The following is a 55,528-nucleotide window of genomic DNA, read 5'->3' as shown; positions in this document are numbered from 1 at the left end:
CGGCCGGCACGTCCTGGCTCGATACCGGCAAGCGCAAGTGGTCGTCCGAGCTCCTGGCCGCGACCGGTCTCGATGAGAAGCACATGCCAACGCTGGTCGAAGGCACGGAAGAGGGCGGCAAGCTGCGCGGCGAGCTCGCCTCGCAGTGGGGCATCACGGGTTCCGTCGTCGTTGCCGGCGGGGCAGGCGACAATGCGGCATCCGCCTGCGGCATGGGCACCGTCAGCCATGGCGCGGCCTTCGTCTCGCTCGGCACATCGGGCGTGCTCTTCGCCGCCAACGGCTCCTATCTTCCGAAGCCCGAGAGCGCCGTTCACGCCTTCTGCCACGCGCTGCCCAATACCTGGCACCAGATGGGCGTCATTCTCTCGGCGACCGACGCGCTGAACTGGCATTCGCATGTGACGTCGAAGTCGGCGGCGGAGCTGACCGCCGAACTCGGCGAAACGCTGAAGGCGCCCTCCGGCGTCACCTTCCTTCCCTATCTCTCCGGCGAGCGCACGCCGCACAACGACGCCGTCATCCGCGGCGCCTTCATCGGGCTCGAGCATGAGAGCAGCCGCGTGGTGCTGACCCAGGCGGTGCTCGAAGGCGTATCCTTCGCGATCCGCGACAATCTTGAGGCGTTGCGCTCGGCCGGCACCGATATTTCCCGCGTCACCGCCATCGGCGGCGGCTCGCGCTCGCGCTACTGGCTGGCCTCGATCGCCACAGCACTCGGCGTCCCCGTCGACCTGCCCGCCGACGGCGACTTCGGCGCCGCCTTCGGTGCGGCGCGGCTTGGGCTGATCGCGGCGACCGGGGCTGATCCTGTGGCTGTGTGCACGCCGCCGGAAACGGATGGGACGATCGAGCCTGATGCTGCGCTGAGCGGGGCGTATGAGGAGGCTTATGGCCGGTATCGTGCGCTTTATCCGGCGATCAAGGCTTTGGCGCATTGAGAGAAAATTCACTGGGAGGTGTCGTAAGACCCCTCCCCAACCCCTCCCCACAAGGGGGAGGGGCTTCGTGCCCCGCGCGCCCGCCTTCCGAGGTGAGGGGCGGTGCCTCCAGCTTTCTCCCCCCTTGTGGGGGAGATGCCGGCAGGCAGAGGGGGTCTTGAGCCGCAGGCCACACGGAACACCATCACTATCGAACCACACCCAAGGAGGAGTACCCCATGAGCACCGGATTTTTCGGCGATATTCAGAAAATCAAATACGAAGGCCCGGACAGCACCAATCCGCTGGCCTTCCGCTATTACCAGCCGGACGAGATCGTTCTCGGCAAGCGGATGGAAGACCATCTGCGTTTCGCCGTCGCCTACTGGCACACGTTCACATGGCCGGGCGGTGACCCCTTTGGTGGGCAGACGTTCCTGCGTCCGTGGTTCGAAGACACGATGGAGGCTGCGAAGCTTAAAGCCGATGTTGCCTTCGAATTCTTCTCGCTGCTCGGCGCACCCTATTATTGCTTCCACGACGCCGACGTGCGCCCCGAAGGCAAGAACTTCGCCGAAAACACCAAGAACCTGAACGAGATCGTCGATTACTTCGCGGAGAAGCAGGCTGCCACCGGCACCAAGCTGCTCTGGGGCACGGCGAACCTCTTCTCCAACCGCCGCTTCATGTCGGGTGCCGCAACCAATCCCGACCCCGATGTCTTCGCCTTCTCCGCCGCGACCGTGAAGACCTGCATGGACGCCACGATGAAGCTCGGCGGCGAGAACTACGTTCTGTGGGGCGGGCGTGAGGGCTATGAGACGCTGCTCAACACCGACCTCAAGCGCGAGCTCGACCAGATGGGCCGCTTCCTCAACCTCGTGGTCGAGTACAAGCACAAGATCGGCTTCAAGGGCCAGATCCTCATCGAGCCGAAGCCGCAGGAGCCCACCAAGCACCAGTACGACTACGACGTCGCCACGGTCTACGGCTTCCTGAAGAAGAACGGCCTCGAAAACGAAGTGAAGCTCAACATCGAGCAGGGCCACGCGATCCTCGCCGGCCATTCCTTCGAGCACGAGCTGGCGCTCGCCAACGCGCTCGGCATCTTCGGCTCGATCGACATGAACCGCAACGACTACCAGTCCGGCTGGGATACCGACCAGTTCCCGAACAACGTTCCCGAGATGGCGCTCGCCTACTACCAGGTTCTGGCAGGCGGCGGCTTCACCTCCGGCGGCACCAACTTCGACGCCAAGCTGCGCCGCCAGTCGCTCGATCCGGCAGACCTTCTGATCGGTCACATCGGCGGCATGGATTGCTGCGCCCGTGGTCTGAAGGCTGCCGCCAAGATGATCGAGGACAAGGCGCTGTCGCAGCCGCTCGCCAACCGCTATGCCGGCTGGGATTCGGCCGAAAGCCAGAAGATGCTGCGCGGCGAATATTCGCTGGAGCAGATCGCGGCACGCGTCGAGAGCCAGGACATCAACCCGCAGCCGAAGTCTGGCCAGCAGGAACTGCTCGAAAACGTAGTCAACCGCTACGTCTGATCGGTAGTGGATTGCTGAAACAGAAAGGCCGGGGAGCATTCGCTTCCCGGCTTTTTCAATTGCGCTATCGGCTCACGCCTCAGAACACCTGGCGCAGGATGATGAAGAGCACGAAGGCGATGGCGATCGAGGCGGGCAGCGTCAGGATCCAGGCCATCAGCATGTTTCGCACCGTCGACCATTGCAGGCCGGAACCGTTCGCGGCCATCGTGCCGGCAACGCCCGATGACAGCACGTGGGTGGTCGAAACCGGCAGGCCGAGATGGTCGGCGGCGCCGATGGTGACCATGGCGACGACTTCGGCGGCTGCCCCCTGGCCATAGGTCAGGTGGGTCTTGCCGATCTTTTCGCCGACGGTGATGACGATGCGCTTCCAGCCGACCATGGTGCCGAGGCCGAGCGCGATGGCGACGGCGATCTTGACCCAGAGCGGGATGAACTTGGTCGCGTTGTCGACCGCCTTGTGATAGGCGCTCACCGCCTGCAGATCGGCCGGCTCCATGGTAAGCAGCTTCTGCTTGTCGATCAGCTTCAGAGCTTCGCCGATCAGGTAGATGTCGTTGCGGACGTTGCTGACCAGATGCGTCGGCACGGCCTCCAGCGTCGGGAAGGCGGCGACTTCGGCGCTCGTGGCGTGGATGAACTGCTGAAGCGCCGGCGTCGTTGCGTCCGTCCAGACCTTGTTCTTCACGGCGTTGCTCACCTCGACGCGGAAATCGCCGGCGGCAGCACCCGGCTTAACATATTTGCCGAGCGCGGTTTCCACCTGGGCGGACGCGCTCTTGTAGGCTTCGAGATAGTTGACGTCAGGGGTGCGGTTGAGCGCGAAGGCGGTGGGGACGAGGCCGATCAGGATGAGCATGATCAGGCCCATGCCCTTCTGCCCGTCGTTCGACCCGTGGGCGAAGCTGACGCCGGTGCAGGTGAAAATCAAAAGGCCACGGATCCAGAGCGGCGGCGGGTTGTTGCCCTTCGGCTCTTCGTAGAGCGCCTTGTTGCGCACCAGCAACTTCATGACCAGAAGCAGGACGGCGGAGAGGCCGAAGCCGATCAGTGGCGAGATCAGCAGCGACAGGCCGATATTGGTCGCCTGCGACCAGTCTACGCCGCTGGTGGCGCTGCCCGCCGGCGCCAGGAACTGGTTGGCGAGGCCCACGCCGATGATTGAGCCGACCAGCGTGTGCGAGCTCGAGGACGGCAGGCCGAGATACCAGGTGCCGAGGTTCCAGAGGATGGCGGCAATCAGCAGCGCGAAGACCATGGCGAGGCCGGAGCCGGAGCCGACCTGCAGGATGAGCTCGACCGGAAGCAGCGCCAGGATGCCGAAGGCGACCGCGCCGCTCGACATCATGACGCCGAGGAAATTGAAGAAGCCCGACCAGATGACGGCGAGTTCGGCCGGCATGGAGCGGGTGTAGATGACAGTGGCTACGGCGTTGGCGGTGTCGTGGAAACCGTTGACGAACTCGAAGCCGAGCGCAATCAGAAGCGCCAGGCCGAGCATGATCCAGGGAACGGCGGCAACGCTGGTGAGGTCGCGCCCGAGCGCGTAACCGACATAGCCGAGACCGGCGACAAGCAGGAGGATGATGACGGGAAGGAACCACTTTTTCGAAGCCGACCCGTGCAGCGGGTGGTTCTCGTGATCCCGGTGAATAGTCTCGTTGGTGATGTCAGCCATCTCAGTTCCTCTCTCAGAAGCCGTCCCTTCGAGTTATGCCTGCTGCGTGAACCTCTCATGACAATCGTCAATTCCATGTGCCGGCATGGCACGCGATGTCGCATTGCGGCTGACCGCGATCTCGGCTCTATTGCGAACAGAAATCAGCATGCATGATCGGGAGGATCACATGAACTTGCCTTTCCAACTTGCCGCCTGCGCCGAGATGATCTGGCGCGACCGACCGATCGAGTGGCGGGCCAGTCGCCTGAAGGAGATGGGCTTCGGTGTCGGGCTGTGGAACTGGCCGGAGCATGATCTCGCCAAGCTCGAGGCGACGGGCGCCACCTTCACCATCATGAACGGTTACCTCACCGGGCGGCTGACGGATGACGAGGGGGCGGCGGAGCTCTTGAAGACGGCGCGCGAGACGGCCAAGGTCGGCAAGCGGCTCGGCGTGCAGCGTCTCAACCTGCACGGAACCGGGCTTGGCGAAGGCGGCCTGCCGGTGCAGCCAATCGAGGTCGTGACCGGTGAGATGTGGCTGAAGGCGCGCGATACGCTCGCCCGCATCGTCGACATGGCGGAAGAAGAGAACGTGGTCTTCACGCTCGAAAACCTCAACCTTGATGTCGATCATCCGGGCGTCCCCTTCGGCCGCGCGGAGGACACCTTGGCACTGGTCTCGAGCATCGACCACCCGCGCCTGCGGCTCAATCTCGACCTCTATCATGCTCAGATCGGCGAGGGGAACCTGATCGAACTCTGCCGCAAGAGCCTGCCATGGATCGGCGAAATCCAGGTCGCCGACGTCCCCGGCCGCATGGAGCCGGGAACGGGTGAGGTCAACTGGAAGGGTATCGCGCGGGCGCTGAAGGCCATGGGCTATCAAGGGCCTGTTGGCATGGAGGCGTTCGCATCGGGTAATCCCGAGACGGCGCTTGCGGCGTTTCGCGAGGCGTTTACGGTTTAGCGGCGGCCTTTGCCTCTTGATCGGCGCGCGTCGGCACTTTTGCCGTCAGGCCGATGCCGAGCGCCTTCATGACGGATAGCGTCGTCTTCAGCGTCGGGTTGCCCTCGGCGCTGAAGGAACGATAGAGCTGCTCACGGGAGAGCCCAGTCTCACTGGCGATCTGGGGCATGCCCTTGGCGCGCGCTACGACGCCCAGCGCATGGGCGATATAGCCGGCGTCCTCGGTCTCGAACGCTTCTTCTATGAAGACGGCAATTGCTTCGTCCGATGTCAGGTCATCGGCCGGATCGTAGTGGGTGAATTTCTCAGCCATTGTTTTCATTCCATTCGCTGAACAGCCGTTTTGCCTCTGCGATATCACGCTTCTGGCTGCCTTTGTCGCCACCGCAAAGCAGGATGATCAGCGTCTTGCCATCCTGTCTGAAGTAGATGCGGTAACCTGGTCCGTAATGTATCCTCAGTTCGCTGATCCCGTCCCCGACCGGAGCGGCATCGCCGGCATGTCCAAAAGCCAGCCTATCCAGCCGTGAAGCGATCAACGCCCTGGCGCGCTCGTCTTTCAAGCGCGCCCGCCATTTTCGAAAGGTCTCGGACTGCCGCAGCTCGAACATGAGGCAATGTAGTTTTAGAACTACAATCCGTCAATGATCCGCGTTTGGCGAAGGCGGAGCCTACGGAATCAACCGGTCGGCCCGCAGCTGCTTGAACAGGTCGAAGAACGCGTCGTCGGTGGGCTGATAATCGAGGAAGCCCATGCGGCGGCTTTTCGACATGTCGGTGACCACCTCGATCGGCCGGCCGAGATCGGCGTCGGTGTGCCAGGGTGAGGACAGGCGGTTGAGATCCGGTTCGGCGAGGTTATGGCGCCTGGCGATCTCGCGCCAGAAGTCGGCGTCGTCGGCCATCTGCTGTTCCAGCGGACGGACCACGCCGTCGAAGGCTGCGGGTTCGATGCCGAACCACTCAGCGATCCGACCCCACATCCAACTCCAGCGGAAGACGTCGCCGTTGACGACGTTGAAGCCGTGGTTGGCGGCGGCTGGCGTCGTCGATGCCCATTCGATGTGGCGGGCGAGCAGGCGTGCGTCGGTCATGTCGGTGAGGCTGTCCCACTGCGCGGCAACGCCGGGGAAGCGGAAGGGGCGGCCGGTTTCCTTGCAGATGCTGGCATAGACGGCGAGCGTGGTGCCCATGTTCATGGCGTTGCCCACCGCCTTGCCGACGATGGTGTGCGGACGGTGAACGCTCCAGGTGAAGCCGTCGCGGGCAGCCGCCGCGAAGACCTCGTCTTCCTGTGCGTAATAGAAGTTATCGATGTCGAGACGGCCCTGCTCCTCGCGAAACGGCGTCTGCGGCAGGCTGCCCTTGCCATAGGCTTCGAAGGGGCCAAGATAGTGCTTGAGGCCGGTGACGAGCGCGACGTGGCGCACCGAGCCCGAGCGCCTGACGGCATCGAGCAGATTGCGGACCATGGCCGAATTCACGCGGATGTTCTCCGCTTCCGTCGGCTGCCGCAGCCAGGTGGAGATGACGATGTGCGTGGGGGCGACATCGGCAAGCACCGATTTCAGCGATGCGGGATCGAGCAGGTCGGCGGCAAGCGGCTGCACGCCGGGTGCTGCTTGCGGCTTGCGCGCGAGGCCGAAGACCTGCCAGCCCTTGCCACTCAGAAGTTCCGCCGTTGCGCTGCCGACGATGCCGCTTGCGCCTGCGATCAATGCCTTGTTCAAATGCCTGTCTCCTGATGTCCATCCGGGTGTTTTTCCGGATGTAGCCATTTCGATCGTTTGTCGCTAGAAGGCACCCATTCGAGACATAGACACCCTGAGGTAACCACATGCGAGCCGGCTCACCTGATCACGAATGGCGCGAGGATTGCGCGCCGCGCCGCGTGCTGGAGATCTTTTCCAGCAAGTGGACGAGCATGATCCTGCATGTGCTGGACACGCGGCTTGACGGCTGCGCGCGCACCGGCGTGCTGCAGCGTAGCCTTCCCGGCATATCGAAGAAGATGCTCACGCAGACGCTGCGCGACATGGAGGCGGACGGGCTGGTGACGCGCCGGGTCTTTGGCACGGTGCCGCCCGCCGTGGATTACACGCTGACGACGCTCGGCAAGCGGTTCGTGGAGCCGATCGAACTGCTCTATGGCTGGGGGCGGGCCAATGCGGATGCGCTCGACAGCCTGGCTGAGCGGCGGGCGGAGAAGGACTGAATCTGTCCTCGCCGCGCATGGGCGCGTCCGCGCTCTATACCAACATATAGGGCATTTCATACCTCGGTTGCCTGTCGGTCCGTCGGGGCTCGCGTTAGCTTTCAGGGTGAGCTTCGCGCTCCCTTGCAACCGCCAATCGAGAGGCCTCCATGTCCGATGATACCAATCACCAACGCCGCCGCTTCCTTGGCGCCGCGGCCTTCGCTGCTGCCGCCGTCGGCGTCGCCGGCACTGTGCGTGCGCAGACGGCGGGAGCGGGAAGTGGCGCGCTTGCGTCGGTCAAGCCGGGTACGAATACGTCCTTTCCGGCACTGAAGCAGGTCAGGACCGGCGTGCTCGATATCGGTTACGCTGAGCTCGGTCCGGCCAATGGACCCGCCGTGTTGCTGCTGCATGGCTGGCCTTACGACATCTACAGCTTTGTCGATGTCGCGCCGGTTCTTGCCGATGCCGGCTATCGCGTGCTCATCCCCTATCTGCGCGGCTATGGGACGACGCGGTTCCTGTCTTCGAAGACACCGCGCAACGGACAGCAGGCGGCGATTGCCGTCGACATGATCGACTTCATGGATGCGCTGAAGATCGAGCGCGCGGTTATCGGCGGTTATGATTGGGGCGGGCGGACGGCGAATATCATGGCCGCGCTCTGGCCGGAGCGCTGCAAGGCCATGGTCTCAGTCAGTGGCTACCTGATCGGCAGCCAAGCGATCAACGAGAAGCCGCTGCCGCCGAAGGCGGAACTCTCCTGGTGGTATCAGTTCTATTTCGCGACCGAACGCGGACGTGCGGGCTATGATGCCAACAGGCACGATTTCGCCAAGCTCATCTGGACGCTTGCCTCGCCGCAATGGCACTTCGACGACGCCACCTTCGATCGCACGGCGAACGCCTTCGAAAATCCGGATCATGTCGCGATCACCATCCATAATTATCGCTGGCGGCTCGATCTCGCCAAGGGCGAGAAGAAATACGATGCGCTGGAGCGCAAGCTCGCGAAGCTGCCCGATATCGGCGTGCCTGCTATCACCATGGAGGGTGATGCCAACGGCGCACCGCATCCCGATCCTGCCTCCTACGCCAAGAAGTTCACCGGCAAATACGAGCATCGGACGATTACCGGCGGCATCGGGCACAATCTGCCGCAAGAGGCGCCGGCGGCCTTCGCCCAGGCGATTATCGATGCCGATAGGCTTGCGTGAGTGGCTGCCATGACAGGAAACATCATGCTGCTTGCCGCCGCCACCGCTGTCGGCGCCACTGTCTTTGCGATCGGCTCGCTCGCCGGCGAGACGCCTGCCGCCAGGCCGGTCTCGCCGATCTACGGCGTCTCCCTTCCGGAGGGCTACCGGCAGTGGGAGTTGATCGCGCCGGCGCTCGAGGATGCGCCGTTGAACGAGCTGCGCGTGGTCGTCGGCAACGACATCGCCGTCAAGGCCTATCGCAATGGCACGCTTCCGTTTCCTGATGGAAGCGTGCTCGTCAAGCTCGCCTGGAAGCGCACGCCATCGGCCGAGTTCGCGCCCGCCTCGGTCCCCGGAGCGGCAACGACGGTGCAGGTCATGGTCAAGGATGCGAAGAAATACGCCGCCTCCGGCGGTTGGGGATTTGGCCGGTTCATCAATGGCGTTCCAGCCGACCAGGCCCAGCATGAGACCTGTTTTGCCTGTCACGAGGCGCGCGTGAACAATCACGACTATGTCTTTACGCGCTACGCGCCGTAGCCGATATCGCGTTTTGTGCTAGCGCTTCGACCACTGCTTCGACGGCGCCGAGACCGAATTGCGGACGACGAGATCCGGCTGCAGCAGGATCTCGGTTTCCGCCGGATGGCCGTCGCCCAAAAACTCCAGCAGCAAGGCCATGGCCTGCTTGCCGATCGCGGTGCGCGGCTGGCGGACCGTCGTCAGCGGCGGCGACATGAAGACGGCCTGGGGCACGTCGTCGAAGCCGGTGACGGAGAAGTCGCGGGGGATGTCGTAGCCGCGGGCGTTGAGGCCGATCATCACGCCGATCGCCGTCTGGTCGTTGACGCACATGAAGGCCGTCGGCAGCGTGTCGCGCATGAAGAGCTGCTCAACGGCGTGGCGGCCGCTTTCGAGCGTGCCGTCGCCTTCGAGAATGATGCGCTGGCTTTTCGCGACACCGGCCGCGTCCAAGCCCTCGTCATAGCCCTGGCGGCGCCTGGAATAGGCAAGGCGCGTCTTGCTGTCGCCGATGAAGGCGATCTTTCGGTGACCTTCCGCCAGCAGCAGGTCGACCGCCTTGCGCGCGCCCTCGATATCGTCGACGCCGACATAGGGAATGCCGCCGTTGAAGACCGGCTCGAAGACGCCGACGCTGGGCGGGAGCCTCGCCGTCATCGTCTGGTGGCCGAAGGGCAGGATGCCGGTGAAGAGAATCAATCCGGCGGCTTGGTTTGAATTCAGGAATTTGAGATATTCGAGGCCGCGCTGGGCGTCGTTCTGCGTATGGCCGATGAGAATGCCGTAGCCATGGGCGCGGGCCTCGTTTTCCAGGCCGATCAGAATGTTGGAAAAGTTGGGGTCGCCGATGTCGGGAGCCACGACCAGGATCATGTTGGAACGGCCGAGACGCAGGCTGCGGGCCATGGCGTTCGTCGTGTATCCGGTGATCGCGATCGCTTGGTTCACCTTCAGCCGCGTCGAGTTGGCGACCTTCTCCGGCGTATGGATCGCCCGCGACACGGTCGCGATCGAAACCTCGGCGATCCGGGCGACATCCTCGATGGTTGCGGGCGTGGAATTCGACACTGCGTCCTGCCTTGGGGCTCAATTCGCGGCGACACTACACAGACTGAAGGATACGTCAAAGGGCGAAGCCAGGAGAACTTCGTGATACGATGATGTAAACCTTTACATCGCACATGTAAAGGTTTACACAAGGGTCAAGCGGGTGGGAGTCCGCAGGGGAGGGCATCATGAGTTTGGAGACTGTCGAGGCGGCGCCGGTGGTGTTGTCGGCCCGGCGCATATGCAAATCCTTCAATGGGGTGCAGGTCCTCTTCAGCGTCAATTTCGAGCTGCGCGCTGGCGAAATCCATGCGCTGATGGGCGAAAACGGCGCCGGAAAGTCGACGCTCGTCAAGGTGATGTCCGGCTTCGAACAGCCGACCTCGGGCGAGATCATTCTCGACGGCCAGCCGGTCGTGCTGCCGCCGAATGGCGCGGCCGAGGCGCTTGGCATCGTCATCATCCACCAGGAATTCAATCTCGCCGATCACCTGACCGTTGCCGAAAGCCTCTTTCTCGGCCGCGAGGTCACGCGTTTCGGCGTGCTCGATCGCAAGTTCATGCGGGCAGAGACCCGCAAGGCGCTCGATCTGCTCGGCTCGCATGTCGACGAGAACGCATTGATCAGCACGCTTTCCATAGCCGACAAGCAGATGGTGGAGATCGCCAAGGCGATCAGCCGTGATGCGCGCGTGGTATTCATGGACGAGCCAACGGCGGTGCTGTCGCGCGAAGAAACCAATTTCCTGTTCAAGCAGGTGCGCAAGCTGCGTGACAAGGGCACCAGCTTTGTCTTCGTCTCGCACAAGCTCGACGAGGTCATGGAACTGACCGACCGGGTCACGGTGCTGCGCGACGGGCAGTGGGTGAAGACGGCGCCGACGGCGATGCTCGACGGTGAATCGATCGCGCAGCTGATGGTCGGGCGTGAGCTTTCCAGCCTCTACCCGACCAAGAACGAGCCTGATGTCGACGAAGAGATCGTGCTGAAGGTTGAGGGCATCTCGACCGGCTATGTGCAGGATGCGAGCTTCGAGGTGCGCAAGGGCGAGATCATCGGCTTTTCCGGCATGATCGGCTCCGGCCGTACGGAGCTGATGGAGGCGATTGCGGGCTTGCGCGGCCGTACCGCCGGCGAGGTTGTCATCCGCGGCGAGAGTGTTGCCTCGGGCGATGTGCACGCGGCCAATCGCGCCGGGCTCGCCTACATGACCAAGGATCGCAAGCACAAGGGCCTGCTGCTCGGCTCCAACATGCTGGCAAACCTGACGCTGCAGTCGCTGGGCCAGCATTCGCGGCACGGCTATCTCAGCCCGAGCAGCGAGGCTGCGGCGCTGGCGAAAGCACGCCGGCGCTTCGATATCCGCGTGCGCGACGCCAATATCGTGGCGGGGCGCATGTCGGGCGGCAATCAGCAGAAGCTGCTGCTCGCCAAGGTTATGGAGACGGACCCGGAGATCATCATCATCGACGAGCCGACGCGCGGCATCGATGTCGGCACCAAGCAGCAGATCTATCATTTTATCTCCGCACTGGCGCGCGACGGGCGCTCTATCATCGTCGTCTCCTCGGAGATGCCCGAGGTGATCGGGCTTTGCACCCGGGTGGCGGTGATGCGCGAAGGGCGGATCGTCGGCGTGCTTGAGGGCGACGAGATCTCCGAGCAGGAGATCATGCGCTACGCGGCGGGCCTGAAGAAGAAGGCCGCCTGAGGCGGCCACAAGAGACAAACCGCCGACGCGGCGGATTATCAGACAAAATGCCTGCAGGCATGACGGGAGGATGGCTTTGGATATGAGTGCGAACGACGAGACCAGTCAGATCAGACGGCGTTCCTGGCGGGATATCGACCTCAGGGCGGTCGCGCCGTTCGCGGCCCTTGCGCTGCTGCTTGTCGTCGGCGCGCTGGTCAATCCGAATTTCATCGGCATCACCAACCTCGCCAATGTTGCGACGCGCAGTGCCTTCATCGCCATCATCGCCGTCGGCGCCACCTTCGTCATCTCGTCGGGGGATCTCGATCTCTCGGTGGGGTCGATGGTCGCCTTCGTCGCCAGCCTGATGATCCTGTTGATGAATTCCGGCCTTATTGCCGATCCGGCCTTGATGCTGGCGGTTGCCGTCGTCTTCACCATCGTTGCCGGTGCGCTTTGCGGTCTGGCGAACGGGCTGATCACCACCGTCGGCAAGATCGAGCCGTTCATCGCCACGCTCGGCACCATGGGCATCTATCGCGGCCTGACGACCTGGCTCTCACAGGGCGGCGCGATCACGCTGCGCTCGGCCGAGCAGCAGTCGCTTTACCGCCCCGTCTATTTCGGTTCGATCGCCGGCGTGCCGGTGCCTATTATCGTCATCCTCGCGGTGACCGCGGTCGCCGCCTTCATCCTCTATCGCACGCGCTATGGCCGCCATGTCACGGCCGTCGGCTCGAACCGCGACGTGGCGCGCTATTCCGGCATCGCCGTCAACAAGGTGCGCACCATCGCCTTCGTCATCCAGGGGCTGTGCGTCGCGATCGCCGTGCTGCTCTACGTGCCGCGTCTCGGCTCGACCTCTGCGACGACAGGCATCCTGTGGGAGCTGCAGGCGATCACCGCCGTCGTCGTCGGCGGCACGGCGCTGAAGGGCGGGGCAGGGCGCGTCTGGGGCACGATCTGCGGCGCCTTCATTCTGGAGCTCGTCGGCAACATCATGCTGCTCTCGAACTTCATCTCGGAATATCTGATCGGCGCCATCCAGGGCTCGATCATCATCATCGCCATGCTCGTGCAGCGGTCGCTGGCGCGCAGGTAGCAAGGGATTGGCCGGGTCGGCGGGGCGCCCGGTCTCAAGGTTCGCAAGCCCTGGGGTTTAATGGGAGGAAAACAGACATGCGTAAGACACTATTCAGCCTGGCGGTCGTGACGGCGGCGCTGCTCGCCGGCGTCGCTCACTCGGCGGACAAGAAGACCATCGGCGTATCGATCCCGGCGGCCGACCACGGCTGGACCTCCGGCGTGGTGTTCCATGCCGAGCGCGTCGCCAAGCTTTTGATGGCCGAGCACCCTGACCTCACCGTCATCGTCAAGACCTCGCCGGATGCCGCAAGCCAGGCAAACGCCGTGCAGGATCTGGCAACGCAGGGCATGGACGCGCTGGTCATCCTGCCGTCCGATCCGGATCCGCTGGTCAACGCCATCAAGGAAGTCAAGGACAAGGGCACCTTCGTGGCGCTGGTCGACCGCGCGCCGAGCACGAACGACGACAGCGTGCGTGACATCTACATCGCCGGCAACAACCCGGCGCTTGGCGAAGTCGCCGGCAAGTACATCAAGGAAACCACGCCGGACGCGCAGGTCGTCGTCATCCGCGGTCTGCCGATCCCGATCGACCAGCAGCGCCAGGACGGCTTCGACAAGGGCATCGCCGGCTCCAACGTCAAGGTTCTCGACCGCCAGTTCGGCAACTGGAACCGCGACGACGCCTTCAAGGTGATGCAGGACTACCTGACCAAGTACCCGAAGATCGACGTGGTCTGGTGCCAGGACGACGACATGGCCGTCGGCGTGCTGCAGGCGATCGAGCAGGCCAAGCGCACCGACATCCAGTATGTCGTGGCCGGCGCCGGCTCCAAGGACATGGTCAAGAAGGTCATGGACGGCGACAAGCTGATCCCGGTCGACGTTCTCTATCCGCCGGCAATGGTTGGCACCGCGATGGAACTGACGGCCGCGTCGCTCTACGACCAGGTCCCGGTTCGCGGCACCTACATCCTCGACGCCACGCTGGTGACGAAGGACAACGCCAAGGACTTCTACTTCCCGGATTCGCCGTTCTGATCCTTGTGAACACGAGGCGCCCGCTCGAAAGGGCGGGCGTCTTCACTCTGGCGGCAGGCCTGCCTTGGCGAGGTCGCCGACAAAGCGCTCGATGAAGGTTTCGCTCATCGCGGGCTTGAGGCCGAAGTAGAATTCACGCCTGGCATCATCGAGCGTCATGCCCGGTCGAAAATTGTAGAGCTCGTCGATCGTCCGGCGCGCCTCCTCGATCTTGCCCTGCCGTCCCTGGATCGCCACCAGCGCCATCGCCGGCCAGAAGGTGACGTTCGGCGAGCGCATCGATGCGCGGGCGGCATCGGCTGCCTCGTCGAGCTTGTCCATCTGGTAGTTCGCGAAGGCCATCATGCTGTGAAAGGTCCAGAGATGCGGGTCGCGCGGGCTGAGACGAAAGGCTTCGCTGAATTCGGGCATGCCCTCCTCAGGGCGGTCGGCGTAGCAGAGCGCCTGGCCGAGCGCGAAATGCGCCTGGGCAAAGCTGTGGTCCAGTTTCACCGCATGACGAAGATGAGCGATCCCAGCCTCCGTGGCGCCGTCGAGCGCAAGCGCCCGGCCGAGTGCCAGATGGGCAGCGGGCTCCTTCTGATCGAGCGTGATTGCCCGCTCGGCGAGCTCGATCGCCTCGCATATGCGCCCGGAACGCTCCTCCAGCGAGCCATACCAGCCGAGCTGGATGTGGACGTAAGCGAGCCGCGCCTGCGCCTGCGCGAAACTCGGATCGATGGCGATCGCCTGCTCGAACAGCTGTTTAGCGGTGTTCAATTCGTCGATGGTGAAGCGGTAGAGATGCCAGAGGCCCTTCAGATAGATTTCCCAGGCGGTCATGTCGACGATCGAGCGGCCGCGCAGGGCCGCGAATTCGATGGCGCTCAATTCGGGCTCGATGGTTCCGGTGATCTCGGAGGCGATCTCGTCCTGGAGGTCGAAGATATCGGCCAGCATGCGGTCATAGCGTTCGGCCCAGAGCAGCGTACCCTCGCTTCCATCCAGAAGCTGCGCGGTGATGCGGATGCGCGTGTCGGAGCGGCGGACGCTGCCTTCGAGCACGTATTTGACGCCGAGATCCTCGGCGACACGGCGGGCATCGACGGCGCGGCCCTTGAAGCTGAAGGACGAGTTGCGGGCGGCGACAAGCAGCCAGCGACAGCGCGCCAGGGTCGCGATCAGCTCGTCGGTGAAGCCGTCGGAAAAATGCTCCTGCCCCTCGATGCTAGACATGTTGGCAAAGGGAAGCACGGCGATCGACGGGCGCTTGCGCTCAGGCGGCTGGGTGGGGATCGCCCGGTCCGGGATTTCTTCGTCCGGACCGTCCGTCTGGCCGCCCGGCGGAAACCAGCGCCACACCCTGACGGTCTGCTCGATGTTCTTCAGCTTGCGATTGCCGAAGTCGGTGGCCTCGAAATCGAGCGCCGTGCCGATCTGGTCGCGCACCTGCTGCGAAAGGCAGATGCCGCCGGCCGGCGCCAGCGCCTGCAGCCGCGCGGCGATGTTGACGCTCTCGCCGAAGATGTCGCCATCCTCGGTCAGGACGTCGCCGACATGGATGCCGATGCGCCAGATCATCCGGCGATCGGGCACGACATCGTGATTGCCGGCGAGAATGGCCTGTTGGATCTCCATCGCGCAACGCAGCGCGTCGACCACGCTGGAAAATTCCGCCAGCGTGCCGTCTCCGACGAACTTCACGACATGTCCGCGATGCCTGGTGATGGTGGGGACGATGGTCTCGGTGTTGTGGCGTTTCAGCGCCGCGAAGGTCCCCGCTTCGTCGAGGCCCATCAGCCGGGAGAAGCCGACAACATCCGCATCCAAGATTGCCGCCAGCCGCCGCGTCATGGACCACCCTCCTGGTCGACCAAGAGTAGCACGCGGTGGCGGGAAGTCCACAAAGATGCGCTGCCGCAGAAGCGCCCGCAGAGCGGTGATCAAGAAATGCGGTACGTACGTCTTGCGGCCAGTTGCCCGACATGGTTTAGTCGCAACCGCTAAATCTGGCCCGGGAGGGGGAGATTTGCATTCTCGCCAAAATCGGCTTGCAGAGTGCAAATCAAGTGCTAGAACTGAACCAGAAACGTTTACGGTCATTATTCAGGGAGGAATTGACATGAAAACGATCAAGGGCCCAGGCTTGTTCCTCGGGCAGTTCGCGGGCGATGCCGCACCTTTCAACTCGTGGGATTCGATCACCAAGTGGGCAGCCGATATCGGCTACAAGGGCGTGCAGGTTCCGACCTGGGCGGGCCAGCTGATCGACCTCAAGAAGGCTGCATCATCCAAGGATTATTGCGACGAGTTCGCCGGCGTGGCGCGCCAGAACGGCGTCGAGATCACCGAGCTCTCCACCCACCTGCAGGGCCAGCTGGTTGCCGTGCATCCCGCCTATGACGAAGCCTTCGACGGTTTCGCGGCACCCGAAGTGCGCGGCAACCCTAGGGCGCGCCAGGAATGGGCCGTCGAGCAGGTGAAGATGGCGCTGACGGCGTCGAAGCACCTCGGCATTAAGGCGCATGCGACGTTTTCCGGCGCGCTCGCCTGGCCGTTCATCTATCCGTGGCCGCAGCGCCCGGCCGGTCTCGTCGAGACCGCTTTCGATGAACTTGCCAAGCGCTGGACGCCGATCCTCAATCATGCCGACGAAAACGGCGTCGACATCTGCTACGAAATCCATCCCGGCGAAGACCTGCATGATGGCGTCACCTTCGAGATGTTCCTGGAGCGCGTGAAGAACCACCCGCGCGCCAACATGCTCTACGACCCCTCGCACTACGTGCTGCAGTGCCTGGATTATCTCGATAACATCGACATCTACAAAGACCGGATCAAGATGTTCCACGTCAAGGATGCCGAATTCAACCCGACGGGCCGCCAGGGCGTCTATGGCGGTTACCAGGGCTGGGTCGAGCGCGCCGGCCGCTTCCGCTCGCTCGGCGACGGTCAGGTTGATTTCGGCGCGGTGTTCTCGAAGATGACGGCCAACAACTTCGATGGCTGGGCCGTTGTCGAATGGGAATGCGCGCTGAAGCATCCCGAGGACGGCGCGCGCGAGGGTGCCGAGTTCGTCAAGTCGCACATCATCCGCGTGACGGAGAAGGCCTTCGACGACTTCGCCGGCAGCGGTACGGACCAGGCGGCCAATCGGCGGATGTTGGGGATTTAACGAGGGCTTTGAGGGCGGCAGTAGGAGAGGTGGTGCCGAGTGGCCCCCTCATCCGCCTGCCGGCACCTTCTCCCCGTTGGGGAGAAGAGACCTGGAGTGGGCCGCTCGCGCCGACCTCCCCTTCTCCCCAACGGGGAGAAGGTGGCCCGAAGGGTCGGATGAGGGGGCCACCCGGCAGAACCTCAAATCGAGCGCACCCACACACACAATTTTGGAGGAACACATGGCAATCGAAGCATCAACGGAACACACGCGCGAGCCGCGCATCCGTCTCGGCATGGTCGGCGGTGGCGCCGGCGCTTTCATTGGCGCGGTGCACCGCATCGCTGCCCGCATCGATGATCAGTATGAGCTGATCGCCGGCGCGCTGTCGTCGACGCCGGAAAAGGCGAAGGCCTCGGGTGCCGATCTCGGGCTCGATCCGACCCGCACCTATTCCAGCTATCGCGAGATGGCGATCCGCGAGGCGAAGCTGAAGAACGGCATCGAGGCGGTGTCGATCGTGACGCCGAACCACGTGCACTATGACGCCGCCAAGGAGTTTCTCCGCCGCGGCATCCATGTCATCTGCGACAAGCCGCTGACCTCGAACCTCGCCGACGCCAAGAAACTGAAGAAGGTGGCCGACGAGAGCGGCGCGTTGTTCATCCTCACGCACAACTACACCGGCTATCCGATGGTGCGCCAGGCGCGCGAGATGATCGCCAATGGCGAACTCGGCGATATCCGCCTGGTGCAGGCCGAATATCCGCAGGATTGGCTGACCGAAGCCGTCGAGCAGCAGGGCGCCAAGCAGGCCGTGTGGCGCACCGATCCCGCGCAGTCAGGTGCCGGTGGTTCCACCGGCGATATCGGCACGCATGCCTATAACCTCGCCACCTTCGTCTCCGGCCTCGAGCTCGATAGCCTTGCCGCCGATCTCGACAGCTTCGTCGAAGGCCGCCGTCTCGACGACAACGCGCATGTGATGCTGCGCTTCAAGGCGAAGGGCTCGGAAAAGCCGGCTAAGGGCATGCTCTGGTGCAGCCAGGTGGCCCCCGGCCACGAGAACGGCCTGAAGGTCCGCGTCTATGGCACCAAGGGTGGTCTGGAATGGGTGCAGGCCGATCCGAACTATCTCTGGTTCACGCCCTTCGGCGAGCCGAAGCGCCTGATCACCCGCAACGGCGCCGGCTCCGGCGCAGCGGCAGCGCGCGTCTCGCGCATTCCGTCCGGTCACCCGGAAGGTTATCTCGAGGCTTTTGCGACGATCTACACGGAAGCGGCGCACGCCATCAACGCGCATAAGAAGGGTAAGGCGGTCGACAAGGCTGTGGTTTATCCGACGGTTGACGATGGCGTGAAGGGCGTTGCCTTCGTGGATGCCTGCGTGGCGTCGTCGAAGCGGAATGGGGCCTGGGTTAAGGTGTAAGATAAGCTCGGCCGGAGCCAGTCGCCCCCCTCATCCGCCTGCCGGCACCTTCTCCCCGCGGGGGAGAAGAGACTCGTTGCAGGCGGCTCCCTACCTCTCTTTCTCCAGAGAGAGTGGTGCGAGTAAAAGAGGACGGTGCGGCAAGTCCCTTCGCCCCAACGGGGAGAAGGTGCCGGCAGGCGGATGAGGGGGCGGCAGACGCTGTCGCCCGCTTCTCATCAACCAATCACGCCGCAACCACACCCTGCTTGCGCTTCATCATCGCATCGACGCTGAACGGACCAGCACCGGCGGCGACGATGTAGAGGAACACGAAGCAGAAGAGGATGGCGGCGACGCCGCCGTTCTGGGCGGGGAAGAAGCTCTTCGACGCGTGGCCGATGAAATAGGCGAAGGCCATCAGGCCGGAGAGGACGAAGGCGGCGGCGCGGGTCTGAAAGCCGATCAGCACCAGGAAGCCCAGCGTCAGTTCAAGCAGGCCGGCAATCCAGGACATCGACCCGACATCGGGCACGCGCTCGGCAGCGGGGAAATGCAGGATCTTCTGCGTGCCGTAGCTGAAGAGAACGAGCGCGGAGACGATGCGCAGCAGGCTGAGCAGGGCCGGCTGCAGGAGGTGGATCGAAGCGAACATGGATGACCTTTCTCGTGAGGGAAGACTGTTTCCAGCCTTTAGCCACGGTCCCGGCAATGACAATTCACGAGTTTTGACATCAGCGTTATCGGCTGGCTGCCAGCGTTCGGCGGCTCAGATGTAGAGTGCGGCCATCTTGCGCCAGGCGCTGGCGCGGTGGGCGCGGCCGTCCCAGACGTGCAGCTGGTGGCCGACCTGCTTGTCCGACAGAAGCCGGCTCAGATAGTGGTTGTTGTCGAGAAACGGATCGGCATTGCCGATCGTCATGACGATCTCGACCTCACGCAGCTTGTCCAGCTGCCAGCCGTGATGGAGCCCCGGCAGGACCCTCAGCGTCAGGTCGTAGCGCCCGGAGAAAGCGACGAGCTTGCGGAACAGATGCGGGTGGCGGAAGACGAGGCTGGCCGCCTGGAAGGCGCCGAGGCTGCAGCCATGCACGATGGTGCAGTCGTGCCCGTTTCTTGAGGCCATCAGCGGCAGGACTTCGTGGAGAATATAGTCCTCGAAGGCCTGATGCCGGTGGATGCGATCGGCCGGGTGACGGTCGAAGCCGTAGAAGGTCTCCGTGGCGAGACCCTCGATGCAATAGAGCTGCAACTGGCCGGCTTCGAGCTTGTGGGCGAGGCTGGCGACAAGGCCGATCCGTTCATATTCCCAGAAACGACCGTCGCGCGTCGGAAACATCAGCACCTTGGCGCCGGCATGGCCGAACACCAACAGCTCCATCTCGCGATGCAGGCGCGGGCTATGCCAGCGCAGATATTCCCGGTTCATGAACCTTCAAAAAACCTCGCAGCTTTTCGCGCAGAGCAAAATTCTGTTCCGTCATTCCAGGATAGTCGAAATGTCCGGCGTCGAGGATGAAGATTTCATTATATTTTGACGGCGGTATCGCGTTGGCCACGGCGAACTGGCAGGGCGGCGCGACGGCCGGATCGAACAGGGCTGCGGCCACCAGCATCGGCACCTTGATGCGGGTTGCTGCGGCTGCGGCATCGAACAGGCGCAGGTGATCGAGCACGTCGGGATGGGTCTTTTGATAGGTCTGCACGGAATCGGCGCTGCCCACTGTCGGTAGCGTGAGCCACTGCTTACGGTCGCCGAAGGTGGGAACGATCAGGTGGCCGCGATCGATGCGGCTGTCGAAGGGGATGGCCAGTGCCCCCAGCCCGCCGCCGAAGCTGCCGCCGATATAGCCGATCCGGTTTGCGAGCCATGGATAGAGCGCCTGCAGCGCCGAGACGGCGATCCAGAGATCCTCGACGCAACCGCCGATGACATAGTCGTCGGGGCTATCGATGTTGTGCAGCACGTGGCCGGGCGCATCGGGCGGGATCGGTGCCTGGGCGCTCAGCGACATGCCGCGGGCGCAGGGGAAGAGGATGGCGGTCTGTTCCACCGGCAGATCGAAATCCGGCGCATCGCGTCCGCCATAGCCATGGCCGACCACCAGCCCGCGTCGCACCGGCGCATCGCGCGGCAAGAGCAGCCAGCCGCCGATCGTGACGTCATCCGTCGAGGTGTAGGTGATATCGAGCACCTGCCAGGCGGGGTGGGTAAGACTGCTCTTTCTCAGCGTCGGCTGCGGGTCGATGGTGAGCGCCCGTTTGTACCGCTTCTGCCAGAAGGCGTCGAAGCCTGGCGGTGCCTCGGGCGGGACGATGGCGCGCAGCGTGTCGAGCGTCATGCCGTAGGTGGGGTCGAAGGGGAAGGGGTGCGTCTTGGGGATGGTCATGAGGGAGTTGTTTCGTGGAAATGGGGGGATTGCAAGGCGGGGTGCGTTTTCGTGTTGGCGGAAACGTCCTCTCCGCATGCTGCCAAAAGTCCCCTCCCCAACCCCTCCCCACAAGGGGGAGGGGCTTGCTGGGCGCACTCGCTTTGCCAAATCGAAGCCTCTCAACAAGCCGGAGATTATATGAGGAGCCACGGAGCATGCCACCTGTTAGCCCCTCCCCCTTGTGGGGAGGGGTTGGGGAGGGGACCTGTTAAAAGGCACGGGGTCTTTATCGCGATGGCTCTTAGCCCCGCCTTGATTTCACCTCACCACCTGCGTAGATTGCAGCCATCCGCAATACCAACAGGACGGTGCACCATGGATTTCAACCCGATCGCAATGCCGCTTTGCCTTGCCATCCGGGAAACCCATGTCCATGCCTGCATCCATTACCCTTTCCAATCTTTCGTGGTCCACGCCTGACGGGCGGCCGCTTTTTTCCAATCTTGATCTGAGCTTCGGGGCCGAACGCGCCGGGCTGGTCGGCCGCAATGGCGTCGGCAAGACGACGCTTTTGAAGCTGATCACCGGTGAGCTCGCGCCGCAGAGTGGCAACGTCGCTGTCAGCGGGCGGCTCGGTGTTCTGCGCCAGACGGTGCAGGTCGATGCCGATGCCACGGTGGCCGATCTCTTCGGTGTGCGCGAAGCACTCGATGTCGTCGCGCGCGCAGTCGCCGGCGAGGCGTCGGCCGAGGAGGTCGCTTCCGCTGATTGGACGCTCGAGTCACGGCTTGCCGATGCGCTCGAGCGGATGGGCTTCTCGGCGAAGCCCGATACGCTGCTCACCTCGCTCTCGGGCGGCCAGCGCACGCGGGTCGGGTTGGCGGCGTTGATCTTCAGTGAACCGGATTTCCTCATCCTCGATGAGCCGACGAACAATCTCGATCGCGATGGCCGCGAGGCGGTGATTTCACTGCTGCAGAGCTGGCGGGGCGGTGCGCTTGTCGTCAGCCATGATCGCGCGCTCTTGGAGCGGATGGATGCGATCGTCGAGCTGACGACGCTGGGTGCCAGGCGCTATGGCGGCAATTGGAGCGCGTTTCAGGCGCGCAAGGCGGTCGAGCTTGCGGCGGCCGAACACGATCTGGCGGACGCCGAAAAGCGGGTGGCGGATGTCGCCCGCAGCGCGCAACTCTCGGCCGAGCGGCAGGCGCGTAGCGACAAGGTCGGCGCCAAGAAGGCGGCGCGGGGCGACATGCCCCGTATCGTCGCCGGCGGCCTGAAGCGGGCGGCGGAGAACACGAAAGGGGACAAGGTCCGGCTCGGCGAGAAGCGGCGCGAGGAGGCGATGGAGGATGCCAGTGCGGCGCGCGAGCGCATCGAGATCCTGCAGCCGTTTTCCGCGAAGCTCGCCTCGACGCATCTGCCGTCGTCACGGGTGGTGCTACGGCTCGATGGCGTGACGGCTGGATATGAGCCGGATCAACCCGTGATCACCGATCTCTCCTTCGCCATGACGGGGCCGGAGCGGGTGGCGGTCGAGGGGCCGAATGGTTCGGGGAAGACGACGCTGCTGTCGCTCGTCACCGGGAGGATCGCGCCCTGGGCAGGAACGGTCTCGGTGCCCGTGCGACTTGCTGTCTTCGACCAGAGCGTCAGCCTGCTCGACCGGTCGCTATCGATCGCCGAGAATTTCCGCAGGCTCAATCCCGGTGCGAACGAGAATGCCTGCCGCGCGGCGCTGGCGCGGTTCATGTTCCGGGCCGATGCGGCGCTGCAAGAGGTTTCGACGCTGAGCGGCGGGCAGTTGTTGCGTGCCGGTTTGGCCTGCGTGCTTGGAGGAGCGGAGCCGCCGCCGCTGCTGGTGCTCGACGAGCCGACCAACCATCTCGACATCGATTCCATCGCCGCCGTCGAGGCCGGGCTTGCCGCCTATGACGGGGCGTTGCTCGTCGTCAGCCACGATGCGCTGTTTCTCGAGCGGATCGGCATCACGCGGCGGCTGTTGCTGCCATCGGGGGAGGATGTGCTTTGAGCGCGGCCGTATTCATCTGCAACGTTACAGATTTGACATTTCAAACCTATACGTAGAGTAGAGAGCTGCCGGAAGCGCGACGCAGCCACCGGCCGAGTTTGGAGGATTTCAGTTTGACGATTGATGCAAAAACGCTTGATGCCAGGGCCCTGGCCGCCCGCTTTCCCGGCGATTTCACCTTCGGCGTGGCGACGGCCGCTTTCCAGATCGAGGGCGCTTCGAAGGCCGATGGGCGCAAGCCGTCGATCTGGGATGCCTTCTGCAACATGCCGGGCCGGGTCTTCAATCGCGACAATGGCGACGTCGCCTGCGATCACTATAATCGCCTCGACGAGGATCTCGATCTCATCAAGTCGCTCGGCGTCGAGGCCTATCGCTTCTCCATCGCCTGGCCGCGCATCATTCCTGATGGCACCGGGCCGGTGAACGAGAAGGGGCTCGATTTCTACGATCGCCTCGTCGATGGCTGCAAGGCACGCGGGATCAAGACCTTCGCGACGCTCTATCACTGGGATCTGCCGCTGCTGCTCGCCGGCGATGGCGGCTGGACGGCGCGGTCGACGGCCTATGCCTATCAGCGCTACGCCAAGACAGTGATGGCGCGGCTCGGCGATCGCCTCGACAGCGTCGCAACCTTCAACGAGCCGTGGTGCATCGTCTGGCTCAGCCACCTCTACGGCATCCACGCGCCGGGCGAGCGCAACATGCAGGCGGCACTTCACGCCATGCACTACATGAACCTCGCCCATGGCCTCGGCGTCGAGGCGATCCGCTCGGAAGCGCCGAACGTGCCTGTCGGTCTGGTGCTGAACGCCATGTCGGTCATCCCGGGCTCCGACAGTGCCGCCGACCAGGCCGCCGGCGAGCGGGCGCATCAGTTCCACAACGGCGCCTTCTTCGATCCCGTCTTCAAGGGCGAGTATCCGCAGGAGTTCCTGGAGGCGCTCGGTGATCGCATGCCTGTTGTCGAGGAGGGTGATCTTACTGTTATCAGCCAGAAGCTCGACTGGTGGGGGCTCAATTATTACACGCCGCTGCGCGTTGCCGATGATCCCAAGAAGACCGGCGATTTTCCCTGGACGGTCGAGGCGCCGCGCGTCAGCGACGTCAAGACCGATATCGGCTGGGAGGTCTATGCGCCGGCGCTGAAGCATGTGGTGGAAGATCTCTACCGCCGCTACGATCTGCCGGAGTGCTACATCACCGAGAACGGCGCCTGCGACAATACCGGCATCGAAGCGGGCGTGGTCGAGGACGGGATGCGGCTCGATTACTATATCCAGCACCTCGATGTCGTCGCCGATCTCATCAAGGACGGCTATCCGATGCGCGGCTATTTCGCCTGGAGCCTGATGGACAATTTCGAGTGGGCGGAAGGCTATCGCATGCGCTTCGGGCTCGTGCATGTCGATTACGACACGCAGGTCCGCACGGTGAAGACGAGCGGCAAGTGGTATTCGGAGCTCGCCGCGCAGTTTCCCAGGGGTAATCACAAGAGCGCCTGATCGCCTCAGTTGGAATTGTCTATGCGGCAGGTAGATTTTTTCCTGCCGCATCGCACAAATAAAAAAACATCCCTGTCCGGTTTCAACCACCGGCGGCATAAGTTGCAGCAACAGGAAAGGCGAAACGTCTTTCCTTCCCGCCCGCAACGAAAGCCGCGTCCATGTCTCGCACCCGTGATTGTCTTCGAATGTGCCGCCCGATTGGCTAATCGGCGCGATAGCGGTTATAGAACCGCCAGTTTTTGAAGACCAACACACGTGAGCATGAAATGACACTCCAACACCAGGCCCAACAAGACGCTGCCCAGGGCGCGTCCGCGGGTGCGATCCCGATGGTCGCCTTTGAAGGCGCCGGCAAGCGCTACGGGCCATCGGGCGAGGGCGGCTTCACCGCGGTCGAAAAGGTCGATCTCACCGTTGCGCGCGGCGCCATCACCGGCATCATCGGCCGCTCCGGCGCCGGCAAGTCGACGCTGATCCGCATGGTCAACGGGCTGGAGACGGCAACCTCCGGCAAGGTGCTCGTCGATGGCGTGGATGTCGGCGCGCTCAGCGAAGACGGGCTTCGCGGCCTGCGCCGCCAGGTCGGCATGATCTTCCAGCACTTCAACCTGCTTTCCTCGCGCACCGCCTTCGACAATGTGGCGCTGCCGCTGGAGATCGCGGGTGTCGACAGGCAGACGATCCGCGCCAAGGTCGGGCCGCTGCTCGATCTCGTCGGTCTCGGCGACAAGGCGGGCAATTACCCCTCGGAGCTGTCGGGCGGCCAGAAGCAGCGTGTCGGCATCGCTCGCGCGCTGGCGACCGATCCGAAGCTGCTGCTTTCCGATGAAGCCACCTCGGCGCTCGATCCGGAGACGACGCAGTCGATCCTGGAACTCCTGAAGCGGATCAATGCCGAACTCGGGCTCACCGTTCTCCTCATCACCCATGAGATGGAGGTGGTGAAGACCATCGCCAGCCACGTCGCGGTAATCGACGCCGGTAAGATCGTCGAGGCCGGCCGCACCTTCGACGTCTACACCAATCCGCAGCACCAGACGACGCGCACGCTGCTTGCCTCGGCGCTGAAGCTGCCGGAATGGCTGCGTTCGGGCATCAAGGCGCAGCCATCAGCGGGCGACCGGGCGCTGGTGCGGCTGGTGTTCTTCGGCGAAACCGCCTTCAAGCCCTTGACCGGGCGGCTGGTCGCGGAGCTCGGCTCCGACGTCAACATTCTCGCCGGCGCGATCGAGGAGATCGGGGGCGAGCCCTTCGGTTCGCTCGTCGTTTCCTATTCCGCCGATCCTGATGTGATCGCGCGTGCCGACCGCTTCTATGCGGAAACCGGTCTCAAGACGGAGGTGCTCGGTTATGTCGCCTGATATGATCTACAATCTCCTCTCCAAGGCGCTGATGCAGACGCTGCAGATGGTGTTCGTGGCCGGTATCGTCGGCTCGATCATCGGCCTGCCGATCGGCGTGTTCCTGGCCACCTCGGGCAAGGGCGAGCTGTTTCCGGCGCCGAAGACCAACCGCGTGCTCGGGCTCGTCGTCAACGCCGCGCGCTCGACGCCCTTCATCATCCTCGTCGTCGCCATCGTGCCGCTGACGCGCCTTCTGACGGGAACGTCGATTGGCACCTGGGCGGCGATCGTGCCGCTTACCATTGCCACCATTCCCTTCTTCGCCCGCCTGGTCGAATCCGCCATCCGCGAGATCGACAAGGGGCTTATCGAGGCTGCCCGCGCCATGGGCGCCACGCCGTTCCAGATCGTCTTCAAGGTGCTGTTGCCGGAGGCGCGGCCGAGCATCCTGATGGCGCTGACGATGACCATTGTCAGCCTGATCGGCTACTCGGCCATGGTCGGCGCCGTCGGCGGCGGCGGGCTGGGCGATCTCGGCATCCGCTACGGCTACCAGCGCTTCAATCCCGAGATGATGGTGATTGTCGTGATCGTGCTGATCGTTCTCGTGCAGCTCGTTCAGAGCGCCGGCGACGGGCTTGCCCGCCGCTTTGACAAGCGCAACCGGAAAAACTGACGCTTTAACAACAACCATAATTCAACACAGGAGACACCCATGAAGAAGTTCATCATCGCAGCCGCGCTCGCTGCCTTCGCAGCCGGTTCGGCACTGGCCGAAGACATCAAGGTCGGCGTCACGCCGGGCGAGCACGCGCAGATCATGGAAAAGGTCGCCGAGATCGCCAAGACCAAGGGTCTCAACATCGAGATCGTCGAGTTCTCCGACTATGTCGTGCCGAACCAGGCGCTTAACGATGGCGATATCCAGGCCAACTCGTTCCAGCACCAGCCCTACCTCGACAACCAGATCGCCGACCGCAAGTTCGATCTCGTCAGCATCGGCACGACGATCACCACCCCGATGGGCGTCTATTCCAAGAAGGTGAAGAGCCTCGACGAACTGAAGAAAGGCGCAACCGTCGCTATCCCGAACGACCCGACCAATGGCGGCCGCGCGCTGCTCGTTCTCGCCTCCAAGGGCCTGATCAAGTTCAAGGACAATCCTGGCGTCAAGGTCACCGTTGCCGACATCATCGACAACCCGAAGAAGATCGACTTCGCTGAAATCGACGCCGCGCAGCTGCCGCGCTCGCTCGATGACGTCGATGCCGCCGTCATCAACACCAACTACGCCATGGAAGCCGGCCTGCACCCGAAGACCGACGCCATCGCCATCGAGAGCGAAAAGTCGCCTTACGCCAACGTGATCGTCGTCCGCACCGCCGACAAGGACGCACCGTGGGCCAAGACGCTGGTCGAATCCTACCACGACGAAAGCATCCGCAAGTTCATCAACGAACAGTTCAAGGGCGCGCTGATCGCGTCCTGGTAAGAGCTGCTCTTATCCTTATACGACATGAAGCGGTCCGGCCTTGCCGGGCCGCTTTTTCGTTGGGGCGAATCGTCTGATGCCGTAGACCAGTTGCATGGAAGCCAAGCCGCTCTTTCTCTATGCGCTCTGCGGCAGCCAGCGGAAGGTCTCGACCAATCGCCGGCTGCTCACGACCTTGCGCGATCACGCGCCTGATGGCGTGACGATCGAGATCTGCGATCTCATCGGCGATCTGCCGATCTTCAGTCCCGATCGCGAGGGCGAAAACACGCCTGACATCGTCGAGCGGCTGGGGGCGAAGATGCGCGCCGCCGATGGCGTTATCGTCGCCTGTCCGGAATATGCGCATGGTCTGCCGGGCGGGCTGAAGAACGCGCTGGACTGGCTGGTGTCGCGCGACGAGGTGCCGTTCAAGCCTGTGATGATCGCGCATGCATCGCATCGCGGCGACTTCGCGCTGGGCCAGTTGACCGAGGTCTTGAAGACCATGTCGTTCGATATCGTCGAGGAAGCGCATCTGCGGATAGGGCTGCTCGGGAAGGACGATGCGGCGCAGGCGGCGGTTCTCGATGCGGCCGTGCGAGACGGCGTTATTTTGAACGCGCTTGCAAAATTCTGCACGCACATTCGTGAGGGTGCGCTTTATAAGTAGAGTTGAATAATTTTATCCGATTGAAATACAAGGATTTTTGTCGCTCTTGCGTTCGTGCCGCAGATGCGAGAGTGCTTAATCGTTCAATCGTGTTTTAACCGTTTTTTGAAGGCTTCCCGGCAGTATTCCCCCACAGGGAGAATACATGTCGTCGATCTTCAGCAAACGAAGCGCGATTCTGGGAGCTGGTCGCCACACAACCGTGGCCGGCGTGCTGTTTTCGTTTGCCGTTGTTGTCGTCGTCGTGACGCTGATGGTGCTGAACGCGCTGGATCACGTGGCGCAGAAATCCAATGTGCTCGATGACGAGCGCTCGCGTGAGACCGTTTCCGGCGCGCTGCAGAATTTCGTAGCCCAACTCGGCGCCACCCTAAACGACTATGCCGCATGGGACGATGCCGCGACCAATGTCTATGCCACCGATGGCATGGACTGGACCGTGTCGAACTATGGCGAGATGTCCGTCAACAGCGCGCTGTTCGACATGGCGATCGTGATCGACGACGACAAGAAGCCGATCATGGTCTATCGCGACGGCAAGCCGATGGCCGACAGCTTGCAGGATTTCTTCTCGCCGGCGCTCTGGGCGCTGTTCGACAAGGTTAAGGCCGCAGGCGCGCAGGACCTTCCCGAGGCTTCCGGCTTCATCAGCACGAAGTCGGGAATTGCCGTCGGCGGCGTGGCGCTGGTGCGCGAAAAGTCCGGTGCGCTCGCAGCCGCGCCCGGCAAGCATCGCTATCTCATCTTCATCCGTCATCTCGACGCCACCAAGATCGACGATATCGGCAAGACCTATGTCATCGGCGGACTGCGGCTCGTCCCCGCCGACCGTGCCGCCACCTATTCCGTGCCGATCGAGGATGCGCTTGGCGCGTCGCTCGGCAAGCTGATCTGGACCTCGCGGGCGCCTGGCGATGTCGGCTATGCCGATGTGCGCAGCCAGGTGGTGCGGGCGATCTGCCTTGTCGGCCTGTTCTTCGTCGTGCTGCTGATCATCGGCTGGCTGGCCGGGCGCAGGCTGAAGAGCGAGGAGATCATCGCGCGCGAGGATGCGCTGCGCGACCGGCTGAGCGGACTTCTGAACCGCGACGGCCTGCGCGTCTCGGTCGATGCGATGGTGACGCTCGCTAGGCAGTCTCAGGATAATGTCCAGCTTCTCTATCTCGACCTCGACGGTTTCAAGGAGGTCAACGATTCCTACGGTCATGGCACCGGCGACCAGTTGATCCGGGCGGTCGCGGCCGGGCTGAAGGTGCTTATCCCCGAGGGGGCCGTGCTTGCCCGCATCGGCGGCGACGAATTCGCCATCGTCTTTGCCTCGCCGCAGGCGGATGCGGCTGCATTGCAGCTCTCCGAGCATATTCTCGACTTCCTGGCCGAACCGCTGGAAATCGGCCGCCGCGTGGTCGTAATCGGCGCCAGCATTGGCATCGCGGTTTCGCCTTCAGGCAGTGTCGATCGCGAGGAGCTGGTGCGGCGCGCGGATCTTGCCATGTATAAGGCCAAGGAAGCCGGCCGCGCGCGCATGACGCTCTACGATCCCGCCATGGATGCCGATCGCGAGGAGCGCAACGCGCTGGAACTCGATCTGCGCCAGGCGATCGAAGGCGGCGACCTGACGCTTGCCTACCAGCCGCTGATCGGCGCCGACAGCAACGAGATGGTCGGTGTCGAGGCCCTGGTGCGCTGGAACCGGCCGGGCCATGGGCCGGTGTCGCCCGATGTGTTCATCCCGGTGGCGGAGACCAGTGGTCTCATCGAGGCGCTCGGCCTGTTCGTGCTGCGCAAGGCCTGCGAGACCGCCAAGCAGTGGCCGGAGCTCAGGATCGCCGTCAACGTTTCGCCCGGCCAGTTCCGCAACCCCGCCTTTACCGATTATGTGCGCTACGTGCTGCGCCAGACGGAGATCGAGGCCAAGCGGGTGACGCTGGAGGTGACCGAGGGTTACATGATCCAGAACCCGAAGCGGACGCGCCAGGCGATCGAGCAGCTGAAGACTCTCGGCGTGAAGATCGCGCTCGACGACTTCGGCTCGGGCTTCTCGTCGATCGGTTATCTCCGCCAGTTCGGCTTCGACCGGATCAAGATCGACCGTTCGCTGATCATGGATATCGAGCACAGCGAGAGCCAGCGCGAGATGCTTAAGGCGACCGTGGCGCTTGCGAGCTCGCTTGATATTCCCGTGACCGCCGAGGGCATCGAGACGCCGGAGCAGGCCGACATCGCCTCGCAGTTCGGCTGCGATACGCTGCAGGGCTTCTACTTCAGCAAGCCCGTCTCCGCCGAGGATATCACCGAGCGGCTGATGGAAGCACGCGCCCGCAAGACCAGCGGACGGCGCGTCAGCGCCGCCTGATCAAGTCCCTATACCGCCCCTTGGACGATCTCAGGTACCGATATGCTTCTGGCCGCGCTTCTTGGCCAGCGCGATCTGCAGCTGCCGCTGGCGGTAGCGCAGCCGATCTTCCTCGGTGCGGCTGTCGTAGCAATGGCTGCAGGACACGCCTTCCTCGTATTTCTCCGAGGTGATTTCTTCCGCGGTGATCGGATTGCGGCAGGCGTGGCAGAGCTTGTGGTCGCCCTCCTTCAAGCCGTGCTCGACCGAAACGCGCTCGTCGAACACGAAGCAGGCGCCTTCCCAGAGGCTCTCTTCCTGCGGCACTTCCTCGAGATATTTCAGGATGCCGCCTTTGAGGTGGTAGACCTCGTCGAAGCCCTGCTCCTTCATGAAGGCGGTGGCCTTCTCGCAGCGTATGCCGCCGGTGCAGTACATGGCGATCTTCGGCTTGTTGTGCAGACCGGTGTTGTTCTTCACCCAGTCCGGAAACTCGCGGAAGGTCTTGGTGTTGGGGTCGACGGCGCCCTTGAAGATGCCGATCGCGGTCTCGTAGTCGTTACGGGTGTCGATGACGATCGTATCGGGATCGGAGATCAGCGCGTTCCAATCCTGCGGCGCGACATAGGTGCCGACGATCTTGTTGGGGTCGATGTTCTCGACGCCCATCGTCACGATCTCTTTCTTCAGCTTCACCTTCATGCGTACGAAGGGCATTTTCGACGCGCGGCTTTCCTTGTGCTCGAGGCGGGCGAATTCCGGCATGGCGCGCAGATAGCCAAGCACCGTCGCGATCCCCGCATCCGGCCCGGCGATCGTGCCGTTGATGCCCTCATGGGCGAGCAGCAGCGTGCCCTTGACGCCATTATCCTCGCACAGCTGTTGCAGCGGCGCGCGCAGGCTTTCGAAGTGCGGCACGGAAACGAAATGATAAAGGGCTGCGACGAGGAAAGGGCTCGTCGCCTGTTGGGTCGATGTGTCGGTCATGCGGCTGGAAATACAGCTTTCGGCGACCAAGCGCAATCGCCCGCAGCTGCGGCGAGAGCCTTTCCTGGTTAGCTTGAAGCATTCTGCCGGAGCAGGTTTTCATCAGGGCAAAGGCGATTGGCGAAGGGCATACCCCGGGGTACGGTCGAGCCGATCGCCTTTGATCCTGGCGGAAAGATGCCCGGCCCTGCGGGTTGGCTGAAACGGGCCGCCTGATCGTTCGGCCGGCTTGGCCGTATGCTTTGGCTACGACGCGCGCCGGCCGAACGACCATCCGACTCCGTTTGAGCCAACAGAATGCTTCAATCTAACCAGGAAAGGCTCTGATATTCAGCCGCCAAAGGCGATCCAGAGCATCTCGATGCGCATCGCCTCGTCATCCGCATCCGGGCCGAAGATGGTCTCGGCGCGATCCAGCGCGTCATGGCGACCCTGCTGCTGATGGAAGATGATGGCGTAGAGCAGGTGCGCGAGGTCGTCGGCATTCTCGAAGTGGTGATGCTCGGTCTCGACCAGCTCGCACAGCAGCTCAAGATCGTTGATGCGCCCGAGCAGGTCGACCAGCGTGCTCGCCGCGTCGTATTTCGCGTTCATGGCGGTCGGCCAGAGTGGATTGAGCAGCTTGTGATAGGCGCGGTAATCCTGCGTGCGCTTGCGCAGCGTGTGAAAGGCTTCGGCCGAGACATGCCCTTCGCAGGCGGCGAGCGCCTTGCGCGCCTTGCGCACCGTGGTGTCCCATCCATGCGCCAGAAGCCGCCCGTGCCTGCGGTGGCCACCCTTGAGGTTGACGTCCTGAACGGCCGCGATCGCCCGCTTCAGCGCCGAGATGGTGTCGGAGACGACCTTTTCGGGATCGCGCCTTGCGGCGATCAGCCGGTCGCGCCGGGCGGTGAGTGCCACGACGATGCGGCCGAGCGCCTCGGCCTCGTCGCTGTCGCGGGCGCGTTCGTGCAGATAGGTGGCGGTTTCGACGAGGGCGGCCGCATCGCGCAAAGAGGACAGCGAGCGGGCGATGCCGCGCAGGCGGATGTTCTCGCGGGCGGAAAATTTCGGCACGGCGCTCGCGACCAGGCGGTAGAGCGAGCGCACCCGCTTCAGCCGCTTGCGCGCCTCATGGATCGCGTGGTCGGTGCCTTGAGGCCGCGTTTCGAGCACATCGATCGCATGGCGCAGCTGGCGTCGCGCGAGCTTGTGAAACTGTGATTTGAAGGACCGGTCAGGCCGTATGCTGAAGGGCATGCCGGTCGTGCTCAAATTCGGTTGCCAATGCCTGATTTGAGTATCTGAAATCGCCGGTGACCTCGCGGCCGAGCCAGGCGGGAAGCGCCGGCCGTTCGGCTTCCGACCCCATCTCGACCTCGGCGATGACGAGGCCGCGGTGCTGGCCGGCGAAAACGTCGACCTCCCATACGTAGCCCTCATAGGGCACGCGGTAGCGGGTCTTTTCGATGACGATGCCGATCGCCGCATCGAGCAGCTCTTCGGCGTCGGTAACCGGGATTTCGTATTCGAATTCGTCGCGCGTCATCTTGCTGCGGCCGATCTTGGTGGTCAGCCGCGCGCTCTTCCTGTCGATGATGCGCACACGTACCGAGCGATCGTCCATCGACGCGATATAGCCCTGTCTGAGGACAGATTTCGCCTCCGCGCCGGAGCGCCAGCCATCGCTGCGTACCAGGAACTTCCGCTCGATCTCTTTTGCCATGACCGATGAACCTCTTTGACGACGGCGGGTACGCTAGCGCAAATTGGCTGAGGTTGATACCCATTCCGCTCCAAAGATGGTTGCGGTCTCGACAAACTTTAGCGGTAGGTCTATTCCGTTGCCGGAATTAAATCGTTTCAAAGGAACCACGGCCATGGGCGAAAAGACAGAGAAACTCCTTTCCATCCTGAAACTGCAGCCCGTCGTGCCTGTTCTGATCGTCGACGACGTCAAGTCGGGCGTTTCGCTGGCGCGTGCGCTGGTCGCGGGCGGTCTGAAGGCGATCGAAATCACCATGCGCACGCCTGCAGCGCTCGACACGGTTCGCGCCGTGGCCGACGAAGTCGAGGGTGCCGAGGTCGGTGCCGGCACCATTCTCAACGCCAAGCATTGGGAAGCCGCGGTTGCCGCCGGCTCCAAGTTCATCGTCAGCCCGGGCACCACGCAGGAGCTGCTCGACGCGGCCCGTGATTCCTCCGTGCCGCTTCTGCCGGGCGCCGCGACCGCCAGCGAAGTCATGGCGCTGCGCGAAGAAGGCTATCAGGTGCTAAAGTTCTTCCCGGCCGAGCAGGCGGGTGGCGCGGCCATGCTGAAGGCGTTCTCCTCGCCACTCGCTGGCACGCTGTTTTGCCCGACCGGCGGCATCTCGCTGAAGAACGCGATGGATTACCTGTCGCTGCCGAACGTCATCTGCGTCGGCGGCTCCTGGGTTGCGCCGAAGGAACTGATCGCATCAGGCGACTGGGCCGGCATCACCAAGCTCGCCGCCGAGGCGGCTGCGCTGAAGGGCTGATACGGCTTGTCCGGGGGCTTTCGCTTGTGGCGAAGACCCCTCCCCAACCCCTCCCCACAAGGGGGAGGGGCTTGATCGTGACACCGCCACGAGTCTCCTTCCCCCCTGTGGGGAAGGTGGCCGGCAGGCCGGAAGGGGTCTTTGCCCAACACATCTGCTACAGGCCAAGCGTTCTCCCCCTAACGCACCCGTTATTTGCAATCCCCCATCGCCGCTCCTATCTCCCCAACATCATCAAAAGGGAGACAATCAGGTATGTTCGACGCGAAGAAGCTTCTTGAGCAGTTTCTGGGATCGCAGATTCCAGGTGTCGGCGGCAGCGTTCGCGACCGGGCGGGCGGGGCGATCGAGATGGCCAAGAACAATCCGTGGAAGGCAGGGGCGCTTGCGACCGCCGTGCTCGGCACCAAGACCGGCCGCAACATCGCCGGCAATGTCGCGACGATCGGTGGGCTCGCAGCCGTCGCGGGGCTCGGTTATCTCGCCTACAAGAACTACCAGTCGGGCAAGTCGCCGGAGGCCACACCACAGCCTGCCGCCACGACCGGCCAGCCGATCGCGCTACCGCCGCCGGATTCGGCCTTCAGCCTGGAAGGGCCGCAGCTCTCCAATGATTTCGCCCTGACGCTGATCCGCGCGATGATCGCCGCTGCCAAGGCCGACGGTCATATCGACGATGCCGAGCGCGCCAACATCATGGAGAAGGTGCGCGAAGTCGATCTCGGTTCGGAAGCCGAGGCCTTCCTGCGCAACGAACTCGCCAATCCCGTCGATATCGACGATCTCGTGGCCGCCGCGCGCACGGAGGAGCAGAAGGTCGAGCTCTATACCGCGACACGGCTGACCATCAATCCCGATACCCGCGCCGAACGCGGCTATCTCGACCTGCTCGCCGGCCGCCTCGGCCTGCCGGACGCGCTGCTCGACCATATTGACGCGACCGTGTCGTCGGCCAAGGTCACGGCCTGAGCCGAATAAGGCTTGCCGTTTGACGATCGGCAAGCCTGCCATCAGGGCCAGTTGCCTTTCGCCGGCGGCTGGCCTAAGCCCTTCTCCTCACCCGCAGGAGATTTTCGCATGGCCGACCCCAAATCCGACCGCCGCTCGCCGGCGATTGCCGCCGCGATCATCCTCGTCTGCGCCGGGCTGGTCATCTATTTCCTGCCATCGGTGGTGCTGTGGATCGGCAATTATTCGCCGACGCTGGCGATTGTCGTCGGGGTTTGTCTGGTGATGGCGTTTTTTGCGGTGTTCTGGCTGCGGGCGCGGTATCAGCGTCGGCGGGGTGGGTGAGGGTTTAGGTTTAGGTTCTGCCGCGCGGCCCCCTCATCCGACCCTTCGGGCCACCTTCTCCCCGTTGGGGCGAAGGGAAGATGGAGCGAGCGGCCTGCTACGAGTCTCTTCTCCCCCGCGGGGAGAAGGTGCCGGCAGGCGGATGAGGGGGCCTCACGGCACACCCTCACCAATCAACCTACCACCAATCAACCCTACCCACCAAACCCCACACCCTGCAGCGATGCACCGAGCAACAGCGCACCCATCACGATGACAAGCAGCGCGCCCAAGAGCTCGATGCCATTGCCCACCCAGGTCGAAACGCGCGAGCCGTGGCCGGCAAGCCGCATGGCGGTGCCTTTGGCGGTGACGGCAAGGGTGGCGAGGATGGCGACTGTGATGGCGGTGCCGAGAGACATGGCGAAGACCGAGAGCACGCCGCCAAGATAGAGGCCGTTCAGCAAAGAGAAGGTCAGTACCAGTAGGGCGCCGGAGCAGGGGCGCAGGCCGACGGCGACGATCGCCGACCAGGCCTCGCGGATGCTGAACTTTTCCGCGCCGAGCATCGCGGGATCTGGCATGTGCGACTGGCCGCAGGTCTCGCAGGCCATGCCTGAAATGAACTTGTGGCCGGCCTTGGCGGCCTGGGTTTCGCCGAAGGCGTAGGAGCTGTTTTCGCCGCGCTGGTCTGCGTCCTGCCAGTCGAGCATCATGCTGACGGGGCCAGATGCCAGTGCTTCCTGCCTTGGCTGGAAGGCCGGGATGATGGTGCGCAGCTTGCGCAACAACAGCCACAGGCCGAAGAGAATGACCATGACGAAGCTTGCAATCTCCATCGCCTGCGTGGCCATGGTGAGCGTGATGCCCGAGCCGCGCAACACCAGCCAGGCGCCGCCGACAAGCAGGATCGCCACCACTCCCTGGACGAAGGCAGAGACGAAGGAGATGGCGACGCCGCGCTTCAGCTCGATCTCGTTGGCGATCATGTAGGAGGAGATGACGGCCTTGCCGTGGCCGGGGCCGGCGGCGTGGAAGACGCCATAGGCAAACGAAAGGCCGACCAGCGTGCCGAGCTGCCATGGATCCTCGCGCATCGCCTTCAGCGCATTGGTCAGTGCGCGGTAGAAGGCCTGCTGCTCGTGATTGATGTAGAGAAACAGCGGCGCCAGAGGGCCGCCGGAGGGCTGGAAGCTCGGCTCCGCCGTGCCGATGCCGAGCGGCGATTGCGCATGCGCGGCGGCAAAGCCGGTCACGAGCAGCAGGCCGGCGGCGTAGAGCAGCAGCGTGGGCTTGCGCCTCAGCATGTGACGTCCAGCTTGGTGGCGAAGAGCTTCGACATGTTGGTGCCGGTCGGATCGTTGAAGAAGGCGTCGGTCAGCGATTGCTTGTTCTGCGAGATAACCTGGTCGGCGTCGGGCCTGACCACCTGGTGCTTGCAGGCCTTGAAGGCGTCGCCGACGAGGATCATCTCCTTGTCGGTCGGAAAATCGATCGAGGTGTAGAGCGTCGGATCGTAGACGCCGAAGGTGAGGTTGCCCTTGAGCGGCATCTTCTCGACCGGCTTGACGGCGAAGAACATCAGGAGCTGGCCGTCGCGGTAATCGACATGGATGATGTCGGGCTTCTGAACGGTGATGTTCTTCCCGTTCATCGTCAGGTTCATGTAGTAATCATAGTCGGCCAGTGAATCGCGGACCGTCTTGCCGACTTCGGCGAGCTCGTTCGGCTCCAGCTTCAAATCGGTGTTCTTGTCGAAATCCATGACAACCGAGGAGGTGAAGACCTCGTCGAAGCGCCAGACGTTGCGGAACTCAGCGATATTGCCGTCATCTCCCGCGACCACCTCGAGGCGGGCCTCCACGAAGATATGCGGATGCGCGAAGGCTGCGGCGGGCACGAGCGTCAGAAAGCCGGCCGTCAGGAAAGTCGATATCTTCATGCGTCCGCTAACTTCATCTCTAGAGTTCGGGCCAAGTTCGGTTGCCGGAAAGGCGATAAATCCGGGTGGGGCGGCCCAAATCAGTTGCTGCGATCTTGCCGGAAAATGGGACCGAATTGGGACCGGATTTCCTTGGGTTCGGCTTAGGGGTGCTTCTTGAACCAATTGTGAAGATAGTCGACGAAAATGCGCACCTTGGCCGGCAGGTAGCGGCGGTGCGGATAGACCGCGTAGATACCGCGATCAGTGGCGATATAGTCGTTGAACAGCGTCACCAGCTCGCCGCTCTCGATCGGCTTGCGGGCGATGAAATCGGGAATGAAGGCGATGCCTATGCCTGACAGTGCTGCGCGCAGCGTCGCATGCGGGCTGTTGACCTCGATCGGGCCGGAGACGGCAACGGCAAACGAGGTGCCGTCGGGGTTCTGGAAGCGGATGCTGCCCTGGCTGCGCGAGTTGGTGTCGATGATGAAGGGCACGTTGGAGAGATCGGCCGGGTTCTGCAATTGCGGATGACGCTCCAGAAACTCAGGCGTGGCGCAGAGATGAATGCGGAAATCCGAGATCTTGCGGGCGATCATGCCGGAATCCTCAAGCTTCGTCACGCGGATCGCGACGTCGAAGCCTTCCTCGATCAGGTCGACGAAACGGTCGTCGGCGGAGATTTCCAGCTGCAGGTCCGGGTTCTCGCGGGCGAAATCGATCAGCGACTGGCCGACATCGGCGTCGACATAGGTGCGCGGCACCGAGATCTTCAGCTTGCCCTTCAGCTGCGCGTTGTTCTCGCGCACGAGATCGGCAAGGTTGTCGATCTCCTTCAGGATGTCGGAGGCCGTGCGATAATAGGTATGGCCGGCCTCGGTCATCGAGAACTGGCGGGTGGTGCGGTTCAAGAGCAGCGCGCCGAGCTCATCCTCGAGTTCGCGGACATATTTCGACAGCAGCGCCTTGGACCGGCCGGTCTTGCGGGCAGCAGCGGAAAAACCCTCGGCTTCGACGACGTCGATGAAGGCGCGGATGCGGGTGAGGGTGTCCATGAGATAAAAGAATCCAATTGTAAGGGGTCAATCCACTAGTCCGAGGAGGAATGAAAGCGCGGCGTCCAGTTCCCGCATTTCGCTCTCGGCAAGCTGTCCGATAATCTTGCCGACCTTCTCGCGAGGTACTCCGATGATTTTGTCTGTCATGATTTGGGAGCGAATGCGCAAGCCCGTTCCTTGGCTTGCTTCGAGAACTGGCCGGAATTTCAAATCTATTATTGTTGAAGTGATCGGACAGACGACGGCTGAGGGGTAGTCTTGTGATAGGGCATCGGTCTGCACAACGACCGCCGGTCTTGGTTTCCCATAGTCGCCTTGAATGGCAACGACAACAACGTCGCCACGCCTCATTCTGGCCAGGTCCAGCCGCTCAGATCGGCAGCCTTTTCCGTCCAGTCGAGGATTTCTCGTTCCTCGTCCTTGTTGAGAGCCGCCACCTGTTCGGCGATTTGCTTGCGAACTTCCGGCGAGCGCGCGTCGAGGGCCACGATGCGTACCTCGCGCAAGTGGTTCGCCTTCCTGCGTTCCCTCAATGCCTTCATTCGTTCTGCGGCGGCCGTCACGCCATCCTCCTTGATGATCACGAAAGTGTAACGCGTTACGCTTCTGCCCGCAAGATTCGCTGATTTTCCCGATGGGCCAAGTTTTTTGGCGAGGGTCAAAAAAACTCTTGATTATGACCGCGAATATTCTTATCTCGACCTCAGCCCAAAGTCGCACGTGCCCATGGGTGTCCGCCGAACCCTCGAATTGGTGAGGAAATCGGTAAGGTACCTGGAATTAACCCCTCCAGTCGCTATTCCGGCCAACCGGAAAATGCGAGGACGCCTGAAGCAACGACGGTGCGGGCCTTTTTGTTCTCTCCCTGCTTTCCATCAGCGGGGGTTACTGAAGAGGCACACCTTCATTGCCGGAAGTGCGGTAGGGAACCCCCTCCAATCCATGGCAGACAAAGCCGGATCCATGTCGCTTTCGCGGCGTTGATTCATCATTTGCGCATTCGAGCGCTTGCTAAGGTTCCGGGGTCTCCACCGGCTGGTTCCTATGCGAGTGATCGGCTGCCCTTTGTCCTCCGGTTTTTCCGGAGCTCTGGAATTGAAAAGGGAATCGATATGACCACTCAGCGCATCCGCGACTTTCTCGCAACCCGACGTCCCGACGGTCCCTGCCTTGTGGTCGACCTCGACGTCGTGCGCGACAATTTCTCCGCTTTCCGTCACGCCATGCCTGACAGCGCCATCTACTACGCCGTCAAGGCAAACCCGGCTCCAGAAGTCCTGAAGCTGCTCGCCGACATGGGCTCCAACTTCGATTGCGCGTCCGTCGCTGAAATCGAAATGGCGCTCAACGCCGGTGCGACCGCTGCCCGTATCTCCTACGGCAACACGATCAAGAAGGAACGCGACGTTGCCCGTGCGCATGCGCTCGGCGTCAGCCTCTTTGCAGTCGACAGCCACGAGGAAGTCGAGAAGATCGCGCGTGCCGCTCCCGGCGCCCGCGTGTTCTGCCGTGTTCTGACCGATGGCGAAGGCGCCGAATGGCCGCTGTCGCGCAAGTTCGGCTGCGTGCCGCAGATGGCCGTCGACGTTCTCGTCTACGCGCATCAGCTCGGCCTCGAATCCTACGGCGTGTCGTTCCACGTCGGTTCGCAGATGACCAAGGTCGATGCCTGGGATTCGGCTCTTGCCGATGCCAAGCGCGTCTTCGTTCAGCTGGCCAAGCAGGGTATCCACCTGCAGATGGTCAACATGGGCGGCGGCTTCCCGACCAAGTACCTGCGCGACGTTCCGTCGGCTGAAGCTTACGGTCGTGCGATCTACCAGAGCCTTCGTGACCACTTCGGCAACAACCTGCCGAAGACGATCATCGAGCCGGGCCGCGGCATGGTCGGCAACGCCGGCGTGATCAAGACGGAAGTCGTGCTGATCTCGAAGAAGTCGGACAACGACGCCGCTCGCTGGGTGTTCCTCGACATCGGCAAGTTCGGCGGTCTGGCCGAAACCATGGACGAAGCCATTCGTTACCCGATCCGCACCGAGCGTGACGGCGACGAAATGGAGCCCTGCGTCATCGCCGGCCCGACCTGCGATTCCGCCGACGTGCTTTACGAGAAGAACCTCTACCCGCTGCCGCTCACTCTTTCGATCGGCGACGAGATCCTGATCGAAGGCACCGGCGCCTACACGACCACCTACTCGGCGGTCGCGTTCAACGGCTTTGAGCCGCTGAAGGCCTACATCATCTGATACCGCCGGCCCCGTAGCCAGCCGGGGCGGCACCTTCACAATTCATATTCACCGCCGCTGATAACGGTTTTGGGTACGGGAGGCCAAGATGGCCGCTGTTCTTGATTCTGTCCGCGCATTCTTTGCGCATTCCATTTTCACCATCGACGCCGAAAATGCCGGCGATGTCGTTGCGCGCGAGAATTTGCTCGATCGCGCCATGGGTCCGAACCGCCGCGGCAAGTCGTCGGAAAAGATCCGCCGTGGCCGCGTTCCGGCCGAAGGCCTGGCGCTGGTTGCGCGTGATCGCGACGGTCACGTCATCGGCACCGTGCGCCTGTGGAATGTCGAAGCCGGCGTCAATGCCGATGGCACGGCCATCGACGCGCTGCTGCTCGGACCGCTGGCGGTCGATTCCAGCTTCGAGGGCAAGGGTGTCGGCTCGGCTCTGATGCGTGCCGCCATGCTGGAAGCCAAGACCCGTGGTCACGGCGCCATCCTGCTTGTGGGCGATGCCCCCTATTACGAGCGTTTCGGCTTCTTCGCCGCAAAGGCTCAGCATCTCGTCATGCCTGGCCCGTTCGAACGCTCGCGCTTTCTGGCGCTCGAGCTTGTCGAGGGCTGGCTTGACGGCGCGGCCGGCATGATCGTCCCAACGGGGCGGATGCTGGCCAGCGCGCCGATCCGCAGGGCGGCCTGAATCAGGTTTTGTCCGAGGCCTTGTCCCGCAGAGCCTCTCCCCGAAAGGGAGGGGCTTTTTTGTTTCATTTCCAGTTTCAGGAAATCAGTTTGAAGGGGCGCCGGAAGAGCCGGCGGACTATCATCCCCTCTGTATTCGCTACGCCGGTCGTTTGAGGGCGCTTATTTCACGACGCTGGCGTCAACCAGCTGTGTCCCGGCAGTCTGTACGATATTGTCCGGTATGGCGGCGATGAAAAACATCGTGAAAGCATAGACCGCGAATATGGTCGCTGCGGCTGTGGCCTTAAGAATCATTCATGCACTCCTAGTTCTCTGGTATCTAATGTGAGCGCAAAAGTCGGCTTTCCCAAGAGTTTTCTGAACGCCAGATGAACAAAAAACTGTGACGGTAAATTTTAACGATATTTTAGCAACACCGCAGCTTCGCCTTTATGGGGAAGAAATTCACTTTTCGTTCTAATAAAATGCAGAAAAAACAATCATATGGATGAAAATATGGGCGAGAATCATCCCCATGGCGTAGGGTCGGAGCATCATGAACGCGTCATCGAGCAGGGAGCCGGGTTCATGAACCGGTTCGGTCTCCGTTCATAATTCGGCGCTCGATGACGGTCGCGAAAGGTCGAATCGGATGCCGTCAGGGCAGATGATTCGTTCGGGGACGCCAGATCGAGAGACGCTCCTGTCGATCTGATGAAGCCGGAAAGCCTGGAACGATCGGGCAGGCGGACCAGCCTGACATCCACTACCCCAAACCTCGACCGCCTGCCTTCTCCCTATTTCACCGCCGTGGGCAGTCCGCGCGCGGATATTCGTGCTGCTCGCCGATCGGATGACTTGCCGACGGCGCGATTCCGTAGGAATGTATTTTAGTGATCACTAAAACGTGAGGGCGAGCATATGATACGGTCTCTACTTTTTTCCCTTTCCGCCGCCTGCCTGCTGTCGTTGGCGGGCGCGTCGACTTGCTTTGCAGCAATCAAGACGGTGACGGCGAAGCCGACGGTCGATGCGATGGCGCCGGGCGAATCCGTGCTCTTCGACGACAAGAAATGTCCGGCGGGGATGATCGCGAAATTCACGAAAGCGCAAAAGCGACCCCAGATGAACCGAAAATGCGTGCATCAATGATCTCGCAGAAAGCGCGATCATAAGGTTTCACATCCATGTGAGTTTGAAGGGACGGCCGATGATTTGATCGGCCGCCCGTCATAGATAATGGCGCATGATCAAGCGCCTCGCACTTCTCTTCGTCCTGTCGCTCACGCCAGCCGCCGCCTTCGCGCAGCAGCCGAACGCGGTTGCCACGCTGCTTGATGGCGGCGCGTCACGAGAGGAGTTGCGGCCACTGAAGGCTGTCGTCGTCGCCAGGGATGGCGAGATCATCGCCGAGCATGGCTATCGCGGCCATTCGACCAAGGAATCCGTCAACATCAAGTCGGCCTCCAAGTCGATCATCTCAAGCCTCGTCGGCATAGCCATTGAGAAGGGCTTGCTCGAGGGGCCGGATCAGAAGATCGCGCCGATCCTCAAAGCCGACCTGCCAGACAATCCGGATCCAAGGCTCGGCGAGATCACCATCGGTAACCTGCTCTCCATGCAGGCCGGGCTTGGCCGTCTCTCCGGTCCCGACTACGGTCGTTTCGTGTCGTCGCGCAACTGGGTGCGGTTCGCGCTTGCGCAGCCGTTTGCCGATGAGCCGGGCGGGCAGATGCTCTATTCGACAGCCTCGACCCATCTGCTCTCGGCGATCCTGACCAAGGTCGGCGGGAAATCGACGCTCGCCTTGGCGCGGGAGTGGCTGGCGCCGGTCGATGGCTTTCGCATCGGCGCATGGGAGCGGGATCCGCAGGGGATCTATCTCGGCGGCAATCAGATGGCGATGACCGCGCGCTCGCTGCTTGCCTTCGGCGAGCTCTATCGCAATGGCGGCAAGGCTCGAGATGGCACGCAGGTCGTGCCCGCCGATTGGGTCGTTCAGTCCTGGCAGCACCGCACCAATTCGCGCTTCTCGGGCGATGACTACGGTTACGGCTGGTTCTCGCGAGAGATCGGCGGCGAGCAAGTTCATTTCGGCTGGGGCTATGGCGGCCAGATGCTTTATATCGTGCCGTCGCTGAAGCTCACCGTCGTGATGACTTCAGACGAAAACGGCCCCTCGGCGAGAACCGGTTACCGCGATGCGCTGCACGGGCTTCTCTCCGAGATCATCGCCGCCGCACGCCCTGTCTGAGCGGGGTTTTCGGCGCGTTGATTAAAATGCGACCGAGCGTTCCAATCAAAACGCAATAGCGATCTCGTAACGTGTCCGCGCCGGTGGATTGGAGGCGCGTACATGATTTTGGATCTGCGGACGATCTACGTCGTCTCCGCCATGACGCTGCTGGTTCTCGGAAGCGCGCATATGGTGAGCTATTGGACCGGGCGGTTCGGTCGCTGGCCGGCCTGGTGGGGCGCCAGCTATCTGGTGCTCGGCGTGGGTACGCTGCTCGTCTGCCTGCGCAATTACATCCCCTATGTGCTGTCGATCCAGCTGGGCAATGTGCTGACCATCGCCGGTTACCTGCTGTCGTTCTTCGCCATCCGCGTGCTCGCCGGCCGGCCGGTGTCGATGCTTGCCTGCGCGCTGGCGCTTGTCTGCATCAGCCTCCCGGTCGCGGCTCTGCCCTCCGGCGACATGTCTGTGTCGACGCGGCTGTTCTATGTCTCGGCCATCTGCTGCCTGTGCGATCTGGCGGTGCTACGCGAAGGTATCGGCATCTACAGGCGCGAGAAGCTTTTCTCGGCGGGGCTGCTCGCATGGCTCTATCTGCCGACGGCGGCGATCTTCCTGGTGCGTAGCGTCATGGCGGCAACGGGCGAGATCGCGGGCCCGGATCCCTACGGCGCCACCGTCGCCCATAGCTGGATGGCATCGACGGCGGTGATCTTTCTGGCGCTGCGCAGCATGCTGATCGTGCTGATGGCGGCCGAGCGCAACAGGAGCGAACTGATCGCGCTGGCGCATCATGATCCGCTGACGGGAGCGCTCAACCGCGGCGGACTGGCGCAACGGCTGCCGGTGCGCGATGCTCATGCTTTGGCGCTGCTGGTGGTCGATATTGATCACTTCAAGCAATTGAACGACCAGCACGGCCATCCCGTCGGAGACGATGTGCTTCGGCTGTTTTCAAGTGCGGCGCGCAGCGTGCTGCGGCCCGATGATCTCCTGTCTCGCCACGGCGGCGACGAGTTTCTCGTGGTGCTGAAGAATACCGCCGAGGACGGGGCGATCGCGGTCGCCGAGCGGATGCGGCTGGCGTTTTCGGAGCAGGTTTCGACGATGGCGGTGTTTGCGTCGCTTCCAACGTTGAGCATCGGCGTCGCCGCCTGCAGCGGTCCGGATATCGACTTCAAGAGGCTTTTGGAGCGGGCCGATACCGCGCTCTACGCTTCCAAGCGGCGGGGCCGCGACCGGGTCGAGGCATCGCCGGCGCAGGAGCAGGCGGCTTAGGCTCAGATGTTCTGGTCCATGCTCTCGGCGGGGATTTCGCTGGCGGGATGGATGCGCACCACAGCGGCCGGGACGCCCGCCACCGTGCAATGGGCCGGAACCGGCTTTACCACCACGCTGCCGGCCGCGACCTTGCTAAAGGCGCCGATCTCGATATTGCCGAGGATCTTGGCGCCGGCGCCGATCATCACGCCGCGGCGGATCTTCGGGTGGCGGTCTCCGGTTTCCTTGCCAGTACCGCCGAGCGTGACGCCCTGAAGGATGGAGACCTCGTCCTCGATGACAGCCGTTTCGCCGATGACGATACCGGAGCCGTGGTCGAGCATGATGCCCGAGCCGATCCTCGCGGCCGGGTGAATATCCGGGCCGAAGACCAGCGAGGCGAGATTGGACAGCCAGCTGGCGACCTCGACGCGGTCGTCGTTCCACAATTTATGAGCGGCGCGGTGGATCTGCAGGGCGTGGAAGCCCTTCAGATTGAGCAGCGCATGCAGATAGGTCGTGCAGGCCGGATCGCGCTTGCGCACCGCCATCAGGTCGGCCTGGATATCGGTGAGGATATCAGGGGTCAGCGTCTCCTGGAGAAGCGTCGTCAGAGCCGCCGTATCGACATCGGCGCGCGAGAGGCGCGCGGCGAGCACGCGGGCAACGATTGTCGCGCTATCCGCAGCCTCGATCACCTGCGATGTCAAAAGAGGCCGCAAGACTGGTTCGCGTTCGCAGAGCGCCAGGGCCTCGGCGCGGATCAACACCCATGCAGAGGCATCGTTGGCGGCTGCGGTTTCGGCGATGGCGTTTCCGGTCTGCGGCATCTGATCAGGCTCTCTGTTCGCGAACGTCTTTATTATGCGCCTCAGGCGGCGATATCGACCACGCCGCAATCGCCGGCTTCCGAGGCGAAGGCCAGCAGCTTGCCGTTCTTGCTCCAGCTCATAGCGGTGATCGCACCCTTGCCGGGGCGGCGGATCAGCGCTTCCTTGCTGTCGGCGAGGCGAACGGCGAGGATCATGCCGTCGATGAAGCCGATGGCGAGAATGTCTTCGGCCGGGTGGAACTTGACCGATGTCGCCATGATGTTGGCGCGCGTGCCGAGTTCGAGCGGCGCCTTGCCCATCGGGCCATCCTTGCCCGAGAACGGCCAGACGATGGCGGCGGGGGCGCCTGATGAGGCGAGCCACTTGCCCTTGGCCGACCACGAGAGCGACTTGACCTTGGCGGGGTAGCCGGTCATGCGCATGTGGCGGGCTTCAGAGCCGGGCTTGATGTCGAGCTTCCAGCCGTGCAGCGCGTTTTCCTGCATTGTCGTGACGAGGAAGTTGCCATCCGGCGAGAAGGTCACGCCTGTATGGGCGCCCTTCCATTCGAGATCGACGGGCTTGGCATCGCCCGCCACCCAATGCAGCGACACGCCATTATAGCGGGCGGCGGCGACGCGCATGCCCTTGGGTGCGAAGGCGAGGCCTTCGACGGTGCGTTCCTCGGTGAATTCGCGGGTGGTGCCATCGGCAAGGCGAACGATCGCGCTCTTGCCGTGGGAATAGGCTATGGCGCCCTGCGGGCCGGCGGCGAGCTGCGAGATCCACTTGCGCGGCGCATGCGCCAGCTCGGTGACGCTGCCATCGGCCGCAATCCGCAGCACCTTGCCGTCTTCGCCGCCAGAGATCAGGCTTTCGCTATAGGGATCGCGGATGCAGGTGAGCATGCCCTGATGGGCTTCGGTGACCTTTTCAGAACCATCCAGCCGGTGAAACGTGCCGGTGGCGCTGGCGAAGAAGGGGGTATCACCTAAAAATTCGACGGCCAAGATATGGCCGTCGATATCAAACGGGGCAACAGTCGGCATCAGGCAGAGGCCTCGCACGCCTTGAAGGAGGCTTCGAGCTTTTCGCGGTCAAGCTCGCGGCCGATGAAGACGAGACGCGTCTCGCGCTTCTCGCCGTCCTTCCAGGCGCGCTGGTGGTCACCTTCGATGATCATGTGCACGCCCTGAACGACATAGCGCTCGGCATCGTCCTTGAAGGCAATAATGCCCTTGAGACGCAGGATGTTTGGGCCCTGCGTCTGGGTGATCTTCTGGATCCAGGGGAAGAAACGGTCCGGATTCATCTCGCCGCCGCGCAGCGAAACCGACTGCACCGTCACGTCATGGATCGGGGAGACGGCGCCATGGTGATGGTGGTCGTGCCCGTGGTCGTGATGGTGATGGTCATGATCGTGGTGGTGATGATCGTGATCATGGTCGTGCGCATGGTGATGGTGGCCATGGTCGTGGCCGCAATCGGGACCGCAGACATGGTCGGGGTGATCGTGGTCGAGGAAGTGCGGGTCGTTTTCCAGCGCGCGTTCCAGATTGAAGGCGCCCTGGTCGAGCACGCGGGCGAGATCGACGCCGGAGCGGCTGGTCTTGTAGACGCGGGCCGACGGGTTGATCGCGCGCACGACGTCTTCGATCTGCGCCAGCTCTTCCGGCGTGACGAGGTCGGTCTTGTTGATCAGCACGACGTCGGCGAAGGCGATCTGGTCTTCGGCCTCGCGGCTGTCCTTCAGGCGCAGCGGCAGGTGCTTGGCGTCGACGAGGGCGACCACGGCATCGAGCTCGGTCTTGGCGCGAACGTCGTCATCCATGAAGAAGGTCTGGGCAACAGGCACCGGATCGGCAAGGCCCGTCGTCTCGACGATGATGCCGTCGAAACGGCCGGGGCGGCGCATCAGGCCTTCGACGACGCGGATCAGGTCGCCGCGCACCGTGCAGCAGACACAGCCATTGTTCATCTCGTAGATCTCTTCGTCGGATTCGACGATCAGATCATTGTCGATGCCGATCTCGCCGAACTCGTTGACGATGACGGCATACTTCTTGCCATGCGCTTCCGTCAGGATGCGGTTCAACAGCGTCGTCTTGCCGGCGCCGAGGTAGCCGGTGAGAACTGTGACGGGGATGGGCTTGGGTTGCGTCTGGAGAGCGTCGGTCATGAGAACCTCGATAGGTGGGGGCTTGCTCGGGTTTTTCTCCCGGGCCTTTCAAATTCGTCGTCTCATATAAGGGGTGCGGCGCGGCAGTTCAAAGGGATTCGTATGTTATAAGATCACATTAGGATGTGCCGCGCGGAATTGCCGATTTCACGTCGGTCTTCGAGAAGTCGTTGCCGATGTAGAGCAGCGGGCAATCGAACTCCCTGGCGGTGGCATAAGAGAAGCAATCGCCGAAGTTAAGATGGGCCGGGTGAAAGCCCTTTCCCCACGAGCGATAGGCGTCCGCTGCAAGTTCGGCGCGGATTGATGTCAGCTCCACGATCTCAGTGACTGATGTCTCGATGATATAGCGCATATCGGCTGAGATGCCTCGGCCTTCAGCCACGATCAGCGCCTCCGTCACGGTTGCCGCTGACATCAGTATTTCCCGCTCTCGCTCCAAGATAGCCTGGCATTGTTCTGCTGCGGGCTCGCTCGCGATGAAGGCCATGAGTGCTGATGTGTCGACCACAATCACTTTGGCAGACCGTACTCGTCATACAGAAAGTCCTGGCTGTGAGCGGCGTCGGGACCCGGTGGAAGATCCATCTTTCTGACGCGCTCCCTGACCTCATTGAAGATTCGTGACTTCTCTTCTGCGCTCAGGGGCTTTTTCAACGGTGTTATACGCGCGCTAGGCCGGCCATCCTGCGTCAACACGATCTCTTCGCCCTGATTGGCAAGGCGGACCAGTTCGGTCAGCTGTCCTTCAGCCTCTTTCACTGAAATGCGCATGCGGGCCTCCTGTGTCAGCCACTGCGATTGCAATCAATATGATGAAAAGCACCGGCCGATACAAGCGGCCCGCTATCTCAGCGTGCTCACGTCGAACGCGTCAACATCCTCCAGCAATTCCACCAGCCCCTTCACCGCGTGGGCGATCAGCGCCTCGCCTTTTTCGGCGGTCGCCTTGGCGGCATTGCCGGCGACGCCTTGGGTGCTCAGGTCGGACATCTTCCAGCCGAAGGCGTGAGGGCCGTAGGCGCGAAGGTGCTTGTAGCGGGCGGCGAGGTCGGATTGGCGGGAGGGGAAGTTTTCGGCTTTCGACATGTCCACCTTGTCCGGGTGCAGCGCCAGCATCACCGAGGTCTCGATGTCGCCGCCGTGGATGTCGATCGCCTTTTCTTCCGGCGAGATCACCCCATCGGGCAGGCCGAAGCGGGTCCAGCTGGTGGCGACGGCCAGCATGTTGAAGCGCACGCGGGCTTCAGTCGCGACAACAGTCATCAGCGGCGAGTTGCCGCCGTGGGCGTTGAGCATGACGAATTTGCGGATGCCCTGTCGTGCCAGTTTCTCGGCGATGCCGAGCCAGCGCTCGATCGCCTCGCCATAGGTCAGCGTTTGCGTTCCTGTCACATCCATATGCTCGATTGAGTAGCCGACTGATTCCGTCGGCAGGAAGGTTACCGGAAGCGTCTTGGGAAGCGCGGTTTTGAGCCTGCTAACGATGCCGTTGGCGATCAGCGTGTCGGTATCGAAGGGAAGGTGGGGGCCGTGTTGTTCATGGGCGCCGAGCGGCAGGACAACGATGTGCCGGTCGCGCTCCGCACCAGAAAATTGCGGATCGTGGTCGTCGAACTCGGTCGCTGGCGCGTTCATCCGGCTAAGGCCTCTTGTTTATGACGAGATCATGCGCAATGTCATAACGCAACGATCTCAATGCTTAATGCATAAGCCTTTAAATCAAAATGGATTTGGAGGAAGGCTTAGGCGCCAAATGAAACTGTTGCCGTCCCTCACAACCTCAATTGGGTGCAGGGCGCGGCAAGATCAAAGGGACGGCAATGGGTAAGAAGCACAAGGACGGCAAGAAGCAGAAGTCGAAGAAGAAGGACCAGACCGAGTATACGGTGGTCGATCTTTCGCCGGCTTTGACGCAGGCCGCCCGCTCCATGCGCACCGTGCTCTCCCGCAACCTCCTGGAGAGCGGGCTCTATGCCGGGCAGGATGGCGTCATCACGTCGCTCGCCGAAAGCGACGGCATGACGGCAGGGGCGCTGGCGCACAAGCTTGGCGTCAAGGCGCCGACCATGACGCGCACGATCGGTCGCATGGAGGCGCAGGGCTTTCTCGAGCGCAAGGCAGATGCCGACGACGCGCGCCTTACCAAGGTCTATCTCACCGATCTCGGCCGCGGCAGCGTTGCGGCCATCGAGCAGGCCGCGACAGCCTGCGACCGGCTGGCGACGCTCGATTTTTCCGAGAAGGAAATCCGCAATCTGGTGCGGCTTCTGAAGGCGATCGACGGCAATCTGCAGGCCGATGCCATCGTGCTCGACGAGCCGGATGAAATCTGACGGTTTTGTGAAATTAGAAATTGCCTGCTCCGGTTTAATCTTTTAATTAAACATTTTAAGGACGCTCGGCTCACAGCTGGCCGGGTGCATATGTTCATCGCGCGTCACAGTCCTTCCGCGCGATCCGGGAGGCACAGTGGCGCAGAAGATCAAGCTTTCGACGATCGCCGAAACGCTCGGCATTTCCACCGCAACCGTATCCCTGGCGCTTCGCGACAGCCCGCTGGTCGCCGGCGCCACCCGCGACAAGATCAAGGAACAGGCGCGCGCGCTCGGCTATATCTACAATCGCCGCGCGGCCAGCCTGCGCACCTCGCGCTCGGGCATCATCGGCGTTGTCGTGCACGACATCATGAACCCGTTCTACGGGGAAATCCTGAAGGCGATCGAAAGCGAGCTCGACCGCAGCCGGCACACCTTCATTCTCTCCAACCACTACGATTCCGTCGAAAAGCAGCGCACCTTCATCGAGACGCTGCTGCAGCTCGGCGGCGATGGCGTCATCATGTCGCCGGCGATCGGCACGCCGCCGGAGGACATGCAGCTTGCCGAGGATAACGGCATGCCGGCCATTCTCGTTGCCCGCTCCATGGACGGATCGGAGCTGCCGACCTATCGCGGCGACGACAGCTACGGCATCTCGCTTGCCACCAATCATCTGATCGGCCTCGGCCACCGCTCGATCGCCATGATCGGCGGCACCGACCAGACGTCCACCGGCCGCGACCGCTACCAGGGTTATGTGAACGCGCTGCGCAAGGCGGAGATCGAGGTCGATCCGGGCCTGCGCATTCCAGGCCCCCGCTCGATGCAGGGCGGCTTCGAGGCGGCGGTGCACTTCCTGTCTCTGCCGCAGAAGCCGACGGCCGCCGTCTGCTGGAACGATCTCGTCGCCATCGGCCTGATGAACGGCATCGCCCGCGCCGGCCTGGTGCCCGGCACCGATATTTCCGTTACCGGCTATGACGATCTTGAGGAGGCGTCGATCTCGATGCCGGCGCTGACAACCGTGTGGAACGGCCAGGCCGAAGTCGGCCGGCTCGCCGCCCGCGCGCTGCTCGATCGCCTCGCCGGCAGCCACGAACCCGACGGCATCCATCTCATCAAGCCCGAGATGCGCATCCGCCAATCGACCAGCCCCTTCCGGCCCCGGTCATAATCCCCGCCCTCTATCCCAAGTCATCAAGGGCGCGCGACAAATCGAAGAGGAAAAGCCATGTCCCGTACCGCTGTTCTCGTTCCGGGGAAAATGCACGAGCGCGTTCTGGCGCGCCTGAAGCAAGGTTTTGACGTCATCGAGGCTGACGCCAAGTCGCTCGACGCCGAGACCGCAGGCCGTATTCGCGGTGTCGCCGTATCCGGCACCTTCTCCGCCGCCGATATCGATGCGCTGCCCAATCTGGAGCTGATCTCCAGCTTCGGCGTCGGCTATGACAGCGTCGATGCCAAGCATGCCGCGACCAAGGGCGTGGTGGTCACCAACACCCCTGACGTCCTCAACGACGAAGTGGCCGACACGGCGATCGGGCTGCTGCTCAACACCATCCGCGAATTTCCGCGCGCCGAGAACTGGCTGCGCGCCGGCAACTGGAAGCCGGGGCAGAGCTATCCGCTGTCGCGCTTCTCGCTCAAGGGCCGCCATGTCGGCTTCTACGGCCTTGGCCGCATCGGCCAGGAGATCGCCAAGCGGCTGGAACCGTTCAAGGTCAAGATCAGCTACCACACCCGCTCGCGCAACGAGGCGCTGCCTTATGACCACTATCCGACGCTGGAAGGTCTCGCCGAAGCCGTCGATACAATGATCGCGATCGTCCCGAAGACGCCGCAGACGCACAAGACCGTCAATGCCGATATCCTGAAGGCGCTCGGGCCGGATGGCGTGTTCATCAATGTCGGGCGCGGCTGGACCGTCGATGAAGATGCGCTGATCGAGGCGCTGTCCTCGGGTGCCTTGGGTGCTGCCGGTCTCGACGTGTTTTATGACGAACCGACGGTGCCGGAGGCGCTGATGGCACTCCCCAACGCCGTGCTGTTGCCGCACATCGCCTCGGGCTCGGTTCCGACCCGCAATGCGATGGCCGATCTGGTGGTCGACAATCTGGTTGGGTGGTTCGATGCGCGCAAGCCGCTGACGCCGGTGGCCGAGACGCCCGTCAAGGGGTGATGGGTTTTGGGCGGTGCTTCCTGCGAGCCCGCTCACCCTCTCTGCCCTCATTCTCGCCCTTGTGGCGGGAATCCATCCGACGCGCGTCCGCGCGGCGAGAGACTCTTTTTCTGACACGGCATGGGTTGGCTATTCACGGCGCAGACGCGCCGTGGCTGGATCCCCACCACAAGGGTGAGGATGAGGGAGTTTGGGGTTGCCGTTTGCGCACAACGCTCGCCTCGGTCGTTCACCAAGCGCATCAAGAATGGGCTCCGAGCGCGTTTGCCTCCGGCTTGCCATGGTGTGTAAGATGCAGCGCTAGGATGCAACGCACGAGCTCATGCGAGAGGGAGCCGAGGTGGCGGATAGTTCGAGTGAGACGCAGCGCAAGCTGACGACGATCTTTTCAGCGGATGTGCAGGACTATACGCGGCTGATGGGCGTCGACGAGGAGGGGACGCTCGAGACGCTGAAGCGGTATCGCGACCGGATGTCCAGGTTGATTGAGTCGCATGGCGGACGGGTGGTGAATACCTGGGGCGACGGGCTGATCGCCGAGTTTCCAAGCGTGGTCGAGGCGGTGCGCGCCGCCGTCGACGTGCAGAACGAACTCGCGGGGCTGAATGCCGCTCGGCCCGCCGATGGCCGCATGCTGTTTCGCATCGGCATCAATCTTGGCGACGTGATCGTCGAGGGCAGCGATATTTATGGCGATGGCGTCAACATCGCCGCACGGCTACAGGCGCAGGCGCCGGCCGGCGGCGTGGTGATCTCGAACACGGTTTACGATCAGGTGCGCAACAAGGTGGCGGTCGGGTTCGATTTCCTCGGGCCGCTGAACGTGAAGAACGTGGCCGAGGCGGTGCCGAGCTATGCCGTCAGAATCGGCGAAGGTGCTGGCGACGCGGCGCCGCCGACGGCGGGGCCTACGCGTGCCGCCGGGATGCCGTCGGGCGCTGCGGCTCAATCGACGGGGCCGGGGCCGTTATCAGGTAGGCGACGGGGGCTCTTGGCCGGCGTGTTGTCAGGCCAGAACGCGGGGCAATCGCCGGATCAGCGGCGGAACCTTGAGGTGCTCGGCGTGATCGCCGCAGCGCTCGTCGTCATCAACACGCTGACATGGCACGGGGTCTTCTGGGCGGCGTGGCCGCTCTTGGCGCTGGCCTATGTCGCGGCGATGCGCTGGGCGCATCTGCAGCAGCGCTACGATGCGCGGCTTGTGGCGCTTGCCGTCTCGGCGCTCGGGCTGATCGGCATCAACCTTCTCTCCTGGCACGGCAACTTCTGGGCAATCTGGCCTCTTCTTGCCATCGCCGTGGTGGCTGGTCTGCGCTGGGCGCGGCGGGGCTAAAGCATGTCGCGCAAAAGTGTGTAGCGGTTTTGCGGCGACGACATGCGATAAAGCAAAGACGTAAGTCTTCGCCTACGCCACCACCTTCGTAGCCTTGGCCGGCAGCTTGGTCGCGGCATAGTCGCGGACGGCGTCGCCGAAGGCGGTGAAGAGCTGGTTGGAGGGCTTGTCGGTCTCGGCCCAGTATTCGGGATGCCACTGCACGCCGACGGCAAAGGCCTTGGCGTCGATGACGGAGACGGCCTCGACCGTGCCGTCCTCGGCGACCGCTTCGACCGTAAGGCGCGGCGCTGTCTCGGCGATCGCCTGGCGGTGCAGCGAGTTCACCTTGATCTCGCCGGCGCCGACGATGCCCGCGATGCAGGAACCCTCCCTGACGATCACGTTCTGGCGGATGGCGTACATGCCGTCGCGATCGACATTATCGGGTTTGCGGTGGTCCCAGATGCCGGGCTGGTCCTGGATCTCGCTGGCGAGCGTGCCGCCGAGCGCGACGTTCAGTTCCTGGATGCCGCGGCAGATGGCGAGCAGCGGGATGGCGCGGTCGATGGCGCGGCGGATGAGCGGCAGCGAGGTGGCGTCGCGGGCGGGGTCGAAGGGGCCGTCGGCTTCGGTCGCTTCCTTGCCGTAACGCGCGGGGTGGACGTTGCTGGCCGAGCCCGACACGAGGACGCCGTCGACACGGTCGAGAATGGCGTCGATGTCGTAGCCTTCCTCGAAGGCCGGGATGATGAAGGCCATGACGCCGGAGGCATTCAGCGCGGCGCGGACATATTGGTGCTGCACGGCATGCCAGGTGGCGCCGTCAAAGCTGCGGATATCGGCGGGAACGGCGACGATGGGCTTGGTCATTGTCTATCCTGAGGGCGATCATCTCTTGCCAATGAGAGAAACCAGAACGGCTTTCCTGTCAACGTGTGCCTGATGTGCCCGGCCAAATTGCGGCAAGGCCATGTGGCGGCGGCGCGACGAGACGACTAAGCCGCTGATTCCGATCGAAATGCCGTACTCGCCATATTGGTGTCGTGATCCCAAAGACTAATAGGCCGGCGCTTGAATCACCTGCGTCCGCATGCTTAGCTTCCCTCGTTCCGCGGGTGGGGAGAGTTTGGCCCCGCAGAACCAACAATGGGAGGTTTTTGATGGATCGTCGTTCATTCTTCAAGAAGGCAGGAACAGCGGGCGTCGGCGCCGTTGCTGCCTCGGCTCTGGCGGCCCCCGCCATCGCCCAGGAAAATCCGAAGATCGCCTGGCGCATGACATCGTCGTTTCCGAAGAGCCTGGACACGATCTATGGCGCGGCCGACGATATCGCCAAGCATCTGGCCGCATCGACCGACGGCAACTTCACCATCCAGCCCTTTGCCGCCGGCGAGATCATTCCCGGCCTGCAGGCGGCCGATGCCGTCAGCGCCGGAACGGTGGAAGCGGCGCACACCTGCTCCTATTACTTCGTCGGCAAGGACCCGACCTACGCGATCGGCACCGCCATTCCCTTTGGCCTCAACGGGCGCCTCACCAATGCCTGGTTCTACGAGGGCAACGGCAACACGCTGATGAACGAATTCTATGCCACACAGGGCATTTACGGCCTGCCGGCGGGCAATACCGGCGCCCAGATGGGCGGATGGTTCCGCAAGGAAATCAACACGCTGGATGATCTGAAGGGCGTAAAGATGCGCATCGCGGGCCTCGCCGGCCAGGTGATCAGCAAGCTCGGCGTCATCCCGCAGCAGATCGCCGGCGGCGATATCTATCCGGCGCTGGAAAAGGGCACGATCGACGCTTCCGAGTTCGTCGGCCCATACGACGACCTGAAGCTCGGCCTGCACAAGGTCGCCAAGTATTACTACTATCCCGGCTGGTGGGAGGGTGGCCCCACGGTGCATGCATTCTTCAACCTGGAAAAATGGAACAGCCTGCCGAAGCACTATCAGGCGGCACTCACCGATGCCTGCGCCTTTGCCAATACCAACATGATGGCGAAGTACGACATGAAGAACCCGCCGGCGCTGAAGCAGCTGGTCTCCGAGGGCGCGACGCTGCGTCCCTTCAGCCAGGAGATCATGGAAGCCTGCTTCCAGGCGTCGCTCGGGATCTATGCGGAGATTTCGGCGTCCAATCCTTATTTCAAGAAGATCTACGAGGACCAGACGGCGTTCAAGCGCGATGCGTATCTGTGGATGCAGCTGTCGGAATATACGTTCGACACGTTCATGATGATCCAGCAGCGGGCTGGGAAGATCTGAGGGTTTTGCTGTGAATTTGAGGGGGCTGGCGGTGTACCGTGTGGCCCCCTCATCCGCCTGCCGGCACCTTCTTGGATGATCAAAATATGAGATAGTTGTTTCTGCCGGGCGGGTGGCCACCCGCCCGGCAGCTGGTTGTCGGATCGT

The 55,528-nt window shown here is 62.9% G+C and carries 56 protein-coding genes (1 of these 56 cut by a window edge); 31 read left to right on the top strand and 25 right to left on the bottom strand.

Features of this window, described 5'->3' with window-relative positions; genetic code table 11:
- A protein-coding gene (xylB, locus tag D460_RS0128270; RefSeq protein WP_018901981.1) for a xylulokinase crosses the window boundary here: on the top strand, positions 1-941 show its 3' portion. The gene continues 514 nt to the left of window position 1, outside the view; only the last 941 of its 1,455 coding nucleotides appear in the window; its start codon lies beyond the left edge, outside the window; its stop codon occupies positions 939-941.
- A 218-nt stretch (positions 942-1,159) separates the two neighbouring features.
- Positions 1,160-2,470: a xylose isomerase gene (xylA, locus tag D460_RS0128265; RefSeq protein WP_018901980.1), complete on the top strand. Its 1,311-nt coding sequence runs from the start codon at positions 1,160-1,162 to the stop codon at positions 2,468-2,470.
- Between the two features lie 79 nt (positions 2,471-2,549).
- On the opposite strand, the gene D460_RS0128260 is transcribed toward xylA, so the two are convergent.
- A complete protein-coding gene (locus D460_RS0128260; RefSeq protein WP_018901979.1) occupies positions 2,550-4,151 on the bottom strand; it encodes an inorganic phosphate transporter in 1,602 nt (533 codons plus the stop codon).
- Positions 4,152-4,320: 169 nt separating this feature from the next.
- Between D460_RS0128260 and D460_RS0128255 the strand changes: the two genes are divergently transcribed.
- On the top strand, positions 4,321-5,103 hold the full coding sequence (locus D460_RS0128255; RefSeq protein WP_026283630.1) for a TIM barrel protein: 783 nt from the start codon (positions 4,321-4,323) through the stop codon (positions 5,101-5,103).
- Here D460_RS0128255 and D460_RS34035 read toward each other — a convergent pair.
- Genes D460_RS34035 through D460_RS0128240 form a run of 3 tightly spaced genes read right to left on the bottom strand, consistent with a single transcriptional unit; the run spans position 5,093 to position 6,881 of the window.
- Entirely contained in the window at positions 5,093-5,416 is a 324-nt protein-coding gene (locus tag D460_RS34035; RefSeq protein WP_018901977.1) for an addiction module antidote protein, read from the bottom strand. The genes D460_RS0128255 and D460_RS34035 overlap by 11 nt on opposite strands.
- Entirely contained in the window at positions 5,409-5,714 is a 306-nt protein-coding gene (locus tag D460_RS0128245) for a type II toxin-antitoxin system RelE/ParE family toxin (RefSeq protein WP_018901976.1), read from the bottom strand. Before D460_RS0128245 ends, D460_RS34035 begins: the two co-directional genes overlap by 8 nt.
- A gap of 60 nt (positions 5,715-5,774) precedes the next feature.
- Entirely contained in the window at positions 5,775-6,881 is a 1,107-nt protein-coding gene (locus D460_RS0128240; RefSeq protein WP_051110844.1) for an SDR family oxidoreductase, read from the bottom strand.
- Between the two features lie 59 nt (positions 6,882-6,940).
- On the opposite strand from D460_RS0128240, the gene D460_RS0128235 reads away from it, so the two are divergent.
- From D460_RS0128235 to D460_RS0128225, 3 genes are all read left to right on the top strand, one after another.
- Positions 6,941-7,318 carry a helix-turn-helix domain-containing protein gene (locus D460_RS0128235; protein ID WP_018901974.1) on the top strand — a complete coding sequence of 126 codons (378 nt, stop codon included), beginning with the start codon at positions 6,941-6,943 and terminating at the stop codon, positions 7,316-7,318.
- Positions 7,319-7,467: 149 nt separating this feature from the next.
- A complete protein-coding gene (locus tag D460_RS0128230) occupies positions 7,468-8,517 on the top strand; it encodes an alpha/beta hydrolase (protein ID WP_018901973.1) in 1,050 nt (349 codons plus the stop codon).
- A 9-nt stretch (positions 8,518-8,526) separates the two neighbouring features.
- Positions 8,527-9,039, top strand: coding sequence for a cytochrome P460 family protein (locus D460_RS0128225; protein WP_026283629.1), 513 nt, complete (start codon positions 8,527-8,529; stop codon positions 9,037-9,039).
- An 18-nt stretch (positions 9,040-9,057) separates the two neighbouring features.
- Here D460_RS0128225 and D460_RS0128220 read toward each other — a convergent pair whose 3' ends face one another.
- Entirely contained in the window at positions 9,058-10,089 is a 1,032-nt protein-coding gene (locus D460_RS0128220) for a LacI family DNA-binding transcriptional regulator (protein WP_018901971.1), read from the bottom strand.
- A 167-nt stretch (positions 10,090-10,256) separates the two neighbouring features.
- Between D460_RS0128220 and D460_RS0128215 the strand changes: the two genes are divergently transcribed.
- The 3 genes from D460_RS0128215 to D460_RS0128205 all read left to right on the top strand — a co-directional run bounded on the left by D460_RS0128215 (position 10,257) and on the right by D460_RS0128205 (position 13,889).
- Complete coding sequence (locus D460_RS0128215) at positions 10,257-11,780, top strand: sugar ABC transporter ATP-binding protein (protein ID WP_018901970.1); 1,524 nt, start codon at positions 10,257-10,259, stop codon at positions 11,778-11,780.
- An 82-nt stretch (positions 11,781-11,862) separates the two neighbouring features.
- Entirely contained in the window at positions 11,863-12,864 is a 1,002-nt protein-coding gene (locus tag D460_RS0128210) for an ABC transporter permease (RefSeq protein ID WP_018901969.1), read from the top strand.
- Between the two features lie 77 nt (positions 12,865-12,941).
- Positions 12,942-13,889 carry a substrate-binding domain-containing protein gene (locus tag D460_RS0128205; RefSeq protein WP_018901968.1) on the top strand — a complete coding sequence of 316 codons (948 nt, stop codon included), beginning with the start codon at positions 12,942-12,944 and terminating at the stop codon, positions 13,887-13,889.
- Positions 13,890-13,931: 42 nt separating this feature from the next.
- On the opposite strand, the gene D460_RS0128200 is transcribed toward D460_RS0128205, so the two are convergent.
- Positions 13,932-15,722: an adenylate/guanylate cyclase domain-containing protein gene (locus tag D460_RS0128200; RefSeq protein WP_018901967.1), complete on the bottom strand. Its 1,791-nt coding sequence runs from the start codon at positions 15,720-15,722 to the stop codon at positions 13,932-13,934.
- A 268-nt stretch (positions 15,723-15,990) separates the two neighbouring features.
- Here D460_RS0128200 and D460_RS0128195 point away from each other — a divergent pair, with 268 nt between their 5' ends.
- Positions 15,991-17,043 carry a sugar phosphate isomerase/epimerase gene (locus D460_RS0128195; RefSeq protein WP_018901966.1) on the top strand — a complete coding sequence of 351 codons (1,053 nt, stop codon included), beginning with the start codon at positions 15,991-15,993 and terminating at the stop codon, positions 17,041-17,043.
- Positions 17,044-17,266: 223 nt separating this feature from the next.
- On the top strand, positions 17,267-18,454 hold the full coding sequence (locus D460_RS0128190; protein WP_018901965.1) for a Gfo/Idh/MocA family oxidoreductase: 1,188 nt from the start codon (positions 17,267-17,269) through the stop codon (positions 18,452-18,454).
- A 226-nt stretch (positions 18,455-18,680) separates the two neighbouring features.
- Here D460_RS0128190 and D460_RS0128185 read toward each other — a convergent pair whose 3' ends face one another.
- The 3 genes from D460_RS0128185 to D460_RS0128175 all read right to left on the bottom strand — a co-directional run bounded on the left by D460_RS0128185 (position 18,681) and on the right by D460_RS0128175 (position 20,823).
- Complete coding sequence (locus D460_RS0128185; protein ID WP_018901964.1) at positions 18,681-19,088, bottom strand: DoxX family protein; 408 nt, start codon at positions 19,086-19,088, stop codon at positions 18,681-18,683.
- A 114-nt stretch (positions 19,089-19,202) separates the two neighbouring features.
- The gene (locus D460_RS0128180; RefSeq protein WP_018901963.1) at positions 19,203-19,862 is read right to left on the bottom strand and encodes an alpha/beta hydrolase-fold protein; all 660 of its coding nucleotides are present in this window, start codon (positions 19,860-19,862) and stop codon (positions 19,203-19,205) included.
- Positions 19,834-20,823, bottom strand: coding sequence for an acetylxylan esterase (locus D460_RS0128175; protein ID WP_018901962.1), 990 nt, complete (start codon positions 20,821-20,823; stop codon positions 19,834-19,836). Before D460_RS0128175 ends, D460_RS0128180 begins: the two co-directional genes overlap by 29 nt.
- A gap of 415 nt (positions 20,824-21,238) precedes the next feature.
- On the opposite strand from D460_RS0128175, the gene D460_RS0128170 reads away from it, so the two are divergent.
- The 7 genes from D460_RS0128170 (at position 21,239) to D460_RS0128140 (ending at position 30,188) form a co-directional block, all read left to right on the top strand.
- Positions 21,239-22,837: an ABC-F family ATP-binding cassette domain-containing protein gene (locus tag D460_RS0128170; RefSeq protein ID WP_026283628.1), complete on the top strand. Its 1,599-nt coding sequence runs from the start codon at positions 21,239-21,241 to the stop codon at positions 22,835-22,837.
- Between the two features lie 119 nt (positions 22,838-22,956).
- On the top strand, positions 22,957-24,342 hold the full coding sequence (locus tag D460_RS0128165) for a GH1 family beta-glucosidase (RefSeq protein ID WP_037112280.1): 1,386 nt from the start codon (positions 22,957-22,959) through the stop codon (positions 24,340-24,342).
- A gap of 332 nt (positions 24,343-24,674) precedes the next feature.
- Positions 24,675-25,706, top strand: a complete 1,032-nt coding sequence (locus D460_RS0128160) for a methionine ABC transporter ATP-binding protein (protein WP_018901959.1) — start codon at positions 24,675-24,677, stop codon at positions 25,704-25,706.
- On the top strand, positions 25,696-26,364 hold the full coding sequence (locus tag D460_RS0128155) for a methionine ABC transporter permease (RefSeq protein ID WP_018901958.1): 669 nt from the start codon (positions 25,696-25,698) through the stop codon (positions 26,362-26,364). The genes D460_RS0128160 and D460_RS0128155 overlap by 11 nt, the downstream gene beginning before the upstream one ends.
- Positions 26,365-26,403: 39 nt before the next feature.
- The gene (locus D460_RS0128150; RefSeq protein ID WP_018901957.1) at positions 26,404-27,180 is read left to right on the top strand and encodes a MetQ/NlpA family ABC transporter substrate-binding protein; all 777 of its coding nucleotides are present in this window, start codon (positions 26,404-26,406) and stop codon (positions 27,178-27,180) included.
- Positions 27,181-27,274: 94 nt separating this feature from the next.
- Positions 27,275-27,832: an NADPH-dependent FMN reductase gene (locus D460_RS0128145; RefSeq protein WP_018901956.1), complete on the top strand. Its 558-nt coding sequence runs from the start codon at positions 27,275-27,277 to the stop codon at positions 27,830-27,832.
- A 145-nt stretch (positions 27,833-27,977) separates the two neighbouring features.
- Positions 27,978-30,188 carry an EAL domain-containing protein gene (locus D460_RS0128140; RefSeq protein WP_018901955.1) on the top strand — a complete coding sequence of 737 codons (2,211 nt, stop codon included), beginning with the start codon at positions 27,978-27,980 and terminating at the stop codon, positions 30,186-30,188.
- A 30-nt stretch (positions 30,189-30,218) separates the two neighbouring features.
- On the opposite strand, the gene D460_RS0128135 is transcribed toward D460_RS0128140, so the two are convergent.
- The 3 genes from D460_RS0128135 to D460_RS0128125 all read right to left on the bottom strand — a co-directional run bounded on the left by D460_RS0128135 (position 30,219) and on the right by D460_RS0128125 (position 32,859).
- On the bottom strand, positions 30,219-31,154 hold the full coding sequence (locus D460_RS0128135; RefSeq protein ID WP_026283627.1) for a rhodanese-related sulfurtransferase: 936 nt from the start codon (positions 31,152-31,154) through the stop codon (positions 30,219-30,221).
- 330 nt (positions 31,155-31,484) lie between these two features.
- Entirely contained in the window at positions 31,485-32,393 is a 909-nt protein-coding gene (locus D460_RS0128130; protein ID WP_026283626.1) for a CHAD domain-containing protein, read from the bottom strand.
- On the bottom strand, positions 32,371-32,859 hold the full coding sequence (locus D460_RS0128125; protein WP_018901952.1) for a CYTH domain-containing protein: 489 nt from the start codon (positions 32,857-32,859) through the stop codon (positions 32,371-32,373). Before D460_RS0128125 ends, D460_RS0128130 begins: the two co-directional genes overlap by 23 nt.
- Before the next feature lie 154 nt (positions 32,860-33,013).
- On the opposite strand from D460_RS0128125, the gene D460_RS0128120 reads away from it, so the two are divergent.
- From D460_RS0128120 to D460_RS0128110, 3 genes are all read left to right on the top strand, one after another.
- Complete coding sequence (locus D460_RS0128120; RefSeq protein ID WP_018901951.1) at positions 33,014-33,652, top strand: 2-dehydro-3-deoxy-phosphogluconate aldolase; 639 nt, start codon at positions 33,014-33,016, stop codon at positions 33,650-33,652.
- Between the two features lie 255 nt (positions 33,653-33,907).
- Positions 33,908-34,621: a tellurite resistance TerB family protein gene (locus tag D460_RS0128115; RefSeq protein ID WP_018901950.1), complete on the top strand. Its 714-nt coding sequence runs from the start codon at positions 33,908-33,910 to the stop codon at positions 34,619-34,621.
- A 108-nt stretch (positions 34,622-34,729) separates the two neighbouring features.
- Positions 34,730-34,945, top strand: coding sequence for a hypothetical protein (locus D460_RS0128110; RefSeq protein ID WP_018901949.1), 216 nt, complete (start codon positions 34,730-34,732; stop codon positions 34,943-34,945).
- Between the two features lie 194 nt (positions 34,946-35,139).
- Here the strand turns inward: D460_RS0128110 and D460_RS0128105 are convergent, their stop codons facing one another.
- From D460_RS0128105 to D460_RS36960, 5 genes are all read right to left on the bottom strand, one after another.
- On the bottom strand, positions 35,140-36,231 hold the full coding sequence (locus tag D460_RS0128105; RefSeq protein WP_018901948.1) for a nickel/cobalt transporter: 1,092 nt from the start codon (positions 36,229-36,231) through the stop codon (positions 35,140-35,142).
- Positions 36,225-36,866 (bottom strand): DUF1007 family protein, encoded by a 642-nt coding sequence (locus D460_RS0128100; protein ID WP_018901947.1) that lies wholly within the window; start codon positions 36,864-36,866, stop codon positions 36,225-36,227. The genes D460_RS0128105 and D460_RS0128100 overlap by 7 nt, the downstream gene beginning before the upstream one ends.
- 143 nt (positions 36,867-37,009) lie before the next feature.
- On the bottom strand, positions 37,010-37,903 hold the full coding sequence (locus D460_RS0128095) for a LysR family transcriptional regulator (protein WP_018901946.1): 894 nt from the start codon (positions 37,901-37,903) through the stop codon (positions 37,010-37,012).
- Positions 37,904-37,930: 27 nt separating this feature from the next.
- Positions 37,931-38,257, bottom strand: a complete 327-nt coding sequence (locus tag D460_RS0128090) for a type II toxin-antitoxin system PemK/MazF family toxin (protein ID WP_018901945.1) — start codon at positions 38,255-38,257, stop codon at positions 37,931-37,933.
- On the bottom strand, positions 38,254-38,568 hold the full coding sequence (locus D460_RS36960) for an antitoxin MazE-like protein (RefSeq protein WP_245267826.1): 315 nt from the start codon (positions 38,566-38,568) through the stop codon (positions 38,254-38,256). The genes D460_RS0128090 and D460_RS36960 overlap by 4 nt, the downstream gene beginning before the upstream one ends.
- Positions 38,569-39,018: 450 nt before the next feature.
- On the opposite strand from D460_RS36960, the gene odc2 reads away from it, so the two are divergent.
- Complete coding sequence (odc2, locus tag D460_RS0128080) at positions 39,019-40,152, top strand: ornithine/lysine decarboxylase (RefSeq protein ID WP_018901943.1); 1,134 nt, start codon at positions 39,019-39,021, stop codon at positions 40,150-40,152.
- Between the two features lie 88 nt (positions 40,153-40,240).
- Positions 40,241-40,831: an N-acetyltransferase gene (locus D460_RS0128075; protein WP_018901942.1), complete on the top strand. Its 591-nt coding sequence runs from the start codon at positions 40,241-40,243 to the stop codon at positions 40,829-40,831.
- Positions 40,832-40,992: 161 nt separating this feature from the next.
- Here the strand turns inward: D460_RS0128075 and D460_RS37135 are convergent, their stop codons facing one another.
- The gene (locus tag D460_RS37135) at positions 40,993-41,127 is read right to left on the bottom strand and encodes a hypothetical protein (RefSeq protein WP_018901941.1); all 135 of its coding nucleotides are present in this window, start codon (positions 41,125-41,127) and stop codon (positions 40,993-40,995) included.
- Between the two features lie 606 nt (positions 41,128-41,733).
- On the opposite strand from D460_RS37135, the gene D460_RS37215 reads away from it, so the two are divergent.
- The 3 genes from D460_RS37215 (at position 41,734) to D460_RS0128055 (ending at position 44,326) form a co-directional block, all read left to right on the top strand.
- Positions 41,734-41,964: a DUF6719 family protein gene (locus D460_RS37215; protein ID WP_018901940.1), complete on the top strand. Its 231-nt coding sequence runs from the start codon at positions 41,734-41,736 to the stop codon at positions 41,962-41,964.
- Between the two features lie 94 nt (positions 41,965-42,058).
- Positions 42,059-43,066 (top strand): serine hydrolase, encoded by a 1,008-nt coding sequence (locus tag D460_RS0128060; protein ID WP_018901939.1) that lies wholly within the window; start codon positions 42,059-42,061, stop codon positions 43,064-43,066.
- Positions 43,067-43,168: 102 nt separating this feature from the next.
- Positions 43,169-44,326, top strand: a complete 1,158-nt coding sequence (locus D460_RS0128055) for a GGDEF domain-containing protein (protein ID WP_018901938.1) — start codon at positions 43,169-43,171, stop codon at positions 44,324-44,326.
- Positions 44,327-44,328: 2 nt separating this feature from the next.
- Here D460_RS0128055 and cysE read toward each other — a convergent pair whose 3' ends face one another.
- The 6 genes from cysE to D460_RS0128025 all read right to left on the bottom strand — a co-directional run bounded on the left by cysE (position 44,329) and on the right by D460_RS0128025 (position 48,937).
- The gene (cysE, locus tag D460_RS0128050) at positions 44,329-45,138 is read right to left on the bottom strand and encodes a serine O-acetyltransferase (RefSeq protein ID WP_018901937.1); all 810 of its coding nucleotides are present in this window, start codon (positions 45,136-45,138) and stop codon (positions 44,329-44,331) included.
- A 41-nt stretch (positions 45,139-45,179) separates the two neighbouring features.
- On the bottom strand, positions 45,180-46,169 hold the full coding sequence (locus tag D460_RS0128045; RefSeq protein ID WP_018901936.1) for a WD40 repeat domain-containing protein: 990 nt from the start codon (positions 46,167-46,169) through the stop codon (positions 45,180-45,182).
- A complete protein-coding gene (locus tag D460_RS0128040; RefSeq protein ID WP_018901935.1) occupies positions 46,169-47,299 on the bottom strand; it encodes a GTP-binding protein in 1,131 nt (376 codons plus the stop codon). The genes D460_RS0128045 and D460_RS0128040 overlap by 1 nt, the downstream gene beginning before the upstream one ends.
- 118 nt (positions 47,300-47,417) lie before the next feature.
- Positions 47,418-47,810 (bottom strand): type II toxin-antitoxin system VapC family toxin, encoded by a 393-nt coding sequence (locus D460_RS0128035; protein WP_348625662.1) that lies wholly within the window; start codon positions 47,808-47,810, stop codon positions 47,418-47,420.
- A gap of 2 nt (positions 47,811-47,812) precedes the next feature.
- A complete protein-coding gene (locus D460_RS0128030) occupies positions 47,813-48,073 on the bottom strand; it encodes a type II toxin-antitoxin system prevent-host-death family antitoxin (RefSeq protein ID WP_018901933.1) in 261 nt (86 codons plus the stop codon).
- Between the two features lie 72 nt (positions 48,074-48,145).
- A complete protein-coding gene (locus D460_RS0128025; RefSeq protein ID WP_018901932.1) occupies positions 48,146-48,937 on the bottom strand; it encodes a creatininase family protein in 792 nt (263 codons plus the stop codon).
- Positions 48,938-49,122: 185 nt separating this feature from the next.
- Between D460_RS0128025 and D460_RS0128020 the strand changes: the two genes are divergently transcribed.
- The 4 genes from D460_RS0128020 to D460_RS0128005 all read left to right on the top strand — a co-directional run bounded on the left by D460_RS0128020 (position 49,123) and on the right by D460_RS0128005 (position 53,132).
- A complete protein-coding gene (locus tag D460_RS0128020) occupies positions 49,123-49,635 on the top strand; it encodes a MarR family winged helix-turn-helix transcriptional regulator (protein ID WP_026283624.1) in 513 nt (170 codons plus the stop codon).
- Between the two features lie 136 nt (positions 49,636-49,771).
- Positions 49,772-50,794, top strand: a complete 1,023-nt coding sequence (locus D460_RS0128015; protein ID WP_018901930.1) for a LacI family DNA-binding transcriptional regulator — start codon at positions 49,772-49,774, stop codon at positions 50,792-50,794.
- A 57-nt stretch (positions 50,795-50,851) separates the two neighbouring features.
- Positions 50,852-51,799, top strand: a complete 948-nt coding sequence (locus D460_RS0128010; RefSeq protein ID WP_018901929.1) for a 2-hydroxyacid dehydrogenase — start codon at positions 50,852-50,854, stop codon at positions 51,797-51,799.
- 340 nt (positions 51,800-52,139) lie between these two features.
- Entirely contained in the window at positions 52,140-53,132 is a 993-nt protein-coding gene (locus D460_RS0128005; protein WP_245267825.1) for an adenylate/guanylate cyclase domain-containing protein, read from the top strand.
- A gap of 72 nt (positions 53,133-53,204) precedes the next feature.
- On the opposite strand, the gene D460_RS0128000 is transcribed toward D460_RS0128005, so the two are convergent.
- Positions 53,205-53,984, bottom strand: coding sequence for a gamma-glutamyl-gamma-aminobutyrate hydrolase family protein (locus D460_RS0128000; RefSeq protein ID WP_018901927.1), 780 nt, complete (start codon positions 53,982-53,984; stop codon positions 53,205-53,207).
- A 290-nt stretch (positions 53,985-54,274) separates the two neighbouring features.
- Here D460_RS0128000 and D460_RS0127995 point away from each other — a divergent pair, with 290 nt between their 5' ends.
- The gene (locus D460_RS0127995; protein ID WP_018901926.1) at positions 54,275-55,381 is read left to right on the top strand and encodes a TRAP transporter substrate-binding protein; all 1,107 of its coding nucleotides are present in this window, start codon (positions 54,275-54,277) and stop codon (positions 55,379-55,381) included.
- The last annotated feature ends 147 nt before the right edge of the window (positions 55,382-55,528 follow it).

It is taken from the genome of Rhizobium sp. 2MFCol3.1, assembly GCF_000377565.1.
GTDB lineage: Bacteria > Pseudomonadota > Alphaproteobacteria > Rhizobiales > Rhizobiaceae > Rhizobium.
Note: the sequence above shows the minus strand (reverse complement) of the source record. Positions and strands in the feature narration are given on the sequence as shown.

Bases quoted from the DNA above. Each gene is read 5' to 3' on its own strand.
- xylA (WP_018901980.1), top strand. From the start codon at position 1,160: ATGAGCACCGGATTTTTCGGCGATATTCAGAAAATCAAATACGAAGGC.
- D460_RS0128260 (WP_018901979.1), bottom strand. From the start codon at position 4,151: ATGGCTGACATCACCAACGAGACTATTCACCGGGATCACGAGAACCAC.
- D460_RS0128255 (WP_026283630.1), top strand. From the start codon at position 4,321: ATGAACTTGCCTTTCCAACTTGCCGCCTGCGCCGAGATGATCTGGCGC.
- D460_RS34035 (WP_018901977.1), bottom strand. From the start codon at position 5,416: ATGGCTGAGAAATTCACCCACTACGATCCGGCCGATGACCTGACATCG.
- D460_RS0128245 (WP_018901976.1), bottom strand. From the start codon at position 5,714: ATGTTCGAGCTGCGGCAGTCCGAGACCTTTCGAAAATGGCGGGCGCGC.
- D460_RS0128240 (WP_051110844.1), bottom strand. From the start codon at position 6,881: ATGGCTACATCCGGAAAAACACCCGGATGGACATCAGGAGACAGGCAT.
- D460_RS0128235 (WP_018901974.1), top strand. From the start codon at position 6,941: ATGCGAGCCGGCTCACCTGATCACGAATGGCGCGAGGATTGCGCGCCG.
- D460_RS0128230 (WP_018901973.1), top strand. From the start codon at position 7,468: ATGTCCGATGATACCAATCACCAACGCCGCCGCTTCCTTGGCGCCGCG.
- D460_RS0128225 (WP_026283629.1), top strand. From the start codon at position 8,527: ATGACAGGAAACATCATGCTGCTTGCCGCCGCCACCGCTGTCGGCGCC.
- D460_RS0128215 (WP_018901970.1), top strand. From the start codon at position 10,257: ATGAGTTTGGAGACTGTCGAGGCGGCGCCGGTGGTGTTGTCGGCCCGG.
- D460_RS0128210 (WP_018901969.1), top strand. From the start codon at position 11,863: ATGAGTGCGAACGACGAGACCAGTCAGATCAGACGGCGTTCCTGGCGG.
- D460_RS0128205 (WP_018901968.1), top strand. From the start codon at position 12,942: ATGCGTAAGACACTATTCAGCCTGGCGGTCGTGACGGCGGCGCTGCTC.
- D460_RS0128200 (WP_018901967.1), bottom strand. From the start codon at position 15,722: ATGACGCGGCGGCTGGCGGCAATCTTGGATGCGGATGTTGTCGGCTTC.
- D460_RS0128195 (WP_018901966.1), top strand. From the start codon at position 15,991: ATGAAAACGATCAAGGGCCCAGGCTTGTTCCTCGGGCAGTTCGCGGGC.
- D460_RS0128190 (WP_018901965.1), top strand. From the start codon at position 17,267: ATGGCAATCGAAGCATCAACGGAACACACGCGCGAGCCGCGCATCCGT.
- D460_RS0128185 (WP_018901964.1), bottom strand. From the start codon at position 19,088: ATGTTCGCTTCGATCCACCTCCTGCAGCCGGCCCTGCTCAGCCTGCTG.
- D460_RS0128180 (WP_018901963.1), bottom strand. From the start codon at position 19,862: ATGAACCGGGAATATCTGCGCTGGCATAGCCCGCGCCTGCATCGCGAG.
- D460_RS0128175 (WP_018901962.1), bottom strand. From the start codon at position 20,823: ATGACCATCCCCAAGACGCACCCCTTCCCCTTCGACCCCACCTACGGC.
- D460_RS0128170 (WP_026283628.1), top strand. From the start codon at position 21,239: ATGCCTGCATCCATTACCCTTTCCAATCTTTCGTGGTCCACGCCTGAC.
- D460_RS0128160 (WP_018901959.1), top strand. From the start codon at position 24,675: ATGGTCGCCTTTGAAGGCGCCGGCAAGCGCTACGGGCCATCGGGCGAG.
- D460_RS0128155 (WP_018901958.1), top strand. From the start codon at position 25,696: ATGTCGCCTGATATGATCTACAATCTCCTCTCCAAGGCGCTGATGCAG.
- D460_RS0128150 (WP_018901957.1), top strand. From the start codon at position 26,404: ATGAAGAAGTTCATCATCGCAGCCGCGCTCGCTGCCTTCGCAGCCGGT.
- D460_RS0128145 (WP_018901956.1), top strand. From the start codon at position 27,275: ATGGAAGCCAAGCCGCTCTTTCTCTATGCGCTCTGCGGCAGCCAGCGG.
- D460_RS0128140 (WP_018901955.1), top strand. From the start codon at position 27,978: ATGTCGTCGATCTTCAGCAAACGAAGCGCGATTCTGGGAGCTGGTCGC.
- D460_RS0128135 (WP_026283627.1), bottom strand. From the start codon at position 31,154: ATGACCGACACATCGACCCAACAGGCGACGAGCCCTTTCCTCGTCGCA.
- D460_RS0128130 (WP_026283626.1), bottom strand. From the start codon at position 32,393: ATGCCCTTCAGCATACGGCCTGACCGGTCCTTCAAATCACAGTTTCAC.
- D460_RS0128125 (WP_018901952.1), bottom strand. From the start codon at position 32,859: ATGGCAAAAGAGATCGAGCGGAAGTTCCTGGTACGCAGCGATGGCTGG.
- D460_RS0128120 (WP_018901951.1), top strand. From the start codon at position 33,014: ATGGGCGAAAAGACAGAGAAACTCCTTTCCATCCTGAAACTGCAGCCC.
- D460_RS0128115 (WP_018901950.1), top strand. From the start codon at position 33,908: ATGTTCGACGCGAAGAAGCTTCTTGAGCAGTTTCTGGGATCGCAGATT.
- D460_RS0128110 (WP_018901949.1), top strand. From the start codon at position 34,730: ATGGCCGACCCCAAATCCGACCGCCGCTCGCCGGCGATTGCCGCCGCG.
- D460_RS0128105 (WP_018901948.1), bottom strand. From the start codon at position 36,231: ATGCTGAGGCGCAAGCCCACGCTGCTGCTCTACGCCGCCGGCCTGCTG.
- D460_RS0128100 (WP_018901947.1), bottom strand. From the start codon at position 36,866: ATGAAGATATCGACTTTCCTGACGGCCGGCTTTCTGACGCTCGTGCCC.
- D460_RS0128095 (WP_018901946.1), bottom strand. From the start codon at position 37,903: ATGGACACCCTCACCCGCATCCGCGCCTTCATCGACGTCGTCGAAGCC.
- D460_RS0128090 (WP_018901945.1), bottom strand. From the start codon at position 38,257: ATGAGGCGTGGCGACGTTGTTGTCGTTGCCATTCAAGGCGACTATGGG.
- odc2 (WP_018901943.1), top strand. From the start codon at position 39,019: ATGACCACTCAGCGCATCCGCGACTTTCTCGCAACCCGACGTCCCGAC.
- D460_RS0128075 (WP_018901942.1), top strand. From the start codon at position 40,241: ATGGCCGCTGTTCTTGATTCTGTCCGCGCATTCTTTGCGCATTCCATT.
- D460_RS37135 (WP_018901941.1), bottom strand. From the start codon at position 41,127: ATGATTCTTAAGGCCACAGCCGCAGCGACCATATTCGCGGTCTATGCT.
- D460_RS37215 (WP_018901940.1), top strand. From the start codon at position 41,734: ATGATACGGTCTCTACTTTTTTCCCTTTCCGCCGCCTGCCTGCTGTCG.
- D460_RS0128060 (WP_018901939.1), top strand. From the start codon at position 42,059: ATGATCAAGCGCCTCGCACTTCTCTTCGTCCTGTCGCTCACGCCAGCC.
- D460_RS0128055 (WP_018901938.1), top strand. From the start codon at position 43,169: ATGATTTTGGATCTGCGGACGATCTACGTCGTCTCCGCCATGACGCTG.
- cysE (WP_018901937.1), bottom strand. From the start codon at position 45,138: ATGCCGCAGACCGGAAACGCCATCGCCGAAACCGCAGCCGCCAACGAT.
- D460_RS0128045 (WP_018901936.1), bottom strand. From the start codon at position 46,169: ATGCCGACTGTTGCCCCGTTTGATATCGACGGCCATATCTTGGCCGTC.
- D460_RS0128040 (WP_018901935.1), bottom strand. From the start codon at position 47,299: ATGACCGACGCTCTCCAGACGCAACCCAAGCCCATCCCCGTCACAGTT.
- D460_RS0128030 (WP_018901933.1), bottom strand. From the start codon at position 48,073: ATGCGCATTTCAGTGAAAGAGGCTGAAGGACAGCTGACCGAACTGGTC.
- D460_RS0128025 (WP_018901932.1), bottom strand. From the start codon at position 48,937: ATGAACGCGCCAGCGACCGAGTTCGACGACCACGATCCGCAATTTTCT.
- D460_RS0128020 (WP_026283624.1), top strand. From the start codon at position 49,123: ATGGGTAAGAAGCACAAGGACGGCAAGAAGCAGAAGTCGAAGAAGAAG.
- D460_RS0128010 (WP_018901929.1), top strand. From the start codon at position 50,852: ATGTCCCGTACCGCTGTTCTCGTTCCGGGGAAAATGCACGAGCGCGTT.
- D460_RS0128000 (WP_018901927.1), bottom strand. From the start codon at position 53,984: ATGACCAAGCCCATCGTCGCCGTTCCCGCCGATATCCGCAGCTTTGAC.
- D460_RS0127995 (WP_018901926.1), top strand. From the start codon at position 54,275: ATGGATCGTCGTTCATTCTTCAAGAAGGCAGGAACAGCGGGCGTCGGC.